This is a genomic window from Sporosarcina sp. GTC18466 (genome assembly GCF_055389225.1).
The window spans coordinates 2375178-2432246 of record NZ_AP044037.1 but is presented as its reverse complement, the minus strand read 5'-3'; the positions used below and the strand labels follow the sequence as shown (position 1 = coordinate 2432246).

Below are 57069 nucleotides of genomic sequence, written 5' to 3'. Positions count from 1 at the left end.
CATGGACTTTTTCGCCCCGTAGCGGGACTGTTTCCGGTGGTACCAGAACGCAATCAGAAGGAACGAGGAAATGCTCGTCAGCTCCCAGAACACGTACAGCACCATCAGGTTATCCGAAAAGACGACGCCGAGCATCGCGCCCATGAACAGCAGCAGATAGACATAGAAACGCCCGAGCGCTTCACGTTCGGATAAATAGTATATGGAGTAAAGGATGACAAGACTTCCGACACCTGTAATCAGCAAGCCGAAAATCATACTGAGGCCATCCAGATATGTAGTGAAATTGATCCCCGCGGAATCAATCCAGCGGACAGTATATGTATAAGTGGCGCCCCGGGCAATCTGCGGCACGAGGTAGGCAAGCAAGCCAAACAGCACTGCAGGCACAAACAGCACGAACCATCCGATCCGCTTGCCTGGGAAGCGTTTATATAGAAACGGGACAAAAATTGCCATGAGGAAAGGGAGAAAAATCGCGAATAGAACAATCAAAATAAAGAGACCTCCATTTCACATTTTGGTCAGATTATAAGTTGCACGGATTAACTTGACTACTGGCAGCGCACGATGGATAATAGGGAGCCAAAGGGCATGATGCTTGAATTGCGCGTCCCTATCCGCTAGACTGGCTCCGGTCTGCTAGACTCGAGCGAAAAAATCATTTCAGAGGTGAATTCCGTCATGGTTAAAGTGAAAGGCCGTATGGATGAGAGCATTCTTGTCTGCGTGTATTACGGTCCAAACGGCGAACGGCTCATCCGGCGGGGGCATAAAATGGCAGCTATTATGGATTGTCCGATGTATATCCTGACAGTCGATCCGCTGCCGGTCGATGAGTTCGATGCAGAGAAATCACAATACATCAATGAGTGGCGTGAACTTGCCGAGGAACTGGATGTGGACTTCATTATCCGTGATAATGAAAAGCGCCCAACCGCAAAAGTGATCAAAGAAGTTGCCCATCAGCATAACATCACTCAAATTATCATCGGGCAGACAGCGCAAAGCCGGTGGGAGGAGATCACTAAAGGGTCGTTCCTCAACGTTCTTCTCCGCGAGATCACATTCGTCGATCTTCATGTCGTCTCAGTCGCCCGCTATATCAAGGATGAAACCGAAGGCCTGTTTGAAAAAGGGGTGCGCGCCTATCTAATAGAGGATGGCAGCGGCTACCGGGTCGTCTTCACCCTTTCAAAAGATGCAAGATTCGAAGGCATCTTCTTCAAAGAGACCGGCACCGATTTCAATAACGGCATCTTCAAGTTCATGCACAACAATCACATGTGCAAGGTGGAGATCATCGACGACTGCGTCGCCGATGCGTCCAAAATCAGCTGTAAAATCGAACTATGACATATGCTCAAACGGCGGACGGCCCTTAACGGGTCATCCGCCTGTTTTTGTTTCCATTTTACTGTTCTGTTTCTTCTCCGACAATTTTCACTTCAAGTTCCAGTTCCACGTCAAACTGATCCTTCACCGTCCGCTTCACCAGCTCGATCGTCTGGATGTAGTCTGTCGCCGTGGCGTTCTTCTTATTGACGATGAACCCGGCATGCTTCGTAGACACTTCCGCGCCGCCGAATCCCTTCCCTTGCAAGCCGCAGTCTTGGATCAATTTTCCTGCATAATAACCGGGCGGACGCTTGAAAACACTGCCCGCTGAAGGATACTCGAGCGGCTGCTTCGACTCCCGCTGGAATGTCAGGTCAGCCATTTTCGCGTCAATCGCTTCCTGATCGCCAGGCGTCAGTTCAAAATCTGCCGACAAAACGTAATAGCCTTCTTTCGCTATGATGCTTTTCCGGTAACCGAGCTCCAGTTCCTCTTTCGACAAATCGAAAATTTCCCCACTGCGGTCCATGACAGTACACTTGACGATGATGTCTTTGATCTCGCCGCCGTAGGCACCTGCGTTCATCGCCATTGCCCCGCCGACTGAGCCTGGTATGCCGCATGCAAATTCGAACCCCGTCAGGCCTGCAGCCCCTGCCTGTCTCGAGACGTCGATGATATGGGCCCCAGCTTCTGCATGTACGGACGTGCCTTCAATCCGGATTGCATCGAGTTTCGGCAGATGAAGGACGATCCCCCGCACGCCGCCATCCCGGACTACCATATTCGAGCCATTGCCGAGCAAGAGGAGCGGGACTCCGTTCTGAGCGGCATATTTGACGATTGTCTGCATTTCATCAACTGTCTCGGGTATGGCAAGCAGATCCGCCGCACCGCCCAGCTGCGTTTTCGTATACGTGTATAAAGGTTCATCGAGGCGCAGGGCACCCGTTGTCAATTCCTGACTCAGTTCCTCAAACCATGTATGCTTTGTCATCCAAACACATTCCTTTCCAGTAAGAGAGCTCTCGCCTTCGTTGATGGAGGCCATCATTTACGGAAGTGGTGGGGGCCCCCCCTGTTCCTTCAGAATTGGGGCTCCATCATATAAGTATGCTTGGAATCAGGATTTTTGACAAGAGATTGTTCTCCCTGCCCGCTTCTTCGCGTTCCACTTGTTACATTGAACAGCTGCCGCCTTCGCAAGAACCGCCTTCATCTTCACCGACCACCTTGAATGCCGGCAATCCCTCTTCCTCGGCCGCTTGCTTCAGCGCCTGTTCAAACACTTCTGCAGGCTGCGCACCTGAGATGGCGTACTTCCGGTTGATTACAAAAAACGGAACGCCTCTCACACCGAGCTGGCCCGCTTCTGCGATATCATCGCGTACATCCTGCGCAAACTCATCCGAATCAAGCATCCCGGCAGCACGATCCCGTGAAATGCCTGTTTCCTCAGCGATCCGGAGAAGGACATCCCGGTTGCCAAGCGCTTCACCGAGCGTGAAATGGCCTTTCAGGAGGCGCTCCGACATAGCCGCTCCCTTGCCTTCCTGCTCCGCCAGTTTCGCAAGGCGATGGGCATTGAACGTGTTGGCGACTTTCATGTCATCCGTGTTGAACGTCAGTCCCGCAGCCGCTGCCTGCTCCGCAATATTTGCCATCATGCCTTTCGCCTCTGCCTCGCTCACGCCGAATTTCGCTGCAAAGCCTTCCACTGATGGCTTTTCTGTATCCACAGGAGTGGTTGGATCCAGCTGATACGCTTTAAAAACAAGTTCCGTCCTCCCTGAAAATCCTGTTGACTTCAACGCATCCTCCAACTTCTTCTTGCCGATATAGCAAAACGGGCACACATAATCCGACCAAACTTCAATTTTCATATCCTCATCACCTTTCTACTTTCAATTTTAAATTTTATTCAAGATGGCAACAATGTATATGCTTACCTTATTTTATTTGCAAAGAGGAGATGGAAGTTGATGCTATTCAACTCACTATGGCTGGACACCGCCTACCCCCGTGAACATTATCCCGCGGTCACAGCCGATTTAAAATGCGACGTGTGCATCGTCGGCGGCGGTTTAAACGGTTTGGCGAATGCATACTTTCTGGCGAAGGAAGGCAAGAACGTCATTTTAGTAGAAAAGGAAATGATCCTGGAAGGCGCGACTGGCAACACAACTGGCAAATTGACCGTCCAGCACGATCTTGTCTATGCCGATCTTATAAAGCATTTTGGCCGTGAAGGTGCCAGAACTTATTATGAAGTGAACGACGAGTCGATCCGATTTGCCGCTTCCCTTTCGGAAGGTGATGAATTCCGCTTGGCCGATTCGATTTTATTCTCAAATACGGAACACGGTACGAAACAGCTGCAGGATGAAAAATGGGCGTACGATGAACTCGGGATACCGGGAGAGCTTGGCTGGAATTCGGAACTGCCGATCAAGATGGACGCCACACTGACCATCGCACATCAAGGCCAGCTGCATTCCGTCCGCTTCGGACAGCATCTCGCCGAGCTCGCTGTAAAAGCGGGAGCTAAAATCTATGAACATTCCGATGTCCGCTCGATGGATCTCAAAAAACGATTGCTATTCATGCAATCATCCCACGTCATCGAATTCAGCGAACTCGTCCTGTGCACCCATTATCCGATCGAAGCGCTGCGCGGCCTCCAGGTGATGAAATTAGTCGTCGACCGATCCTATCTCGTATCCGCAAAAGCCGATATGCCGCTCAAAGGGCAATACCTGTCCGTCGACCAGCCTAAGCGGTCCATCCGCACAGTCGCCATTGACGGACGAACGTATTTCCTGCTCGGCGGCGAAAGCCACAAGGCGGGCATGGAAAAGGACACGCAGCCGAGGTACGACAAACTTGCGCACGAACTGCGCTCAATCTATAACCTGGAAACCGTCACCAACGGCTGGTCTGCGCAAGATCCGTCAACCCCGGATCTCGTGCCATATGCAGGCCCGATCGATGCGAGCCTGCCGTATGTCTATATCAATACAGGCTTTCGGAAGTGGGGCATGTCCAATTCCCTCGCTGCGGCCCGGATTGTTTCCGATCATATCGTCGGACGCGAAAACAAAGCAGCCGCCCTGTATGCGCCAAGCCGCACAAATTTCGGATCCTTCATGGTACAGGCGCTCCGGACCACCGGACTCGTCATCAAAGAATTCGCGGGCGGCCACCTGACGCGCACCGATTCACCCATCTGCACGCATATGGGCTGCCGGACACGCTGGAACGCCGGCGACGAAACATGGGACTGCCCGTGCCACGGCTCACGTTTCCGGAAAGACGGCTCCGTCCTCGAAGGCCCCGCCACCCGCCCGTTAGACCTGCCGTGAGAATGCAGAGAGAGCGGCTGTTTAGCCGGCACAGCGATCCAGTTAACCCGAGGAACGATCCATTTAGCCGGCACAGCAATTCAATTAAAAGGCGGCCCCCAAATATGGGGACCGCCTGTTTTGCATTCAATCATTTAAGTGCTTCAGTAAGGATCGGAACAATCTGCTTCTTCCGGGATACGACGCCTTTCAATGTCGCGAGGTTGTTCTCGAGGCCGACATTGAACGCTTGCGTGCCGCGTTCAGCCGATGTGCCGAGCGCGAGGACAACGGAGTCGTTGTTCAGGATATCGGTCACGACGAAGAAGAAGAGGTCGAGCCCTTTCTCTTCGATAATGCTGTTGATCAACACTTCCAGCTCTTCCTGGCGGCTGAGGACGTCCGACAGATCGACCGCGTTCACCTGGGCGATTTCGACTTTCTTGTCGCCCATTGTGAATTCCTTCGCGTCGAGCGAAATCAATTCTTCGAGCGACTTGCCGCTGAGATCAGCGCCCGCTTTCAGCATGTCCAGCCCGTATACGGAAGCGTCCACGCCAGCAATCTCCGCAAGCTCGTCCGCCGCTTTTCGGTCTTCCGCCGTGAATGTCGGTGATTTGAATAGAAGGGAATCCGAAATGATGGCGGACAGCATAAGGCCCGCAATGTCTTTTGGCACTTCCACGCCGTTCTCCTTGAACAGTTTCAACAGGATAGTCGCCGTGCAGCCGACTGGCTCTGCCCGGTAGTAGAGCGGGTCGCTCGTTTCGAAGTTCGCGATCCGGTGATGGTCGATGACTTCGATAACTTGCACTTTGTCGAGATCATCAACGCTCTGCTGGCGCTCGTTATGATCCACCAAGATGACTTGCTGCGCTTCGTTCTCTGCTGTTTCAATCAATCTCGGCGCTTCGAAACCGAATTGCGCAAGTGCAAAAGCCGTTTCTCCTGAAATCGATCCAAGCCGCACTGCTTCTGCATCCATGCCGAGTTCCTTCTTTAAATATGCATATGTGATTGCCGATGCAATCGAATCGGTATCTGGATTTTTATGACCGAACACTAAAACTTTTCCCATGATGTCCCTCCTGCAATTGTTTCATATTGATCTGACGTTCTTTGCTTCCCTATTTTATCACAAGCGTCCGCCAAACAAAATCGCCGCCACTTCATCTTGGTCTACGACAAAGTCTGCGATGGTGTAGCGATCGAGCACCAAAAAATACGCCTGAAGCGCTTCGTTCAGCACACCTTTCAAATGGCATGCCGGCGACAGGATGCATCTGTTGGAATCCGGATTAAAGCATTCGACGAGATGGAAATCATCCTCCGTCTTGCGGACCAGCTGGCCGACGTTGATGTCTTCCGCCGGTACTTTCAAGCGGATGCCGCCGCCTCGTCCTCGGATCGATTCAACAAACCCCATCTTTCCAAGTTCATGGACGACTTTCGTCAAATGGTTTTTCGATATTTGAAATGCATCAGAAATCTCCTGGATCGTCGACAGCTCATCCTTCTCTTTCGCACCGAGGTAAATGAGCACCCGCAAAGAAAAATCTGTATACAATGTTAACCGCATAATGTCACCGCTCTTTCTCACACTATTATAGCGGCAACGGCTGGCCCGTGAAAGAAAAGTGTCCAGGGCGGACTATGTCAAATGCGTGAAAGAAATGTGTACAAATCTTTACATCCGTTTAAACATGTATTTTATATATAGCTTTTAGCGGAGAGTGGGTTTATAGTGGAATTATCAAATACAAGAAAGGTTGTGCAACGCAATGCTATCCCAAAACACAATCGATATCGTAAAATCCACAGTACCAGTTCTTGAACAACACGGAACAACAATTACAAAAACTTTTTATAAAAATATGTTCGCCGCTCACCCTGAACTGCTTAACATCTTCAACCATGCAAACCAGTCGAAAGGCCGTCAGCAGACAGCTCTTGCAAACACAGTCCTCGCTGCAGCGAAATATATCGACAACTTGGAAGCGATCGTTCCTGCGGTTGTCCAAATTGCACATAAACACAAATCACTTGGAATCCAGCCAGACCAGTATCCAATCGTCGGCTACCACCTTCTAGGCGCAATCAAAGAAGTGCTTGGCGATGCGGCAACGCCTGAGATCCTTGAAGCATGGGGAGAAGCGTACGGCGTAATTGCAGATGCTTTCATCGGCGTTGAAAAACAGATGTATGATGCTGCAGAAGAAGCGGAAGGCGGCTGGAAAACATTCAAAGAGTTCACTGTTGACGAGAAAGTGAAAGAAAGCGACGTCATCACTTCGTTCTATTTGAAGCCGGTGGACGGCAAGAAATTGCCTGATTACAAACCAGGCCAGTACATCACAATCCGTTTCCGCATCCCTGGCGAAGAACATATCTTGAACCGTCAATACAGCTTATCACAAGCTCCAGACGGCGAACGGTTCCGCCTCTCCATCAAACGTGAGGACGAATGCGTGCCAGGCGGAAAAGTATCCGTGTATCTCCATAATGAAATGAACGTCGGCGACAAGCTCGAAGTGAGCGTACCTGCCGGAGACTTCCATCTTGATACAGAAAGCGAAAATCCGGTCACATTGATCAGCGGCGGTGTCGGTCTCACACCGATGATGTCCATGTACGACTATATTGCGAAGAACACACCGGAGCGCAAAGTTGCCTTCCTGCACTCCGCACGGACTCGCAAGCACCAAGCGTTCGATGAAACATTGCGTAACATGAACAGCGAATTGCCGAATTCCACCTATGAAGTTCTTTACTCGGGAGAAGGCGATGGTTTCATTAACCGCGACTTCCTTGAGAAGCATGTGATCGACGGCAGCGACGTATACGTCTGCGGACCGACACCATTCATGCAGGCAATTGTATCCGCCCTTTATGAAATGGGCATCTCGCAAGACAAGATCCACTTTGAATTCTTCGGTCCAGCTGAAGAGCTTCAACTCGTAAAAGCATGATAAAAACGCGCTGTCCCTTCTGGGATGGCGCGTTTTCTGTTACCCCTCAACTAACCCATAATACCTCAAAAGCTTTCCGTCCACTTCAACAAGCAGAATTGGGCCTTCCTTTTCTTTCGTAGTGAATATTTTTGATCCGGCCGGCAGCTTATTGGCCATGCCGTCTTGGAACTTCGTGCTGCTGTCGTTGTGCGTGCTGATTTCTCCGACCTGCTCGCCTTTCGTCAAATCCAATTCTTCCACCCAGTCAATCCCAGTCGTATAGATGAGACCGTCGAATTGAAAGATATCGGCTTCCGGATTCTGTTTCAGCACGTCTGCAGCACTCGGATTGCCTGTCGAATGCAACTTCCAGCCACCGCCTGATGAAGCGGAACATCCTGACATGATCAACCCAATCAGCAGTAGGCCTGCCAGCAAGTGATACAGTTTCATATCCATCCCTCCTATAGAAGCAGACGGGCGGAGTTGGAAATGGTTACAAACCGGTCACCTGTGCAGGCGCTTGATTTTCGAAAAACGGAACGACGCAACAATCAGCGCAGCCACGAGGAACAGGCCGACGTAGCCGATGAATCTATATAAATGTGCGACCAGGTCCTTGAATCCGGCAAAACTCAAGATAAAACCGATAACCAGCGTGATGCTGATGAACAGGCGGAACTTCCCTGTCCCAATCTTGATGAACCGCGCGCCGAACGCATAGAACATGCTGACAGCCGTATTGAAAATCATGCCGTACAGGACGAATGCCATGAAGATGCCGAGTACAGGCGAAATCTCGTTTATGATCGCCAGCATCGGCAAATCGCTGTCTGCCACCGTTTCGACGCGGGCGAAGATTGCCAGATGGCTGAGCAGAATCAGGACACCCAGCCCCAGGCCGCCGACGAAGCCGCCCCATCCGGCAATCCGCTCATCCTTCTCCGCGCTTCCCATCACAATCGACATGGAAGCGCCGACCGCGATATTGAAGGAGACGTAATTGATGGCCGATATGATCCAGTTCGGCAAAGTCGTCTCCACGCCTTGTGCAATCGGGTTCAAGACCGCGAACGATGTATCCATCGTCATAAGCGCGTAGACGGATACGACGATTACTGCCAGGATAAGGAATGGCGTGATACTGCCGATGACAGCGACCACTTTGTCCACATTCAATAAAATCGTAAAAAAGACAAGCACGACCATCAGCACGCTTCCTATGTAAACCGGCAAGCCAAACTGCTGATTCAAATTGGCGCCCGCTCCAGCGAGCATCACCGTACCTACTCCGAATAACGTAAAAATGATTACGTAGTCTACAATAATTCCTAAATACCGTCCGCTAATTGTATAGATGACATCCTTGTACGACTCAGTTTGCATCCTGCTGCCGAGCCGGGTCAGCGTCATGCCAAGATAGGCGAACAGCGCAGCTGACAGAATCGCGCCTGCACAACCAAGAAGACCGAAACTCGTGAAATATTGCAGGATCTCCTGCCCTGACGCAAATCCTGCACCGACAATGATGCCGATAAAGGCGCTTCCCATTTTCAATACTCTTTTCATAAAACATCCCCCTTGGCATATGCCCAGTTTTAAATCTATCATGCAGGTACACTTGCTGCAATTACCACACGAAGACTGGGCACTTACCCCAATAAAAAAACCTGTACATGCCAGTCTATTGTCTGGCGTGCACAGGTTATGCCTTATGTTCACTTCTCGAGCAGTTTCTTCGATTCCCGGATGAACGCCGGAATGTCGTCTGGATTACGGCTTGTGACAAGCTGCTCGTGGCAGACGACCACTTCCTTGTCATGGAATTTCACGCCGGCGTTCTCAAGGTCGACTTTAATGGAAGTATAGCCTGTCGCGTCCCTGCCGTCTAGCGTCTTCGCTGTGATCAGAAGCTGCGGTCCGTGGCAGATGGCGAATACCGGCTTATCCTTGTCCATAAAACCTTTTGCGAACTGGACAAAACGATCATCGGCACGGAGCTGGTCCGGCGAGAAGCCTCCCGGGATGAACAGCGCGTCAAACTCATCAACGCTTACATCGTCGATGCCCTTGTCAATATCTACTTTCGCCTTGCCCTGCTTTCCTTCGACTTGCTTGCCCGCTTCCTTCTCGATCGTCACCACTTCATGTCCGGCTTCTTTAAATGCATCTGCCGGATCGGTATATTCCACATCCTCAAATAGGTCCGTCAATACTGTTGCAATCTTTGCCATTTGAACATCACTCCTTCAAATATGCTTTTTTTGCCTGCAGTTTCTTGATTTCCCTTCCCGAGCGCGTGCTAAACTCATGGACGATATTTCGAGACATACGGGTTCCCTTCCTCATAAAAACGCCATGGATAATGCATGGCTTCCCCCGTATTGCCAATGCCGACACGGGGCCCGCTCACCACTTTTTCCGCCCCAGGGCCTTTCGCGATGAATAGCGGCGGGGTTCCCCAGTACCCGCCGTAGGCTGCCATGGTGACCCCGATCGCCTTGGATAACTTTCCAGGGCCATTCGTCCAGTTCTCCGGCTTCATATGCGCCCCTCGGTTGTTCGCGATCATTTCAATGCCTTCGACTGGTTCGGCCCCCCGCAGCAAGACTGCATGCGGCGTCCCCTCCGGACCGCTTACGACATTCATGAGCGTATGGGTATGCATCTGGTATGTATAAATCAGCCCCGGCTCCCCGAACATCACTTCCGTCCGTTTCGTCCGCCGGTTGCCGAAGCTGTGCGCCGCCCGATCTTCCGGCCCATGGTACGCTTCCGTCTCGACGATCCTGACGACAATCCGTCCTTCCGGCAGCTCATGCACGATATACTGGCCGACGAGATTCCGTGCGAGTTCGAGTACCGGCGCTTCAAAAAACTCCTGTTCCACTGGTCGATACATCCGCTCGCCCCCCGATTTCAATTTGGTCCTTCCATTATCGGAAAAAGGTAGCGTATACTCAAGTAAAACGAAAGGCAGTGACCAGGATGAAGAAACTGACAGAGGACATTCGCATATTCACAGAGGAGCGCGGCTGGACAGGCAACCGGGATCCGAGAAACCTCGCAATCTCCATCTCGCTTGAAGCGAACGAACTGCTGGAGCATTTCCAGTGGAATCCTTCCGCCGAAAAAATCGCAGCGGAAAAGGAGAAAATTGCCGAAGAGGCGGCGGATGTGTTCATTTATCTGCTGCAGCTGGCGGATGTGCTGGACGTCGACCTGATGGAGACCGCACGCCAGAAGCTCCAGAAAAATAAAAAGCGTTTTCCAACACATACATAAAAACGGCAGAAGAGGTTCGCCTCCCTGCCGTTTTTCTAATTCATGAATAAAGCCCCTGACCTTCTGCAAACTCTCGGTACAGCGCATGTTCCTCGGCAAGTTCCTGATGCGTGCCGATGCCTGTAATCCGGCCCCCTTCGAGGAAGATGAGCTGGTCGGCATGAACGACCGTCGCCAGCCGGTGCGCAATGATCAGTGTTGTGCGGCCTTCCATAAGACGAGCAAGCGCTTCCTGCACATGCGTCTCTGAGCCGCTGTCGAGGTTCGATGTCGCTTCATCCAGCAGAAGGATATCCGGGTCGTGCAGAAGCGCCCTTGCAATTGCAATCCGCTGACGCTGCCCGCCTGACAGTTTCATACCACGCTCCCCGACGAGCGTATCAAAGCCATCTTCCAGCTCTTCAATGAAACCGAGAGCATTCGCCGCTTCTGCAGCCTTCCGGATCTCTTGGATGGACGGCCTCACTTCCAGGCCGTAGGCGATATTGTCGATAATCGTGCCGCTGAGCAGCGGACTTTCCTGCGATACGTAACCGATCCGTTTCCGCCATTCGGAAAGGGCAATGCTGCCGATCGGCATGGAACCAAGCCGGATGACGCCCTCTGTCGGCTGATAGAACCGTTCAATGAGCGAGAAGATGGTCGTCTTCCCGCCTCCGCTCGGACCGACAAACGCTGTCACCGTTCCTGGTGCTGCATCGAACGTAACGCCGTGCAGCACTTCCTTGCCGGATTCATACGCAAAAGATACATCTTCAAATTTGATCGCCGCATCTTCAGCGGCTTCTCTTCCCTCCGCCTGTTCACTGTCCATTTGCAATATTTGCTGGATCCGATCAGTCGCCCCGACCGCCTTCTGAAAGACGGTGAACACCTGGGCCATCTGTGCGAACGGCATGATGATTTGGAACATGAGGAAGATGATTGCGACGAGCGTTCCAGCTGATAAGGCGCCGCGTGAAACTTGCGCGCCCCCGTAGCCGAGGATGGCGACAAGGATTCCCATCATCACAAGTGTCATCACCGGTGAAATGATCGCCTGGATCTTTGCCTCTTTCAGTCCGAATGAAAAGAGCGTGCGGATGGCGGCTTGCCCTTTCTCCTGCTCGGACGACTCTGCCCGGTACGCCTTCACAAGACGTATTTCACCGAGCACCCGTCCGAGATGGCCCGAGAATTTCGCCATCTCCCCTTGTGTCGCTTTTGCAATCTTATGCATGATCCGCCCGAGCGGCATAATAATCGCGAAGCTGACCGGCACGCTGATGAGCATGATCAGCGTCATCTTCCAGTCCAGCACAAGCAGGATCGCCACAGCTCCGATAATCGAGATGATGCCTGTGATGAAACCGACGAGATGATCGGATACAAGCGTCTTTAGAATCGTCGTGTCCTGCGTAATCCGGCTCATCGTCTCGCCGGTTTCATTGTCATCGTAATAGCCGACCGGCAATCTGAGCACCTTCGCCCAGAGCCGGCTGCGCAAGTCGGCGACAATCGTCTCGCCGATATAAGCAAGCAGATAATAGGATACGCCGCCAAGCACTGCCTGCACGATGAACACGGCCAGCAGGAATAACGCCGTCTGCCAGGTGAAAGTGGAGCCCGTCAACGAGTCGACGAGTTCCTTTGTGACGAGCGGCACTGCAAGACTCGCAATTGTCGAGAAAAGCGCTAAGATCAGCGCGGTCACAGTCCGCCCTTTCGGCCAGCTCAGCTGTTTCAGCAGCGCGATGAATTCCTTCATTGTCCCCTTTGTTTCTGTCTTTTCCATGCATTCACCTTGTCTCTTGTATTTTGTCCAGCCAATCCGCCGTCTCTCGCGGCGACGCGAGAATCACCACATTCGTCTTCATCCGTCCTAGCAGTTCCAGGACGCCCGGCCGTTTCTTCTTCGGGTACGTCCAAATGAACTTGATGAAATCCCAGTCCACTTTCTCGCGGCAACCTTTCGCCATATCGGGACGGGTCCTTCCCCTGTACATCCAGCGCCGCTTGAAGACGCGCGTCAGGCAAAGCCAATTCGGATAATCAAGGAACACGATCAGGTCGGCATATTGCGCACGCATTTCTATGGTTGAGTTGAAATTGCCATCCATGATCCATGCCGGCTTTTCGAGCTCCTTTTGCAGCTTCATGCGAAATTCCGGTTTCGGCGTCGGCACCCATCCTTCATTCCAAAAAAGGGCATCCAGATGAAGGAGCGGCAGATCGAGGCGCCTTGCCAGCTCCTTGGACAACACCGACTTGCCCGCCCCGCTGCTGCCGATGATGAGAATCCTCTGGCAGTTCATCCTATAACGTCTCCAGCAGCTTTCCGATCGCAAGCCAGTCCGCTTCAAGATCCGGCCGATGGGACGGCCTGTAAAAGACGGAAGCCGGATGGAATGTCGGGACGATTTTATGGGTCCTTTCCGTCCAGCCGAACGTCGTGCCTTCCAGACTTTCCAAGCAACGGACCGGCCCCTCGATGAGCTGGCCATGCAGTTCCGTCACCTTCGCCTCTTTGCCGAGCAGCCTTTGCAGACCGACATTCCCTAATGCCACAATCAGCTTCGGCTTGACGTTTGCCACTTCGTAGTCCAGAACTGGAGCGTGCGCGATGATCTCCTTTTGGGTCGGCGGCCGGTTGTATTTGCGTTCGATGACCGTACCGTCCCTTTCCCTCTTCGTCCCCCACTTATACGGACGGCTGCGCACCGTACTAGTTATGTACACATCCTCACGCGACAGGCCGATGGATGCGAGCGACTGCATCAGCTCCTTGCCGGCCCGTCCAATGAAGGGGATGCCATCCACGAGCTCAAATTCACCCGGTGCTTCGCCGATCAGCATCAGCTTCGGCTTCTCAGGGCCTTCTCCGTAGACGAACCCTTCAAGCGGGTATCCCTCAATCCGTTTTCTTCCCAGCTCCGCAAGCGTCTCCGGTATCCGGAACATCCGCACACTCCCTTTCAAGATCGTAGTATCGCAATGGTTTCATCCAGAAAGGGTTTGCCTTCCCCTTTCCTGATCATCTCTACCCCATGTTCAATGCGGTCATACCGGAATGGGCGATGACCGCATACAAATCCGGCACTAGCCGGCGTACCAATCCCGCCTCTATCATAGCCCGGATGAATGCAAGAAGCTTTTCTGAAAAATCCAAGCCTATCTTCTCACCTTTTTAAAATTACACGCTATCGCCTTTGTCTGCGCTGCAATCCGGTATACCGGGCCATCACATCACCAATCAAACCGGTCATCTCCCCCGATCCTGTGAGGAGCAAGGGCGCGCGCCACGCTGCCAGCAAAATTGCTGCCGGCTCCCCAGTCAAAACGGAAGAAGACGCCTTCCGAACTGCCCGCTGCGACGACATGCACAGTCGTCACGCCGTCAAAATTATCGATCGTCGTTGTCACCGATGCCCGGTTGTTCGATCGCATATAGAATTTCTCCATGATCAGGACATGCACTTCATGCTCGCCGGCTTTCCTTGAGTAACTGTCCACGAGAGTTCCGCTAATATTCCTTTGCAAGATCTCCTGCTGCACTAAGTCCCGCGCTTCAGCGGGCGGAATGTTCACTTGGAACGTGTCGATCGCCATCATGCATTCCCCCTTTATAGGAAATACGGATGAGCTTGTGTGAAGTTTCAAGCAAAGGCCAAAAAGACCCCAGCATTTTCACGCTGAGGTCTTTCTATTTATTCAGCCGCAAACTGGGTATCTTCCCGGTTCGCCGCGATGAATTCGAGCAAGTCCGCTTCCTTGTAGCTTAAAATATAGTGGACATCCCCGTAATAGGATTCAGAGTCATTTCTTGCGGGAGCTTCAATTGTGTCCGGATCGGCTGTACCAATCTCTTTTTGGACCCGTTCCAGTTCATCGTCACTTAGATCAGGAGCCACGGATTCGATAATGGTCTGGATGAGCTTATTCGTCTCTTCTTTCTTTTCGATGCTCTCAATCTCCAGTTTGACCGCCTTCACTTCTTCGCTGTCCGGCATTTCAAGCACACTTAGAAGAAGATCGGATTTCAGCTGGATTGTTGCCGTACGGACATTATTGCCTTCGAGGAATTCATAGTCTTCAATTTCATAAGAAAGGCCTTTTTTCTTCGCATTCTCATTAAATGCCTTCTCAAATTCATCCATTGTCATTCCAAGTGTCAGGTCATTGTCCACTTGGACGTTCTTGTCAGCATCCCCTTTGCTGTCAGTCCCTCCGGATGCTTCGTCTTTGCCTGTATCTGTCGTCCCGGTGTTGTTTGTGCCGTCTGCCGTTCCTTCTGAATTCGCATCATCCTTCTTATCGCCGCATGCTGCAAGACCTACCGCTAAAACGGCAATGAGAAGCAGGAACGAAAATCGTTTTGTCAAAACGCATCCCTCCTATATCATTCATTTCCAGATTATCTATCAATCTTTACCCGTTTCGCGCGTAATGAATCATATAAGCTGCCAGTCAGCGAAAGACAAAAAAAGGGGTCGTCCGAAAATACGAAAATCGCCAGAACCGGCACGCTTTCCGCGGGCACGGCCCGAGTCTCCTCGCTTTGCTGCGGGGTCTCGGACTCGTGCTGTTCCCGCAGGAGTCGGCCGTTTCTGGCGATTTTCTACATCCTCATAAGAATTTTTTAAAGGTCATAATAATGAAATTTATACTTTCTGGACAGCCCCTTCATTCCAATTCCGTCTGCTTTGTTTCTGTTCCCAGGAACACGACTGCCAAGACGCCGATCAAGATCGCCCCGCAGAAAATGCCGAAGACCAGGCTGAAGTCGTGTCCTGCCGCTAGAAGCCAGCCGACCAGCAGCGGGCCGAAGATGCCGCCGATCCGTCCGACCGCCGCGGCCATCCCGGATCCCGTGCCGCGCACGTTCGTCGGATATTGTTCGGGTGAATAGGCGTACAAGGCTCCCCACGCTCCAAGGTTGAAGAACGACAGAAGCGCGCCTGCTGTCAGAAGGAGCACAAGCGAATCCGCGTTGCCGAAGAAAAATGCGCTCGCTGCCGTGCCAAGCAGATAGACCGACAAGACAAATTTTCTGCCGAGACGCTCGATGAACCACGCAGCTGTGAAATAGCCAGGCAGCTGGGCGATGGTCATCAGGAGGACATAGCCGAAGCTCTTGATCATATCAAAGCCTTTCATCACCATGACACTCGGCAGCCATAGGAACATGCCATAGTAAGAGAACACTACTGTGAACCAGACGATCCACAGCATCAGCGTCCGTTTTGCGTACGGTTTCGACCAGATGGATCTCATTTTTGCAGTGACAGACTGTTTCGGTTCCCCTTCCGCCGTGAATTTCGGAGAATCCGGTAAATTCCGCCGCAGGTAAATGGCGTAGAACGCCGGCAATGCGGTCAGCAAAAGGGCTGCACGCCATCCGAAATGCGGAATGACAAAATACGCGAGCAGTGCTGAAATGATCCAGCCGACCGCCCAAAAGCTTTCCAGCAGTACAACGACGCGGCCGCGCTCCTTGCTGCTTACACTCTCTGAAACGAGTGTCGATGCGACGGGCAATTCACCGCCAAGCCCTGCACCCACAAGAAAGCGCAGCACGAGGAAAATGGCCAGCGCGGATGTAAGCGCGGACAGTCCACTTGCGACCGAGAATAGCACAAGCGTCATCATGAAGACCGACTTCCGGCCAATCCGGTCAGCGAGCAATCCGAACACAAAGGCGCCGACCGCCATCCCGATTGAGTTAACGCTTCCGATCCATCCCATCTGCGTGGGATTTAAATTCCATTCGACAGCTACAGCGGCTATGACAAATGATAATATGCCTACATCCATCGCGTCGAACATCCAGCCAGTTCCGGCAATGGCAAGCAGCCGGTTGCGGGAGATCCCTTGTTTAGTTTTCAACATTCCTGCCCCTTTATCCGTCTCATAGGTGTCTTTACACATGTAAGTATAAACTTTACACCTTTTAAGGACAAGGGGTTTTCCAAGTTTCCTGGAATGCAGAATATATCGTTTTTAGTCTGCCTGCATCCCGCGGTCAGCTGATTGCCAGTTCTCCATCCTGCATGCGGGCAAAAACGCCAAGCTGGTCATATTCGATCAACAGGCAATGGGTCCCAATCCACAATTCCGTCCCTGCATGCGCTTTGCCGATACTGATCGAACCGTTCACGCCTGTTTTCAGTACCGTTTTCGCGCCTGACTTTGAGCCTGCCTCCCGGATGGACAGTCTATGGTCTGCCAGCAGTTCACCGCCCCGGCATACGCCTTCCACCTCAATGTCTCTCCGTGCGGATACGGAGCAGTTGTACAGGCCTTTTCCATGCACATGAATTGTTCCATTGCAGGAAAGGACACTGCTGACCGCGTAAGGCAGTTCCAGGAAAGAATCCAGCCGTCCATCTTCCGCATGGCGGTCATGCATCAGTCTTGCCCTCTGGACGAGAGATGAAAAATCACTCGCATCCTGCACGCCTGATTTCGCCGTGTCAGACAGCACGTAGCGCAGACGATCCGCCAGCACTTCCCAGTCGTCTGACAGCCGCGGTACATTATCTTCCACCTTGCGGATGAATTCCTGCTTCATCCGCTGAAACGGAAGGAACTTCTCTTCCAGGATCCAATGGAACAGCCGGCTGAGTTCCGCGGCATCCACATCCCCGGGCGTGTGTTCCCGAGCATCCAGCACCTTCCAGACCTCCCGCTCGACATGTTCCAGATAATGTACGACCCCTTCCAATCTCAGCGATAAGTCATTCTCCAGCGCGTCGCGCACCCCTACATGAATCGTGGAGGAAAGGACATTCCCCTTGATGCGCACATGCCGTTCCGCCTCAATGATCGATTTTTGCACCGATCCGCCAATTGATACATCGCCGCCCGACTCGATATACAGGGAGGGCCCCGCATCGCCGCCGATGCGTACATTGCCGCATGTTCGGATCCCTTTCCTTTCACTCAAAGCCGGTCCGCTGATCTCGATGTCCTGGATTCCCTCATTTCTGTCCAAGGGCAAAACAGGCGAAGTCCGCCGGTACGCCTTTAGTTCCACGAGCCGGTCCGCCAAGTATGGCTCTGTAAGAAGCTCGATCTCCAGGTCCTTGCGTTTTTTCAAACCAAGTTCCCGGAGGGCCTGCCCGATCGCCTCTTCCAAAGTCGCCGCCTTTACAAACACTTCTTTCCCCATTCCGGAAATGCCCCCGTTCCGCTATTGTTCCTCCCATCGTAGCATAGCGAACCGAGCATCCGCGCCCGCCAAAGGCACCAAAAACCCGCCTGCTACAAGCAGGCGGGTGTGGATTGACATTATAGGCTGTCTTCGATTTCAGTGACCATTTCTTTCATGGATTTCAGACCGCCGCCGGAAAGATACCAGTATTCCGGATTCAAGTAGATGATTTTTCCGTCTTTATAAGCAGTCGTCTTCTTCACTAGATCGTTTTCAATGGAGTCTTTCGCGCTTGCTCCATTGCCGATTGCTGCATCACGGTCCACGACATACAGGATGTCAGGGTTCTGTTCCAGGATATATTCAAACGTGATATTCTGGCCGTGTGTAGATACTTCAATGCCTTCGTCAGACGGTTTCACGCCAAATACGTCATGAATGATTCCGAAACGGGACCCTGGACCATAGGCACTCACTTTACCTTCCGTACCAAGAACGATCAGCGCTTTTTTGTCCATGTTCGCTGTTTCGTCATTGATTTCCTTCACCTTGCTGTCAATATCAGCAAGTTCGGATTTCACTTCATCTTCCTTGCCGAAGATCTCACCGATCAACTCTGCATTCTTCTTAAAAGACTCCATATAATTATCAGCATCGACGCGCACGAAAACGGTCGGAGCGATTTTTGCAAACTCATCATAAGAATCCGCCTGTCTTCCGGAAATGAAGATGACATCCGGCTTCATGGCATGAAGCTTTTCAAAGTCCGGCTCTTTCAAGCCGCCAAGGTTTTCATACTTGCTGTCTTCGTATTTTGAAAGGTAGCCAGGCACGTTCATCTGTGGAAGTCCAGCCACTTCGATGCCTAGGTCATCCAGCGTATCAAGTGTACCAAAGTCGAATACTGCGACTTTCTCAGGGTTCTTCGGCACTACAGCTTCCCCGTACTCGTGTTTCACGGTTACAGTTTCCGCTTGTTCTTCACCCGCAGGCTTTTCCGCAGTTGTAGATGAGTTGGAAGAATTATCTTTACTGGACGAGCTATCGTCAGATTTGCTGCCGCATGCAGCAAGAACGATCATTAGCGCTGCAAGCAGCATCATGATTGAGAACTTTTTCATCGTAGTAATACCATCCTTTTTTATGAATTGAAATATACACAGATCCTGCAATTATTCATTTTCTGAATTGGGATATCCATATCATAGATATCCCGCAATGCTTCGGAATTGATGATCTCTTCGGTCAGCCCGTCTTTCACGACGCGTCCTTCTTTGAGCGCGACAATCCGGTCCGAATAGACAGAAGCGAAATTGATGTCATGCAAGACGATGACCACCGTTTTGCCGAGCTCATCAACAAGCCGGCGCAGGATTTTCATGATCTGCACGGAATGTTTCATATCCAGATTGTTCAGCGGCTCATCAAGCAGGATATAATCGGTATCCTGCGCGATGGTCATTGCAATGAATGCACGTTGTCGCTGGCCGCCCGACAATTCCTCCAGGTAGCTGTACTGCATGTCGAGCAGTCCCATGTAATCCATCGCCTGGTCCACAATCCGCACATCCTCAGCGTTCAGCCGGCCCCGTGAATGGGGGAAACGACCGAAGGAGACGAGTTCCCGGACCGTCAGCCGGACATTCATGAAATTGGATTGCTTCAAGATGGAGACGCGTTTCGAGAACTCATTGGACTTCATCTTTTTTGCATTGTCACTATCGACGAGAACTTCCCCGGTATCTGCATCCAGCAGCCGGCTCACCATTGAGAGAAGAGTCGATTTCCCCGCGCCGTTCGGACCGATGAAAGAAGTGATTTTTCCCCGATGAATATTGACATTCACCTTTTCAACGACCGCTTTCTTCCCATAAAACTTCGACAGTTCACGAACTTGGATCATGAGGATCGACTCTCCTTTAATAATAGATAGATGAAGTACACGCCGCCGACAAAGTTGATGATGACACTAAGTGTCGTCGAGAATGTGAAGACACGCTCAACGATCCATTGACCTCCGACCAGGGCGATGATGCTCAGAATCGAAGCACCCGCGATCAAGATGGAGTGCTTATAGGTTTTGAAGAACTGATATGATAGATTGGCGACAATCAGGCCAAAAAATGTAATCGGTCCGACGAGCGCCGTTGAAACGGCAATCAGGACTGCCGAAATGACCAGCATCAGCTTGACAATTTTGTCGTAGGAAACGCCAAGATTGACTGCCGTATCCCGGCCGAGGGACAAGACATCCAGTTCACTGAAATGCCTGGAACCGATTAAAAACAGGAGAACTAGAATCCCAAGCGACCACCAAACAAGTTCGCCGCTCACATTGTTGAAGCTGGCAAACATCTTATCCTGCACACGCAGGAATTCGTTCGGATCGATGAGCACCTGGAGAAACGTCGAAATGCTTCCAAAAAATGTGCCGCATATGATGCCGACAAGCAGCAGGAAATAGATCGGCCTGCTTCCCTTCCTGAAAAGGAACTGGTAGATCAGCAGTGCGAACACGACCATTGTCGCGACAGAAAGCACAAAGTTCACTTGCTTGTTCACGATGGTGATATGGTCAGAGCCCAGGAAAAAGATGACGACTGTCTGCAAGAGCAGGTATAGCGAGTCAAGGCCCATGATGCTCGGCGTCAAGATCCGGTTATGTGTGATTGTCTGGAAGATGACTGTCGAATACGCGATCGCCACCCCAGTCAATACCATCGCCAGCACTTTGATGCCGCGGCGCGGCAGCGCATAATCATAGCTGCCATTCAGGCCTTGGAATAAATACAATCCGGAGAATAACAAGGCAAGGCCCGCGAGAATCGCTAATTTCGTCGAGTTACGCATAGGCTCTCCTCCTAAACAGCATGTAAAGGAAGATTCCGCTGCCGATAACCCCGACCATCAGACTGATGGATATCTCATACGGGAAAATGATGACTCTGCCTAAAATATCACATATCAGAAGGAATATGGCCCCCAGCAGCGCTGTATGGGGCAGGGTGTTCTTCAGATTATCACCCTTGAAAATCGAGACGATGTTGGGAATGATCAAGCCGAGAAACGGTATCATCCCCACTGTCAGTACGACCGTCGTTGTGATCAAAGCCACAAGGATCAAGCCGATATTGACGATGCGCCTATATGCGAGTCCAAGGTTCTTCGAAAAATCCTCCCCCATGCCCGCTACCGTAAACCGGTTCGCATACATATATGTGATGATAAGCACCGGAATGCTTATGTATAACAGCTCGTAACGCCCTTTCATGATCATCGAAAAATCCCCTTGCAGCCATGCTGACATGTTCTGGATCACATTCGCCTTGTACGCAAAAAACGTAGTGATGGACGAAAGGATATTCCCGAACATAAGTCCGACAAGCGGTATGAAAATCGCGTCTTTGAACTTGATGCGGTCCAAAATTTGCATGAACAGCAGCGTGCCGGCAAGCGCAAATGCAAATGCGACAATCATTTTTTCCAGCATCGATGCATTGACAAACAGCAGCATCGATACGAGAATACCAAGTCTTGTGGCATCCAATGTACCTGCGGTCGTCGGTGAAACGAACTTATTCCGGCTAAGCTGCTGCATAATGAGGCCGGTGATGCTCATGCCTGCTCCGGCAAGCAAGATCGCAACAAGCCTAGGCAAACGGCTGATCAGGAAAATCTCTGTTTCTTCCGAACGGAAATCCAGCAGATCCATTGGTGTAATATGGCTTACCCCCACAAACAGTGACAGAAGTGAGAGCAAGATGAGTGCAATGATCAAGTAACGTTTTTTCATGAAAATCTCCGATACAGCGAATATTCGCCACTAAATGAGAAGCGTTCAGATGAAAACGGTTATCAGTTAGCTGCAAGTCTCATTATAGCAGGAAAGAACAGTGTGTCAACCGATAACTGAAAATGATTATCAGTTAGTCGCAAGATACATAAAGCCTTGCTTATTCAACCATTATTTATAGCACGCAAAAATGATTACAGCACAATTTATATGAAGGTTGCCTTTGAGAATTGATTGAGAATCGAAGGTGGCGGACCGCAAACAAATCATCTTACGTGGAAAGAGGCATGCGTATGAAAAATGAACCTCTTTTGAGAATGAGGGTTTATCCTGTGGTGTCCTGGGAATACTACTACCATCCCACCCCTTTCTTTTTATAAAAAAGCAGCACTGCCGGACTACTGCCGGCAGTGCTGTTTTGCATATGAGAGTCATTACTCTCCGGATTGCTGCTGTTGCATCAATTCCGCCAGGTCGACCGCATTGTCGATAACGTCTTGCGGAATTTCAACTTCCACTTCATTGATTTTGGAAATATCGGCGCTCACTTTTTGCTTTGTATGGACTTTCTCACCTTCAATAGCCATGTCCATATCCATGTCCATTGTGAATGACGTTGTGTAGTATGTCTCTTTATCAATGTAAATCTCCATCGTCATTTCATTCACCATCATGTCTTCCGTCGCCTGCATGCCTTCCATGCCGACTTGTTCTTCGACCATTTCTTTCAAGAGCTTGTCGAATTTTTCACCGGATGCTTTCAGTTTAAGGACATACGCGTCATTCGTCTGTTCGAATTGGAAGTCATCCACGTACTCCTGGAATAGCTTCAAATCGAGTGTTGCATCTGTCTCCGTTCCCAGTTCAGCAAGGATCTGCTCTGACATTTCTTCAGGGAATTTCAGCCATTCACCTGATTCCGGATCATTCATGTACACTTCCTTGTCAGTCATGTACATTTCCATGTCCATCTTGCCGATATCAGCCCCCATATCCATGCTCATGATCTGGTGGATGGCGACCGGCTCAATGACAGCATCCATCTTAATACCGATATTGCTGTTGACGGTTTCATCACCCGAGGAAATTTTTTGCTTGATCGTCATATCCGTATGCATGCTTTTTTGATCTTTGCTGACTTCCATCGCCTTTTCATAGACTTCCTGTGCAGTCATTTCACTGACATTCGATACCTCTGTCTTTTTTCCGGTATCAGGATCAGTCGTCTCTGCCGGCTTTGCTGTCGTGTTACACGCCGCCAGCCCAAATGCAAGGGCACCCGCTCCCAGAACCTTTAGCCACTTTTTCAAAATGAACGCATCCTTTCTTGCGAATTATTTTTCTCGCAGTCAATCATACGACATAATTCATCAATAGTTTCAGAATGCATGGAAATCACGACATTCGTAACAGCAGCAAGTTAGCCTTTCCAGGAACTTTGGCTCAAATTACCACAGATTGTATTGCATATGTTTACTTGGAGCCAGGACGGGCATACTCTTTATATCCCACCCCCTTTCTCTTATATATCGAAAAAGGCATCGCGCTCATATGGCGCGATGCCTTTTTCAATGACTGATGATGAATGGCTCAAGCCGTTCTTTGAGAGACCGATCCATCTCGACTGTGAGAACCGTTCCCTCTTCCTCGTATTCGGTATTGCGGACGCTCGCCTTATCGTTTAGCAGCGATACGAGATCGCCACGGTCGAATGGGATCCTTAACTTACATGTGATGTATTGCTCGAATATCTTCTTTTTGATCACACTGACAAGCTCGTCCAGGCCTTCTCCTTCTTTCGCTGAAATCCAAACACTGTCGCCTTGCACGAGCGGATACGGCACGCCTGCGAGGTCCGACTTATTGTATATGCGCAGCTGCGCAACATCCTTCACGCCGACCTCCTCCAATGTGCGATCCGTCACTTCCATCATGTAATCATGCTCCGGATTGGAGACATCCACAACATGGAGCAATAAATCCGCTTCACTCGCCTCTTCCAATGTCGAACGGAACGCCTTCACGAGGTGATGAGGGAGTTTTGATACAAAACCGACTGTATCTGTCAGGAGGAATTCCTTATGATCCGGCAGCTGCACCTTTCTGACCGATGTATCAAGTGTCGCGAACAGCATGTTCTCTTCATATACCTGCTTCGCCTGTTCGCCTTCCATCTCTTGCAGCAAACGATTGAGGAGCGTCGATTTGCCGGCGTTTGTATAACCGACAATCGAAACGACAGGGATGCCGCTCCTGCGCCGTTGTTTCCGCTGTGTTTCACGATGCGCGGTCACATGTTCCAGTTCCCTTCGCAATTTCGCAATCTGCTCCTCAATTTTCCGGCGGTCGAGCTCAAGTTTCGTCTCACCGGCCCCTTTGTTCTGGAAACCGCCGCCTGTTCCTCCTCCCTGCCTGCTCAGCGAGGCACGCAGACCGACAAGCCGCGGGAGCGTATATTGAAGCTGCGCAAGTTCGACTTGCATATGTGCTTCCCTTGTTTTTGCCCGCCGATCAAAAATATCGAGAATGAGCATCGTCCGGTCAATCACCTTCACTTCGAGCTCCTGCTCAAGATTCCGAATCTGGGAAGGTGTCAGCTCGTCATTGAAAATGACAAGATTTGCCCCCGTCTCCTCATACAGATGGCGGACTTCGGCGATTTTCCCCTTTCCGACATAATGCGTCGGGTTCCGGCGTTCGAGGTTCTGTGTCACACTCCCGACAACTGTCACGTCAATCGCTTCCGCCAGATTCTTCAGTTCTTCCATCTCATACTCAAAATGGTCATTCTCCTGTTCCTTAACGCCGACTAAAATTGCATATTCGACTAACAGCTCCATGCAGGTGGCCCCTTTCTTCGTATCAATCTTTAATTTCCCCTATAATGATGTCCATTAGCCGTTCCTTTTCCCCATCTATTTCACGGAATGTGAGGGCGACATCATCCAGCATGATTGAATGTCCATCCCCCACTTTCCTGGATAAAAGGACAGCCCACTCACCCGTCTCTTTCAGAGGATCGAGCACACCAAAAACACATTCTTCGACCCGCTGCCGCTCATTGCATTCGGTCAGCATTCCTGCCTTGCGGAGCTTCTCCATCCGGACAGATTCCGGTTCCTCCCATTCAATGAAAAACGGATAGGGCAACTCACTATTCACCGACTGGTCGATAAAGAGCATCTTCCACTTTTTCAATTCGCCTTCAGCAGTCAGCCGCTGTGCGCTTAAGACACCGGATGTCCGGAAGCCTTTGTTTTCCACTTCTTCCCGAAAGGCTTCAATCCCGTCAACAGAGAGGCAAAGTGTTCCCCAGCCATCTCCGTAATGTTCCAGGTCATGCTGCAGCAGATCGGGCAGTGGATGTGATGCCTTGCTGGCAACAGCCGCATCCTCGATAGAGAGCCACTCAATATAAGCATTCCGCACATACAGAAGCGCATTATGCGTGCCCCATTTTTCATGGCGGCCGCCGATGGCCGCATGTCTGCCGTCCTTTGATTCTGCTTCTGCCACTTCAGCAGGGCTTTTCCTTGTAAAATACACGACATGATCCAATTTCACGGCGAACATCTCCTTTTCATTACCATACCAAAAAAGCCGTCCCCGGATAAGGAGGACGGCCTGTGCTTAACGTTCCCGCTCTAGAAGCTCCAGTGCATCACTGAACTCGCGGTCGATCTCCTTATTCGGACGATATGTCATCAAGCTGACGATGACCGCAACGACAAGACAGATCGCGAACCCTGGAACAATTTCATACAGCGTATCGGATAACGCTTCAATACTGCCCCATACGCCAACCGTAATTGCGCCTGCCACCATGCCGCAGAGCGCTCCCATTGCCGTAATCTTACGCCAATATAGCGAAAGGATGATGATCGGGCCGAATGCGCCTCCGAAACCGGCCCACGCGAAGGAGACGAGCTTGAGGATCGATTCCTTGTTCGGCCATGCAAGCACCATGGCGATGAGCGAAACGACAAGCACTGCCATCCGGCCGAGGAATACATATTGTTTATCGGATGCTTCCGAATTGAAGACCGCCTTATATAAGTCCTCGATCAGCGCGGATGACGTGACGATGAGCTGAGAAGAAATCGTACTCATGACCGCAGCCAGCACTGCGGCCAGCATGATTCCTGCGATGAATGGATGGAATATGATCTGGCCAAGGGATATGAAGACCGTTTCAGGGTCAGCAAGCTCCATGTTTGTATTCTGATGATAATACGCCACACCAACAAGCGCTGTAGCAACCGCACCGACCAAGCTGAGAATCATCCAGCCGATTCCAATCCGGCGCGCGCTCTTTGTTTCCTTGACCGACTTAATGGCCATGAAGCGGACGATGATATGCGGCTGGCCGAAGTAGCCGAGCCCCCAAGCGACGGAAGAAATGACACCGAGTGCCGTCACCCCTTTTACGAGGCTGAGCAGATCGGGATTCACTTCCTTGATGGAGGTGACCGTCTCGCCGAAACCGCCTGTAATGAACACGCCGACGATCGGCACGAGAATGAGCGCCAGGAACATGATGAGCCCCTGCACAAAATCCGTATAGCTGACGGCAAGGAATCCGCCGAACAGTGTATAGGCGATGACGACTGCGGACACGATCAGCAATCCAGCATGGTAACTGAGTCCAAAGGAGCTTAAAAAGAACTTTCCGCCTGCGACCATTCCAGATGAAACATAAAAAGTGAAAAATACCAGGATGATAATTCCGGAAGCGATGCGCAATAGACGGGACTTGTCTTTCAGCCGGTTCTCCAAATAACTTGGAATGGTGATCGAGTCGTTCGAGACTTGCGTATACACCCGAAGACGCGGCGCGACGAGCAGCCAGTTTAGATATGCCCCGATCGTCAATCCGATCGCAATCCAAGCTTCCCCAAGCCCGCTGAGATATATGGCGCCTGGCAAGCCCATAAGAAGCCAGCCTGACATATCCGCAGCTCCAGCGCTGAGTGCCGTGACAGCCGGCCCGAGTGAGCGCCCGCCCAGCATATAGTCCGTCAGGTTGGACGTTCTCCTGAACGCATACCACCCGATGAAAAGCATGAGCGCCATGTAGAGGACAATAGCAACTAATTGATACACTTGCTCTGTGGACAAAATGATTCCCCCTTCCTTGATATCCTCATCATAGCATTGCTTCCCTAACAATTAAATAAGTTTTTAGTATATACTGTATACTGATCATTTCCCCTCTTTTCCGCTGTATTTCCCGGGAAATGTTTAGCATTCGACAAAGGGGGCATTGGAGTGACTCATGAAAAGTGGCTAATGATGGCAATCGGCATGGCAGTCGACAATGCGAGGGCAGGCGGCAGCCCATTTGCCGCCCTGGTAGTGAAAGACGGCATGCTGGTTAGCAGCGGAGTGAATTGCGATCATCTAGGATTAGATCCGTTCGCCCATGCAGAAATGATCGCTATGCGGGAGGCGTGCACTTTTCTACAAACGAAGGATTTATCGGACTGCATCTTATATGCAAGCGGTGAACCATGCCCCATGTGTCTTGGGGCGGCATACTGGGCAAACATCGGATCCATCTACTACGCTTGCAGCAAGCAGGAGGCATCACACGCGACCGGCTTTCCAGATCCTCTTTCCTGCTATTTCCCGGACCAGGCTTTACCCGGCAACGAACGGTTCGTCCCGCTTCATTACATCCGGACAGATAAATCGCTAGCACCTTTCGAGGAATGGGCCGATTGCGCTAAATAAAAGGTTTAACCCGTTTTTCGGCAGGGAATTCGAAGTCTAAGGAGGAGATATCCATGCCTTGGACAGAAAATGACTATCCTGCCGCATTTAAAAACTTGGACGAAGACGTTCGGGACAAAGCGATAGAAATCGCGGATGCGCTTTTAAAAGAAGACTATGAGGAAGGCCGCGCTATTGCAATCGCCATCGCACAAGCCCGTCGTTATGTACATGGAGACGAAGATCGTGACACTTACGAGGCGAAGATGGACAATGAGGATTGGGTGCTTCTTAAAAAAGGGGAAGATAAGCCGATTTTCAAAGAAAGTTCGAAAGAGGACCTGCTTGATAAGGCGAAACCTTACGTCACCGACCACGACGGCATGCTGGATATTTACCATGTGGACGGAACATTGCAAGATACCTTGTACAAATAGAAAAGACTGGCGATGCACGATCGCCAGTCCTTTTATCCTTCGCAGCGCCTTCTACGGCTGCCGGACTGCAGCTTCATCCGCCGCCATCTCGCGCAGTTTGAACTTCTGGATTTTGCCGGAAGCCGTCATCGGATACTCTTCCGTAAATAATACATATCGCGGTATCTTGTGATGCGAGATATTCCCGCGGCAAAATGATTTGATCGTCTCTTCATCGAGCGAGACGCCCTTTTTCGGGATGATCCAAGCCATTACCTCTTCACCGTATTTAGGATCAGGCACACCGACAACTTGGACATCCGAAACGCCAGGGTGCGTATAGAGGAACTCCTCGACTTCCCGCGGATAAATGTTCTCTCCGCCCCGGATGATGACGTCTTTGATGCGTCCGGTGATGTCGATATAGCCCTCTTCATCCATGACGGCAATATCGCCTGTATGGAGCCAGCCGTCCGGATCAATCGCCTCCCGCGTCGCTTCCTCGTTATTATAATAGCCTTTCATGACATGATAGCCTCTCGTGCATAGCTCGCCAGGCGTACCTGCCTGTACCTCTTCGCCCGTCACCGGATCCACAATTTTCACTTCGACATGCGGATGCGGCTTCCCGACAGTAGAGACCCTCTTTTCAATCGGATCATCGGTGCGTGTCTGCGTGATGACTGGCGACGACTCCGTCTGGCCATAGCAAATCGTAATCTCCCGCGCACCCATATCGTCAATGACCCGTTTCATGACTTCAATCGGACAAGTCGACCCTGCCATGATGCCTGTCCGAAGTGTTGACGTGTCATAATTTTTGAAGTCGGGGTGGTTAAGTTCCGCAATGAACATCGTCGGCACCCCATGAAGCGCCGTACAGCGCTCTTCCTGTACCGCAGCCAGCACTTTTTCCGGGTCAAATTGTTCCACTATGACCATAGTCGTTCCATGCGTCACGGCAGCGAGCGTTCCCAGCACACAGCCGAAGCAATGGAAAAACGGCACCGGAATGCACATCCTGTCATCTTCCGTCAGCTCCATGAAATCCCCGATCAGCTTGCCATTATTGACAACATTGTAATGCGTGAGCATGACCCCTTTAGGAAACCCGGTCGTCCCTGACGTATACTGGATATTGATCACATCATGCGGATCAAGGGATGCCAGTCTTTCTTCCAGAACTTCGTCTTCGACCCCCATAGCATGCGCCATGAATTCAGACCATTTATATATACCTGCTTCTTCCCGTTCTGTCATGAGTATGACGCGTTTGAGTTTCGGAAGCCGATCACTCTGGATCTTGCCGCCCCCTTTGCCGATTTCAGGACAGATGGAACGAATGATGTCTATATAGCTTGTCCCTTTGAATCCTTCATCTAAAATCAGCGTTGTCGCGTCTGATTGCTGTAGTAGATATTCAAGTTCCTTCGCCTGGTAATTCGTATTCACGGTGACCAGAACAGCACCCATCTTGCCTGTCGCAAACTGACTTAGCAGCCACTCTCTTTTGTTATCGGACCAAATGGCGACATGTTCGCCCTTCTCTATCCCCATGCCAATAAAAGCCTTTGCCAGTTCATCTGTTTCCGCGTCGAACTCTGCGTAATTCCGCCGGATGTCCAGTTCAGGATATACATATGCTTCCTGATCCGGATGCAGACTGGTCCGCTCCCTCACGATTTGTCCCACTGTTTTGTTTAATAACGACACTCGCCATTCTCCCTTCTCTAACTAGTATTCTCCCCTTCCTCTCATATTATCACAAAATTCGGAAGTTGTGACGAAAAACGTCTAGGCCTTCCTATTCAAAAAGCCATTCCGCATCATAGGCGGAATGGCATAAATTCACTCTACAGGATAAACACGCCCACGCTCATCTTTGTAGACGACGTGATGGCGTTCCAATTTGACCGGAGAGTCGAGGCCAGCTGCTGCGGCAATCCGGAACAGCCCTTCCCGCATCGTCAAAATATAATTGGTGACACGGAACTTTTTCTCTTCGACTACAAGCCCTTTCTGCAGCTTCGGGTCTGTCGTTGCCACCCCTGCAGGGCATTCGTTCGTGTGGCATCGCTGCGCCATGATACAGCCGACGGAGATCATGAATCCCCGGGCAACCTGGACAAGATCCGCACCGAGCGCAAGGGCGATCGCCGCTTTGTCAGGTGTTGTGATTTTACCCGATGCAATAATCTTCACACGGTCACGCACTTCGAATTTACGGAGTGCATTATCGAGCAGGACGAGAGAAGTGCGGATCGGGAGCCCGACACTGTCCGCTAAATCTTGATATGTCGCACCGGACCCGCCTTCCGCACCGTCGATTGAAATGAAGTCCGGCCCTTTCCCGGTCTCCTGCATGAATGAAGCAAGCTCTTCTGCATCTTCCTGACCGCCGATGACTATTTTGATGCCCACAGGCTTGCCGCCTTCTTCCCGCACTTTTTCAATGAAATCGAAAAGCGTCGGGAAATCGCTGAATTGCTGAAAACGGTTCGGACTGTTGATTGTCGTGTAAGGAGCGACATTCCGGATTTTCGCAATCTCCTCCGTCACTTTTTCCGCCTCGACGTGCCCGCCGCGCATCTTCGCACCTTGCGCCATTTTGATCTCAAACGCCTTGACTTGGGGCAATTCCGCCTTCTCCTTCAGACGCTCCCAACTAAATTCTCCATCTTCTGTCCGAAAGCCGAATAAACCCGAACCGATTTGGGCAATAATATGAGCATCCCCCGCAAGATGATACGGTGAGAGTCCCCCCTCTCCCGTATTCATCCATGCTTCTTTTGCCATCCCGATCCCTTTCGAGAGAGCGGTGATGGCATTTTGTCCTAATGCTCCGTAACTCATCGCTGACTGTCCGAGAAGACTTCTCACTCGGAATGGTTCCCTGCAATCCGGACCGATGACGATTGCATCCTCCTCCGGCAGCAGCCACGGCAAAGCCGGCACCTCTTCCCGGTGCTCATTCCTCGACAGGAGCCCTTCATCATCTATATGGTAACGCATCGTCGTCACCAGATTTTCATTATCCACGCGCATCTCCTCATTCTGCTTCGTGAACATCGCATTCCGTATATAATAGCCCGCTCCCTCAAAATCCCGTTTTGAACCAAACCCAATAATGCCGCTCAAGTATTTACCCGGCAGCACCATATGTAAGTATTCCGTTCGGCTGAAAGGCTTCCCTTCATTATCCCCTTCAAATAAGTACTGCCGCAGCTCGGGACCCGCTTTTTCGGTCGTATACCGGATCCTTCCGAGAATCGGATAGTTCCGCAGGATCGCATGCTGCTTCTGCCGCTTGTCATAAAAATAGATGAAGGCCGCTATCAAGAGCGGCACCACGATGATCGCAAGCACGATCAATGCTGTCGTCAATGAAATTCCGTCAAGCCAACTCATCAGACCCACCCCTTTTCTACTGATTATGGTACCCTATTACCTATACCCAACCTATTTGCATACTAACTCATATTTGGAGGGATTCCTTTGGTCATTGAACTGCTCACATCCCATGCATCTGTCCGGGCGTATAAAGATGTCCCGCTATCTATCGAAGAGATACACGATATCATCAGAGCCGGACAGCATGCTGCCAGCTCCCATTTCGTACAAGCGTACTCCGTCATTCTCGTAACCGATGCAAAGAAGCGCCAGCAGCTAGCCGAACTTTCGAAGAACAAGCGCCAGATCCTGTCGGCTGGAGCTGTGCTCGTTCTCTGCGCCGATTATTGCCGCCTTGAAAAAGCCGCTGCCCTGCACGGCAAAAAGATCGATTTCTCACACGCTGAAAATCTGCTCGTCGGTTCCATCGACGTGGCCCTCTTCGCACAAAATGTGGCCATCGCCGCCGAATCGAAAGGCTATGGCATCTGCTATATCGGAGGTGTCCGGAACGCACCTCAAGAAATCAGTGACCTGCTGAACCTTCCAAAAGGCGTAGCTCCGATGTTCGCCATGACGATCGGCGTGCCGGATGAAGCGAATGAAGTGAAGCCCCGGCTTCCGGTTGAAGCGGTACTGCATGAGAACAGCTACGACAGCGGGAAATATGACAGCCTCCTTCCATCGTATGACAGGCAGATGCGCGACTATTACACAAGCCGCGGATCCAACCAGAAAGATACCGATTGGAGCGAACAGATGGCTGACTTCCTGAGCGCACCGAAACGGACGTATATGAGGGAGTTTCTAGAGCAGCGCGGCTTTGAAATGAAGTAAGACTGCAAGAGTTTTAAATAGAAGGAGTCAATGGCAATGGATTTTGAACAACTGATAGATGCCTTAGCCTCACGAATGGAAGACGGCAAGCTCATCCGCGCTACGATCAGCCAGCCAAGGCTCAAGTCGGAAGGGCTGCAGAAAGTGAAACTGAAGCCGGTTGAGATCAAACAGGAGTTGCATATCCAGTTTGAATACCAGTATGAACGGATCTTGAAGCATGAAAATGTCAAGATGCCGGATCTATGGACCGCACTCCAAGATCTTTTGGAGCGGTTCCGTCAATTGCAGGCCGAATTCACGGATGAGAATGTGCACATCCAGCTCTCCAAAAAGTTCAAGGTCTCTTGGAAAGCTGAAAAAACGGCAGGCCAGAAGACCGCAGATCTGTCACATGACCGGAAGAAGAATTACCTGCTCGAAGAGAACGTCCCGTACCCCTTCCTCATCCGTCTTGGCGTCATGACGCCGGAAGGGAAAGTGAAGAAACAGAAGTACGACAAGTTCCGGCAGATCAACCGGTTTGTCGAATTTATCGATGATGCGTTGGATCATCTCCCGAAAGACCGTCCTGTCCGCATTTTGGACTTCGGTTCCGGAAAGTCGTATCTGACATTCGCACTCTATCATTATTTGCATATTGAAAAAGGGCTTGATATCCGCGTGACGGGACTGGACTTGAAAAAGGAGGTCATCGAAGAATGCAACCGCATTGCGGAAGACCTCGATTACAGCCATCTGGAATTCCTAGTCGGCGATATCAACGACTACAACGAAGAGTCCGCGGTCGACATGGTCGTCACGCTCCACGCGTGCGATACCGCGACTGACATGGCGCTTGCGAGAGCGGTGAAGTGGGGAGCGGAGGTCATCTTAAGCGTCCCTTGCTGCCAGCACGAACTGTTCTCACAGATCGAAGCTCCGGCGCTTGATGTCATGCTGCAGCACGGCCTGATCAAAGAAAGGTTCTCTGCCCTCGCAACCGACTCCCTGCGGGCAGAACTGCTCATGCTGGCCGGCTACGAAGCACAGCTTCTTGAATTCATCGATCTCGAGCATACCCCGAAGAACATCCTGATCCGTGCGTACCGGACCCGGCAGAAACCGGAGGAGGAAGCCATCCGTAAATACAGAGCGTTCCGGGATCTGCTGCACGCAAAGCCTTTCCTCGAGAAAGAGCTGGCGTCGCAAGGATTACTTTCATAACAAAAACAAGGGGCTGTCCAGATAGTATAAAATTTATTGCAAGGACTTGAAGAAATATTTTTCAAGAGGATATAGAAAATCGCCAGAAACGGCCGACTCCTTGAAAATGCTTCGCATTTTCTTCGTGCGATGCTTTTTCAGGGAGTTTTTCAAGTCCTGCGGGAACAGCACGAGTCTCAAGACCCCGCAGCAAAGCGAGGAGACTTGAGCCGTGCCCGCGGAAAGCGTGCCGGTTCTGGCGATTTTCGTCTTTGTGGACAACCCCTTGTTCATAATGATAAGAGGTCTGTTGCATTTCTCATGCTTCCGAGCTTCGCTGCGTCTTTCTCATAAGCGGCCCGGTAGGTGGCAAGACTGCTTTCTTTCACTTGCAAGAAAATATCCCAATCAATGATTTCATAAAAACGGTTAATCAATTCTGCATTCGCCCAGGCAGTCTCCTCAAAGCGAATATCAGTTTCGTGCTCTTCAATCAGCATTTCCATATACGGCAGGTCGCATGGCCGCTTCTCGGCAGCCGCCTGTTTCTTCACTCCGATAATTTCCACAGCGCGGTCGAGGGAGGCAAGCAGCGCGTCCCGGTCCATCGCATGGCCTAATTCATGAATGGTAAGCGTCCTGATATAAGTTTCGAGCGGAAGCGGCACAGACAATTCATCGCACGCCTTCTTAACACGTGCCGTGTCGATAATCACTTCATGACGAAGGAAATCATACATCATATTGACGCCGGTCCGTTCCCGTTTCACGGTGACTTCCATTTCAACTTGCTCGACAGTAGCTGTAACAATCGATAACATTTGCTCGACAGTGAGCGTATTCTTCATTCTCTTCCCTTACTTCCTTCTCTCTGATTTCATTCTATTAGTATCGCACAATAATTTTAAAAGTGAAGTGTTTTTTCATGAAGAAGTTGTGAACATTTATTCCTTTTTCCGTTCTATTTTCAATAAGTAGCAATAATCCTGCTCTGTCAGCGTGTCATACTGATTTTCCTCGCTAGATGAATAGTAGATCAATGTCCCATTGTCAGATCCGATCCAATACGCCAGGTAGACAGGCTCGTTTTCCAGCAATACTGTTTTTCCTTCCAGCAAAGAACGGACCGCCTGGCTTTCGGGAGAATGTTCAAGAAGGGTTTCAACACTTCCGGATTCCGTTTCATAAATGACTTCGGTCTGCCGTTTTCCTTCTTCATCACTTGAACTGACGCCAAAACCGATTTGCCGTTCTCCAGTGGTGGAATTGATCTTATGATAGCTTTCACCCATCTTCGTTCCGCGGTCATACTGCTCTTTAGTGATTACCAGGCTTTCCCCTTCCGGAATTTCTCCTTTCAGCTCAAACCCTGCCGCGTACCTGAGATCCTCCGCTTGTGCGAGTTTCCCTCCTTCCGGCACTTCTCCTGACTGAATTGTCAATTTTCCACCTTGAGAGCAGGCGGATAAAAACAGCAGCAGACTTACGATGACCCATAGCCCTCTCTTCACGTCATTCCACCTTATCAAGCTTCATTTCTCTAAAAACATAGCCATCCCTTTCTAGCACGCCGCTCCACCTGACGGGCACCCGCTGCCGAAAGATCGGCCCGTCTACGACAACTGTATGGAATTCTCCCGACTCGCCGCATGCATCGATGCCAAGCGCCTCCAGTTCATCCATCAGCTCTTCCGTAAACCTGCGTCCCAGGAACCGCGCGGGCATCATCTTCGTATTCACTACGATAATATATGCCTCGAACCCCTTATTTACGAACTCCTCCAGCAGGCTGCGGCGCGGCTCCATCCAGAGGGGGTGTACAGCCTGCATGCCGGCTTCTGCACACTTCTTCTGCACCCATTCCAGATGATCTTCAAGATCGATATCCCCGAAGACGCCTTGCGTGATCCCTGCCTCCACGCACTCTCTCATGGCGTCCAGGAATTGCGCCTCATATTCTGCCCAGTCCGCTTCCCTCGTCATCAGCGGCACGCCGAGACTCGCTGCCTGCGCTTCTACAATCTCCCGAGGTATAGCATGCGACTTCGAATATTCCCTCTCCGGCTCGAACATCGTCCAAAGCCTTGCCGGAACTCCGCCCGCCTCCAGCGCCCGTTCGTAGGCAAGCGCCGAATCCTTACCTCCGCTCCAGGAAGAGACGAAGAGCTGATTGGCCAATTCACGAACCATTGTTTCACTCCCTGTTCTCTAGAATAATGGATGTGAGCATTATAACATAGATTCACGTAATTGAAATCTGAATTTTTACTAATCAAGCGCTAGAAAACTATCTTCGGCAGCTGCCCGTCAAACTCTATGAGACGCAAACGCGCGGCGTTGTTACTAAAGAGAAGGTGACCTGATTGTCATGACAAAAAAGGAAATGTATCGGCAGGTGGAGGCGTTCATCTTAGAAAATCAGCAGGCTCACTATCGCCTTGCCTACAGCTATGTGAAAAATAAAGAGAACGCCTTGGATATCGTGCAAGAATCGATCTTGAAAGCGCTCCGTTCAGTCGACCGCCTGAAGGAGATCGAGTATATGAAAACGTGGTTCTACAGGATCCTTGTGAATACGGCAATTGATTTTATTAGGAAGAACGGCAGAGTATCCGTTACAGAGGATGCATTGCTGGAAGCCCATGCGCCCACTTCTAGGCTGCAAAGCAGTGACCTCGACTTAAGAGAAGCGGTCGATGCGCTTCCCCCTGTCTATAAAACAATCATCATCCTCCGCTTTTTCGAGGACTTGAAGATCGACGAGATCGCTGCCATCACTGGAGACAATGTCAATACGGTTAAAACAAGATTGTATGCGGCGCTGAAGAAACTGCGCGTGGAGATGGGAGAGGAGTATAGTATATGAGTAAATTTGATGGGTTGAAGAAGGAGCATGAAGAAGTAGAGATCCCCGAGGAACTTTCCGCACGAGTCAACGAGTCCCTCCGCGAAGCGAAGCGGCAACGGAAAAACCGTCCAGTTCTGCGGAATTTGCTGCTCAGCGCCGCAGCGGCTGCCGCCCTATTCGCCGGCAGTGTCAATCTGAGTCCGTCGCTTGCAGAAGCGATGGCGAAAGTGCCGGGACTCAGTTCAATCGTAGAAGTGCTGACCGTATATGAAGTATCCCTCAACGAGAAAACATACAACGCCGAAGTAAAAACGCCCGGCATTTCAGGGCTTGTCGATAAGAAACTTGAAACAGAGCTGAACACGAAGTATACGGCCGAGAACAAGGAACGGTATGCAGAGTTCCAAAAAGAGATTGAGGAACTCGAAAAAGCGGGCGGCGGCCATCTCGGCATGGATGCAGGCTATGAAGTGATGACGGATAACGACCGAATCCTCTCCATCATGCGGTATGAGGTGAATACGGCAGCTTCTTCGTCCACGGTGACTTCGTACGACACCATCGACAAAGTAGACAGTGTGCTGATCACTTTGCCGAGCCTGTTCAAAGACGACAGCTATGTCGACGCTATCAGCTCCTATATCAGTGGCGAAATGGATCGGCAGATGGCGGCTGACGAAAACATCATGTATTTCACTAAGGAAAGTGGAGGCGAAGAATTCCAGACCATCCAGGCGGATCAGCAATTCTATATCACAGACCAGGGCAAACTCGTCATTTCCTTTGATAAATATGAAGTCGCCCCCGGGTATATGGGCAATGTGACGTTTGAGATTCCGACTGATGTAGTGGAAAGATTTTTGGTGAGCGATACGTATATTCATTGACGGGAAAGCGATGCAGGTAGATGATGCCGCATCGCTTTTCGCTGTTGGTGAGGTAATCATCGCTCGGGAGATGAGTTATCACCGCGTAGAAGCCGTCCGGACGTAGTTTATCACCGTTCAGAGAGCATTTATCACCGCTTGGCCGTGAGTTATCACCGCTGAGACCGGATTTCACCCATTTCAGGCAATCAAAAAACCCGATGCTGCAGAAGCATCGGGATCAGTCGGGACGTCCGCCTATTGGAACGGCGGGATGGTTGTCCATCTTCAACTCTTCAATTGTCTTGCGTAGACGTTTCAAGTGGCATTTCTCATAAAGGCCGATCATTGGAAACCATTGGACAAGTGGAATATGGCCGAACCTTGGATGCTGGAATGATTTTTCCTCCAGCATAGTCTTGCAGCTTGAATCGTACACATCGAGCAAATAGATCCGTGAGTTGTGGAGCGCTTCTTTCATCTCGGCAATAGTATGATAGTGCTCGGTCGGGCATGTCTCAGCAGGAAGTCCGATGTTCGCCACACGGTTTCCCGCAAGCAAGAAGACTTTCTTCGATGCCCGGACACTGCTCGGATTCTTCAACTCTTTTGCGACTTTTGCCGCTATATATGTTTCCATCAACGCCAAGTGTTCCAATATCTGTTTCGGAGACCACCTATCCACTGAAGGCTTTTTATTAAATTGTTCATCTGTCAGGCCATCCAGTGCCTGAAAGATCTTTCTTCGGATTTTGATATTCCCTTCAAAAACCATTTTTCTCTCCCTCATTTTCTCATGAAATTGAGTGTGCGGACAGCTCGTAAAACGTAAACTATCCGATGCATTTTCACATCATACGCCGTTTATCCGGAAAAGGAAAGGCTTCCGCACGTATTCAGAAAAGTGGATTTCCAGGAAAGCCATGCAGTTTGGTCCGGGCGGATTTTCGCATTGTTTTTCTTGTCGAAAGACCGCGGTTTTTAGAAAGGATTGCTTACTTTTCGGGACATGTTGCTCGTCTTTGCATACTGATTGCTTATTTTACGTGCCTCATTGCTTATATATGATGACTGATTGCTTATTTTGTCTATCATGTTGCTTCGTTTCCCACGTTGATTGCTTACTTAGCAATAAAAAAGCCATATCCCCGAGAGGAAATGGCTCTTTCATCATGCAGGCATTGGCGTGTCAGTCGGTGTTGCGTAGTCGCCGTTGCCGTATGTGCTGTCGATGTACTCGCGAATTTCCTGCATCGACTTGCCTTCCTGCTTCATCTGCACGGAGAGTGCGGCGATCTCCAGGCAGACCATGCAGCGCGTGCCATGGTCATCCCAGACGACCGAACCGTCTTCGCGGATTTCGTCGAGGAAGCAGTTCAAGTTGCTGCCGTGGCCGGCGCTTTCGCCGCAACCGCAGTAGCATGGCATATACGCAAGGATGTCCGCGGCATTTGCCGCCACTTGATAGACGAGCCGCATGTCTTCCGGCTTGCCTTCCATAAAGGCAGGCAGCACATCAGCCGACTCCGTCACTTCCTGCAAATCGCCATTAGGCAGCCGGTGTGAATCGCCGACCGCCATATGGTCATGTGCTTCTGAAGCATTATCGGTTTTCCCGCTGCATGCGGAAAGTAACAGCATGAGGATGGCCGCAAACGGAATGAGTTTTTCCATTGAATGAACTCCTTTAGGTTTGTTGTCCTTCCATCATACCCAAAACCGGATGCCGACTGTCTTACAAATTTGTGGACATTCCGTGCAGGTTCCATGCACGAACGGCTCACCGTCCGATCATTTTGGATGGATCTACATATTCATCAAACTGCTCTTCCGTCAGCAAGCCGCTCTTCAGTGCCGCTTCCTTCAGCGTCGTGCCTTCCTTATGCGCCATTTTGGCGATCTTCGCTGCGTTTTCGTAGCCAATGTACGGATTGAGCGCCGTTACAAGCATCAATGAGTTTTTCACTTTCCGGTCAATCTCTTCACGGTTCGGCTCGATGCCGACTGCGCAATTGTCGTTGAAGCTGTGCATGCCGTCTGCTAGCAATTTCGCGGATTGCAGGAAGTTGTAGATGATGACCGGTTTGAAGACGTTGAGCTCGAAGTTCCCTTGGCTCGCCGCGAACCCGATTGTTGCGTCGTTCCCCATCACTTGCGAGACGACCATCGTGAGGGCTTCGCTTTGCGTCGGGTTCACTTTGCCCGGCATGATGGAGCTGCCCGGCTCGTTTTCAGGTATGGAGATTTCGCCGATGCCGGAACGCGGGCCGCTTGCGAGCCAGCGGACGTCATTCGCAATTTTCATCAAGTCCGCTGCAAGTGCCTTAAGTGCGCCATGCGTATAGACGACCTCATCATAGCTTGTGAGGGCGTGGAATTTATTCGAAGCTGATGTGAAGTCGATGCCGACCGATTTCGAAATCTCTTCCGCCACTTTCTCGCCGAATCCTTTTGGTGCGTTCAGGCCTGTACCGACAGCTGTTCCGCCGATGGCAAGTTCTTTCATGGACTGGACGCTGTCATGCAGCATCTTTTGTGTCTTCTCCAGCATGCGGTGCCAGCCGCTGATCTCCTGGCCGAGCGTCAGAGGCGTCGCATCTTGCAAATGCGTACGTCCGATTTTGATAATATCCATAAAGTCCTCGGATTTCTTATGAAGCGTCTCTTTCAAGACATCGATTGCAGGCAAAACATCTCGCTCTACTGCGATGACACCTGCGACATGTAGCGCTGTCGGGAATGTATCATTCGAGCTTTGTGATTTGTTGACATCATCATTCGGGTGCAGGCGCTCTTCTTCGCCCCACTCCTCCAGCAGCTGATTGCCGCGGTTTGCCAGCACTTCGTTCATGTTCATATTGGACTGCGTGCCGCTTCCGGTCTGCCAGACGACGAGCGGGAAATGGTCGTCCCATTTTCCTTCCAGCACTTCTTCCGCTGCTGCAACGATCGCCTTCATCTTCACCTCGGACAGGTTCCCGAACGAGTGGCTCGCGATAGCCGCCGACTTTTTCAAGTGGGCAAATGCGCGGATGACGCCGAGAGGGATCCGTTCGCCGCCGATCTTGAAATTCTGCTTGCTCCGCTGCGTTTGTGCTCCCCATAATTTATCCGCAGGTACTTTGATTTCTCCAAACGTGTCATGCTCAATACGATACTCCATGCTTCCTCCGCCTTTCGAATTGATAATGAAACATCTCCTTCTATCATGCACTTTTTCGGATGGGAAATAAAATGAAAAGACCCGGCAGCCCGCCGGACATGCGGAAAAAGCAAGACCCGTCGAGCAGGTCTTGCTACTACTTATTACAACTCTTGCCGCAGCGCCTGAATGACATCCAGCTTCGTCGCCTTCCGCGCAGGCCGCCAGCCGGAGACGAGGGCCACCGTGATGCTGATGGCACTTGCAATGAGGACAAGCTGCCATGGGATGATTGAGAAGGTCACATCAAGACTGCCGAAGTCCTCTTCCTGAAGCGCGGAGGAGACAATCATTGGCAGGATCCAATTTGCCAGATAGCTGATGCCGTATGAGAGAACAATCGCAATCAACGTACCAATAATGCCGATCCATGCGCTTTCCATGAGGAACAGACGCTGGATCAGTTTCGGGCTGGCGCCGATCGCTTTCATGACGCCGATTTCGCGCGTCCGCTCTGTCACTGCCATCGTCATCGTATTAAAAATGCCGATGGACGCAATCAGGATAGCGACCGTGCCGACGAAAACGAGTCCGGCTTTGAAGGCCAGGAAGAACACATCGAGTTTTTCAAGCTGATCAGCGATCGAGTAGGTGGAATACCCTTCATTTTTGAGTGCTTTGCTGAGAGTCGTCACGTTTTCCAGCTTGTCCGCATACACATTGACGTTGCCGTACAGCAGCTCGCTGTTTTCATCTTCAATATGGGACTTGAAGATGTCATCCAATTGCGGGATGACACTGGCGTCCGCATAGAAGTTGATATCCTGCAGCCAATCCTTCGCGGGCTCTTTGGCGATGCCGACAATCGTGAATCCGGTCGTCTCTGGGAACAACTCGCTGCCTTCGTCAAACAGTCCCATCTGGTATGTGAGCTGCTCGCCGATCAGCGTTCCGGAATATGCCGCTTCCTCATCTTCCGAATAGAGGGCGGAGGCAAAATCACTGCCGACTACGACTTCCTTGTCATTCTCCGGCAGCCGTCCTTCCTTCAGCGCGAAACCGACTTTTCCTTCCTCTTTGAAATCGGTCACAATCAGGTTAGCACCGCTTACGTAGTCACCAAGCATTGTCTGCTGATTCAGGCCGACCTGCTGACGGTAGACGACTGCCTTCACATGCTCCCGTTTCTTCAATTGATCGACGACCGATTGGTTCATGTCCTCTGCATAGACTTCGATTTGATTCACAAGACGGTTATCTAAAATTTCCTTCCGCATCGTATCATGGATGCCGAACCCGACGGATGCGAGGACGATCAGGAATGCCGTTCCCATGGTCGCCGCAAGCACCGTCATGAAGACGCGCAGTTTGTTTTTCCTGATATGCTGCCGAACGAAATCGAGCTGGTCCTTAAAGCGCATGGCGGACACCCCCTTCAAGCAGTTCACCATCGTGCATGCGATATATCCGGTGTGCGGTTTCCGCCACCGTATCATCATGCGTGATGATGACGAAGGTGATGCCCCGCGTGCGGTTGAGCGACTGGATGAGAAGCAGGACGTCCTGCTCGGTCTCCGAATCGAGGCTTCCCGTCGGTTCATCCGCAAAAATGATCGGCGGATCCGTGATGAGCGCCCTCGCAATGCTCACCCGCTGCTGCTGACCGCCTGACAGCTCGTTCGGATAGTGGTTCGACACATCACTGAGCCCGACGCTTTTCATCAGTTCCTTCACTTTCGCCTGGCGGGTCCGCTTATCCAGCCCTTCGAGTTTCAGCGGCAGCTCGATATTTTCAAAAGCCGTCAGCCCGGGCATCAGCTGGAAATTTTGAAAGATGAATCCGTAGTGACCCAGGCGGAATTTCGCACTCTCCCCTTCTGTGAAGGACGTTGTTATGGTGCCCCTAACGCGGATTGTCCCTCTCTCCGGTTTCAGGAATCCCGCCAATAAATGCAGCAGTGTCGATTTTCCCGAACCGCTCCTTCCGACGATGGAGACGATTTCCCCTTCCTTGATATCGAGTGTGATTCCTTTGAGCACAGGCACCTCTTTCTCCTTGCCCTTCTTGCCAATCTTGAATGAGTGATATAGTTCTCTTACTTCTATCATCTGCCTACCTCCGTATTGTCGATAGAACCAAGTGTACGGCGAAAATCTTAAGAGGGTGTGCAGAAGAATATGAAGAATTTCTTAAGGACCGAAATAACGCCTGCCCGCCACTCCGGTAACGGAATATGGCAGGCAGGCGTCTGTTTTAGGTGTAATACAGATTTTCCGTCGGGTAGACCGGATCGTTGGTAATATCGATTCCGAGCTTCTTGAACGTCTGCTCGTTTTCCCTGTTCAAGATGACGGTGGAATGGGCCTGTGTATCTTGAAGGTTCGGCAGCTGTTTATAGGCCAGCTCGGAAGTCGGGTTGGTGACTGCGCTGATGGCGAGGGCGATCAGCACTTCATTGGCACTCAGTGTCGGCACTTTGCTGTTGAGATCGTCCGTCTTCAGGCGCTGGATCGTCTGAAGGATCATCGGAGACAGGAGTTTGATCTCGTCGGTAATATTGGCAAGCGATTTGAGGCCATTCAGGATAGCGGCAGCGGACGCATCCATCAATGTCGTCGTCCGGCCTGTGATCATCTCGCCGTTTGGCAGTTCGATTGCGATCACAGCCTGCAGGTTCGTGCTGTCGAGCCTGTTCTGGACTGCTTCTGCGTACTTGCGGGCCGGCAATACGGGCGCACGGTCTTCTTTCCGCAAGTCGGTCTCCTCAAGGATCACTTGCATATGACGGACGCTGTCTTCGTCGGCAAGCCCTTTTTTATAATCATTTTCGACAACGAAGCTGCGCCGGATGATCTCCTGTTTTGCAGCTTCCTGGACGATGGCGTCATCCGTGATGCCGGTTTTCAGCCGGTTGACACCCATGTCTGTCGGCGACTTGTAGACGGATTCTTTTCCGGTGATGCGTTCGATGATCCGCTTGATGACAGGGAAGGTCTCCATGTCGCGGTTATAATTGACGGCTACTTTCCCATACGCCTCGTAATGGTAATTGTCGATCATATTGACATCCTTAAGGTCGATGGTCGCCGCTTCATAAGCGATGTTGACCGGATGTTTGAGCGGCAGGTTCCATACAGGGAATGTCTCAAACTTTGCATACCCTGCTTTATTGCCAAGTTTGTTCTCATGGTACATCTGGTTCAGGCAGGTCGCGAGTTTGCCGCTTGCAGGCCCCGGTGCTGTCACAACGACAATCGGCTTCGTCGTCGGAATATACGGGTTGGACGCGAACCCTTCTTCGCCGACTACTGCCTCCACGTTCGTCGGGTACCCTTTGATTTCATGGTGCGTGTATACATTGATGCCGTTTCTTTCGAGTTTCGTCATGAACACCTTTGCGGAAGGCTGTCCCTGGTAGCGTGTAAGAAGCACGCTGTTGACAGAGATGCCATAAGCGCGGTATTCGTCGATGAGCCGAAGGACGTCTTGGTCATAGGTGATCCCATAGTCTTCGCGTACCTTATTCCGCTCGATGTCTCCCGCGTACACACAAATAATGATTTCCGCATTATCTTTCAAAGTGTTCAACAATTTGATCTTGGCATCTTCATCAAAACCGGGCAATACTCGTTTGGCATGTTTATCCCCGATTAATTTACCGCCAAATTCCAAATATAGTTTATCGTATTGCCGCACCCGTTCCAGGATATAGGCAGATTGCTCTTGCAAATACTTTTCCGAATCAAATCCAGCTTCTCTCATTTGAACTCCGCCTACTTTCTATGCTTCAAGCTTTTCCTCAAAACAGAAGTCGCAAACGCTTTGAGATCTCGAAAATTTCATCAACCACCATTATAAGCTTTTTGTAGAAATAGACAAAGGAAAAATGATATCCGCAGCGCCGCATCGGCTTCTTGCCTGAATTCCTATCGTTTACAACCGGAAAACCTCCAAGCCGTTTTAGCTTGGAGGTTCATTGAATCTTATTCGTCAGCTCCGACTGGCTGCGGTTCTTTGGCAGGCTGCTTCGGAGTGCTCTTCTCCTCTGGCCAGCTGATGGCAGGCCGGTTGTTTTTCCCGACATAGCTTTCCATCATTTCTTTCACATCAATGCCGGAAGAAGCCTTGAGCGTCTCTTGCAGGCTGGACATGAGATTCGTCGCGTAAGACGTAACTTTGTTGGCGCCTCCGCCTTCGCCGCTGCCTGTATCGACAACTGTGATTTTCTCGATGTTGCCGAGCGGGCTCGCGACTTCCTTCGCGTATTCTGGAAGCATCTTGACGATCATGTCGAGGACAGCTGCCTGGCCATATTGTTCGAAGGCTTCCGCGATTTTGCGTTTCGCCTCTGCTTCTGCGAGACCTTTCAGGCGGATGACATCCGCTTCGGATTCACCCTGCGCACGCTGGGAATCCGCTTTTGCCAGACCATCGAGACGGATTTTTTCCGCGTCTGCGGCTGCACGGGCTTCGATGCGGTATTTTTCGGCATCGGCTTCTGCGAGCTGGCGTGATTTGTCCGCAGCTGCGTTCTGCTCGATGGAGTAGCGGTCCGCATCCGCTTTCTTTTTCACTTCGGAGTCATATTGCTTCTCGCGGCGCAGGATTTCCTTCTCTTCGAGTTCGATCTGCTTCTGACGCTCGATGATGCGGATCTGCATCTCCTGCTCTGTCACTTCCTGTTTCGAACGGGCTGTTTCAAGCTCATACGCCTGGTCGGCACGCGCTCTTGCGATATCCTGCTCACGGCGGAATTCAGCAACTTTCAACTGATTCTCTTTCTCCGCTTCCGCAATCTCTGTTGCGCGTTCAAGCTCGGCCCGCTGCGCGTCCTTATCAGCTTCCGCACGTTTAATCCGTGTTTCTTTCTCCGCTTCGGCTGTTGCGATGTCAGCGTCACGTCTCACTTGTGCAATCCGTGGCTTACCAAGTGAATCAAGGTATCCGTTCTTGTCGCGGACGTCCTTGATCGTAAAGGAGACGATGACAAGACCCATCTTCGCAAGGTCCTGGGAAGCGACACGCTGCACTTCCTGAGAAAACTTATCACGGTTCTTATAAATCTCTTCAACCGTCATGGAACCAAGGATGGAACGAAGATGCCCCTCGAGCACTTCCTTCGCTTCATTTTCACGATCTGCTTTCGACTTGCCGAGAAACTGTTCCGCGGCTGTCGCGATCTCCGAGATGGAGCCGCCGATTTTGATGATTGCTGTTCCGTCTGCCATGACCGGAACACCTTGCTCCGTGTATACTTCGGGCGTTGTCACTTCAAGTTTGCTGGAAAGCAAGCTAAGCGGTTCCGACTGCTGGAACACCGGGAACACGAATGTACCGCCGCCCCGGATGATTTTGATTTTATTGCCCGAGTCATCCGTATGGACATTTTTCGTGCCGAGATAGCTGCCTGTCACAATCAGCGCTTCGTCCGGCCCGACTGTCTTGTATTTAGAGACGTACACAAGAATGATCGCCAGCAGGATAAAAGCCACAATCCCGACTACAATAAGAATATTGATCATAATGAATCCCCCTTTATTTATTATGGAACGGACAACCGGCTGGCGGCCCGATTACCAACCCTTCACTTGAAGCGGAACGGTTCGTATTCTTTAACGATGAACGTACCGTCCTTGACTTCGATAATAAGAACTTCTTTGCCGTATTCAATTGGGATATTTTCATAGCCCGCTGCTCGTTTGGAGATGATCCCGTTCACTGATTCAATGACAATTTCGCCGAAGCCGTCCGCAGGAACCGGGACAATGACTTTCCCTACCCTGCCTGCCAGCGACTCGTCGGTGTATGACATTGAAACCTCAGCGGATTTCAGCGGCAGCAAGACGAAGAAATACAATAAGAAATCAAGCAATGCAGCACCGGCGAGTGATAAGAAAAGGATTAGCCCGTGATTCCAGTCCGAAACCAATTCAAGGATATATCCAATTGCGGCAGTGAAAGTGATGAATGCAAGGATGACAGCTGGATCCAGCAGTGGGCTTCCCTCGCCGATCCCTTCGGTAATGTCGCTGAAGAAAAGATATAAGACCGTGGAAAGACCAGCGATGATCAGTACCGTCAAATACACATGCACAATCGGCATCCCGAGCACTTCCATTTCCGCCACCTCCATTCCATATGATATCAGCCACCTGTTCAGCAAGCTCGGTCGCTACAATACTATATACGGACCACATTCCGGGTAAGTTTCAATTATTAAAAACTTTTTACAGCAAGCCGTTCACAAAAAAGCCTTTGGCGAATTATGCACTCCAATCAAAAAATGTATAGTTTCATGTCGAAATTTGCTATGATAGGAACAAACACTTACGCCATGCGTACTGTTTCCTTGCGCAAAGATTTGCGCAGTCCTGACGTAAAATTTTTCCGGAAACGGATGGAGGCAAATTATGTTTAGTCCACGAAAAACCGATCCATTCTTCGATGCATTGCTGACAGTTGCAAAAAATGTACAAGAAGCGATGCACTACGCCCATGATTTCAAAGTAACGTCCGTCGCAGATTTGAAGGAAGTGAGCGTCCGGCTGAAACAATATGAGACTGAGGGCGATGATCTGATCCATGACCTCATCTCCAGGCTGAACACCTCTTTCATGACTCCGATTGAACGGGAAGATATATTGCAACTCGCCATTAAAATGGACGATATTTTGGACGGCATCGAACACTTCGTTGCAAACCTTGAAATGTTCTCCCTTATTGAGATCGATGAGTATATCCAAAAGTTCATGGAGAACATCGTTAGCAGTTCCGATGAAATTGTCAAAGCGATGGAGCTTCTCGCACGCAAAAAATTGGTGGCCATGCGTGACCATGCCGTGCAGATCAAAGAGTATGAACGGATCTGTGATGAAGTGCTGCGCACATCAATCAAACAGCTTTTCATCCGGGAGAAGGATCCGATCCGCATCATCCAGTTCAAGGATATGTATGAGCTGCTGGAGGATATCGCAGACCACTGCCAGGATGTCGCGAACACAATCGAAACAATTATCATGCGTAACGCATAAGGGGCAAGAAGCAGATGGATACAGTTTTAATTCTCACATTGCTCATCGTCTTTTTTGCACTTGCCTTCGACTTTATCAACGGATTCCACGACACGGCGAACGCCATCGCGACTTCCGTTTCCACCCGGGCTTTGAAGCCTCGGGTCGCCATTCTTATGGCAGCTTCCATGAACTTCCTTGGCGCGCTGACATTCACAGGCGTTGCGAAGACGATATCAAAAGACATCGTGGACCCGTTTATATTGGAAAAGGGGTCCCTCGTCATTTTAGCGGCTCTAATTTCTGCGATCATTTGGAATTTGCTGACGTGGTATTTCGGGATACCTTCCAGTTCATCACACGCCCTGATCGGTTCCATTGCGGGTGCGGCGATCGCTTCAGCAGGTTTCGGAGTACTCAACTACAGCGGGTTCATTAAAATCTTGGAAGCCCTGATCCTTTCCCCATTCATCGCAATCGCGGTCGGATTTATCGTCATGTCGATTTTCAAAGTCGTTTTGAAGAACCGGAATCTCTTCAAGGCGAATAAAAGGATCCGTTACCTGCAAATCGGCACAGCGGCTATCCAATCGTTCACACACGGGACGAACGATGCCCAGAAAGCGATGGGAATCATCACGATGGCGTTGCTCGCTGGCGGTTTGCAGACCGGAAGCGACGATATCCAGATGTGGGTTCGTATTGCGGCAGCGACAGCGATGGGTCTCGGCACGTCGATCGGCGGTTATAAGATCATCAAGACGGTCGGCGGCAAAATCATGAAAATCCGCCCAGTGAACGGGGCTGCAGCTGATCTGAGCTCTGCGATGATCATTTTCGGCGCTACTCTCATCCATTTGCCTGTCAGTACGACGCATGTCATTTCATCCGCTATCATGGGTGTCGGATCGGCGCAGCGTGTAAAAGGCGTCAAATGGGGAGTCGCGAAGAAAATTGTCCTGACATGGATCATTACGATGCCTATTTCAGCGACTGTCGCTGCCATCGTCTACAAAGTGCTGAATCTTTTCTTCTGACGGCAGCGGCCTGATTCAGGCGTTTCTTACTCGCGAGAAGGTTTCGAAAAAGAATTAAATCTTTTTCCTTGCATTGTCAAAAGAGCTCTGTTATGATAAAGAAGAATTATTTTTGTTCGGCGTGACGGCTTGACCGCTTCAAGACTTGAGCAAGGATAGTAACACAATGTGTGGATACCACACAAGGAGGAAACAAAAATGGAACATGGTAAAGTAAAATGGTTTAACGCAGAAAAAGGTTATGGCTTCATCGAACGTGAAGATGGCGACGATGTATTCGTACACTTCTCCGCTATCCAAGGCGACGGCTTCAAAACTCTTGAAGAAGGCCAAGACGTGACTTTCGAAATCGAACAAGGTCAACGTGGACTTCAAGCTACTAACGTTTCGAAAAACTAATTTCGAACTTTCAAAACCGTTCTCTTCGGAGGGCGGTTTTTTTATTGCCATTAAATCCGCAAGCAGCCACTCCTCGTCCGGGACTTTGCCTGACAATTCCGTTACAATGGAAACAATTGCATCTAGATAGGAGGAGTTCTCAAATGCGGGGACTGGCACGTTTTGTGGCGTATTCTTATAAATATATTTTGGCCGCTTGGGTGGCTCTCATCATCGTCATGGGTGTTTTTGCAGTCCGCCTGCCAGGCCTTCTGGCGGGTGACGGATTCCGGATGGATGCCGAGCACGAGAACGTGATGGAGATCGCTTCCCACACATTCGATCTGCCGGCAGAGACCATGTTTGTCGTATTCGATCATGTATCCGACGACGAGATCGAGTCGAGCTTGGCGGATATCGGCGATCTGGGCATCGTATCCGACATCGTTTCCCCGCTCGAGGAGGAATCACAGTATACGGAGAACGTCTCCTATGCGCTGCTGCATTTTGATGAAACGGAAAAGGACATGTCCCCCGCGGTGACGGACATCCGGGATGCGATCGCCGGCCGCGACGGGATCACGCTGACCGGGCAGTCCGCCATCACGAAAGACATCAATACGGCGAGCCAGAAAGATCTGATGAAAGCGGAAGCGATCGGTCTGCCGATTGCGATTATCGTCCTGCTGCTAGCCTTCGGATCTGTCACCGCTTCCCTCATCCCTCTTGCCGTGGGAATCGGCACGGTTGTGACAGCATTTGGTATTCTCTCTCTCATCGGCGGCCAGGTGGACCTGTCCATTTTCGTCTTGAACATCGTCCCGATGCTCGGGCTTGCTCTTAGCATCGATTTTTCTCTCCTGTTCATAAGCCGCTACAGGGAAGAACGACAGAAGGGGTCAGTCAGGGAAGCCGTCATGACGACAATCCGCACTGCAGGACGGTCTGTCATCTTTTCCGCGGTCTGTGTGTTCATCGGTCTCGGTGCTTTGCTTTTCATCCACGTCGAGATATTCCAAAACATTGCGCTGGGCGGCATGATCATTGTCGGTATGGCTGTGCTGACTTCCATAACATTGTTGCCGGCGATTCTTCTAGCACTTGGCGACCGCATCAATAAAGGCCGTATTCTGAAAGTAAAAGAGAATGGATCCGATCGCTGGCGAGCTTTTGCTGCAGGCGTCATCAAGAAGCCGATTCTCATTACGATCACCGCCTTCCTGCTGCTTGGCATCGCCATCATTCCGGTGAAAAACATGGATTTGACAATACCTCAGATTGATTCATTGCCGACTTCGTATGACACGCGGTCCGCCTTTGAGCTGATGGAAGACACATTTGGGCTCGGGGACGAAACGTCTGTCTATGTCGTTGCAGAGCGCTCAGGCGGCTGGCTAAGCGAGGACGGGCTGTCGGAAATGAAGACTCTTGAGACGGACCTTGCCGAAGATCCGCTCGTCCAGTCGGTGGCGACCATCTATAGTGCGACCGGCGTAGAGACTCCGGCAGAATGGGAACAGGCGATGCAAGTGCCTGACATGGAAGCCCGTCTGAAACCGGCTGCCGACTCGTTTATCAAAGGGGACAAGCTTCTCGTGCCGGTGACATTGTCTGCAGGCGGATCGACAGACGAGGCGCAGGATTGGGTGCGGGACTGGTCAGATCGCAAGACGGACTGGAACTTGCTGCTCGGCGGCCAGCCGAAATTCAATCAGGAGATCTTCGATGAGATTGCGGACAATATCGGAAAAGTGCTTGCACTCATCCTGATTTCGACATTTGTCATTCTGATGATTGCATTCCGGTCGATCCTGATTCCGCTCAAAGCGATTGTCATGAATATCGTCGGCTTATCTGCGACTTTCGGGATTCTCGTCTATATATTCCAGTACGGCCATTTCGGCCTGCACCCGGGCACGATTGCCTTGATCATCCCAGTCATCGTCTTCAGCCTTGTGTTCGGTCTCAGCATGGACTATGAAGTATTCCTGATCTCGCGCATGCAGGAGGAATATGCGAATACGTTCGACAATGACCGGTCAACCGTTGAAGGGCTTGCCACTACAAGCAAGATTATCACGTCTGCCGCCTTGATCATGATTGTCCTTACTGGAGCATTCGCCTTCACAGACGTCATGCCTGTCAAGCAGATCGGAGTCGGCATTGCAATCGCAGTCGCCATAGACGCCACCATCATCCGTCTCTTGCTTGTTCCAAGTCTGATGAAATTGTTCGGCAAATGGAACTGGTGGCTGCCGTTCAGGAAAGGTCCATACAAAGCCGGGAATTGGCATTAATCCAAGACTCATAACCAGGCCCTCTGCTTCAGAGGCCTGGTTTTTGTTTCGCGCATAAAAAAACACCTGAAAGTAACTCAATCAGGTGTAAGTCGTCTCAATATAGTCCGTTCCCAGGTAAGATATGCACAACAGGCTCAGCTGGTGCCAGTGCATTCTCCTCATCTTTTTTGAACTGGGCCGTCATGGCAAAATAGATCAGCGCGACGACAATGAGTATGAAGATGATCAGGCCGATCACAAGAGTCTTCCCTTTCATTTATCGCCCGCCTCCTTGCCGCTTGAATTGCTCACCTTTCAAATAATCGGCAGCTTCTCCGTAATCCCCGAAGCTGTCCTCAAGGTTATAGCCATGATAGACATTGAAGACGCCTTCCTCTTCAAGCAGCGTAAGTTCCGCGCCGTCGCGGTTCACCCATACTTCCTCGATCTCCTCTTCAGCCTCCTCTTCCTCTTCGGTAGAGAGCGCTTGGATTGCATCGCGGATAATCGTCTTGAGTTCCTCCTCAGTCGCTTCGCGGATGTTGACGAGTCCGCGGTCGTCGGGCTCATACCCCGCAATTCCTTCGACATAGACGAATCCATTGCCATTCGGGTGAAGATGCTGAACGACGACCGTCTTATCATACAGGCTGTCCTCATAGTGGTAATTCAGGCGTTTCAGCGAAACTTCCTTACGTGTCAATTCGGGAAACGATTCAATGATGTTCTGTTTTTCTTCGAATGAGAGCATTCTTTTTTGCCACGCTTTCTTTTCTTGTTTGCTCCAGTATATCATCATTCAACTTGCGCTGTTAAGCACTGGCCATTCCTACCTTGTCTTCCATTCGATGAAGATGACAAGTAAAATGACGACTGCGAACGCCAATATATAAAACCAGCTGGGCACAAGACTGATTCCGCTGAACATAATGAGACTGCCTCCCTTTCGTCGAACTGCTGTCCCTTTAGTATACAAGGTTCTGTCGATTTTCACATGAAATTACTGGCATGCAGTGGATTAGACTGTATTTGCCTGGCGAAAAACGGATACAATGGAGAGGAAGGAGGCGATATTGGAATGAAGCGGCTTGTATTCTTCATCTTCCTGCTAGTTGCACTTTACGCGGCAAAACCGTTATGGGAGGCGCCCGTTTCCAAATATGTGGACCTTTCATTTTTAGATCCGATCGACGAGAAAATTGATTCCACTATTAATAAAGATCGCCTGGAAGGAACGGTTGAAACGTTCCGTGAAAAAGTCGGAGAGGCGATCGATTTCATATCCGCCAAATCAGCCAATATGGAAGCCGCTGTGCCGAAACGAGTTCCGAAACCGGCGCTCGGCAAGCCGGTCCACTCGCCTATTTCAATCCATAATATTGAAATCGGGGCGAGCAAAGAGGATGTGGCGGCTGAACTTGGTGAACCGAAGACCCAGTCGATGAATGAATACGGAACTGACTGGTTCACGTATCATGAAGACTATCAGAACTTCACGATGGTTGCCTATGACACGAACGGAAAGGTCGGTGCCCTCTATACGAATGATGACCTGATCGCTTCGAGCGACGGCATCGCGTACGGAACGCCGAAAGCGGATGTACGTGAAGCACTCGGTACCCCTCTTACCGAGATGCGCAAAGGACTGAACATCTATGTTTTGCAAAAGGATGAAGGCATGGACGTCTTCAAGACGGGGAATGTGTATACGTTCGTCTTCTATGATCTGCACGAGGGGACGAAGGTCACTGCCCTGCTGCTCGTCTCCGCAGATTTGGAGCGGCGCAAGTCCGATCTGTATGCGGAAGCGAATTCTGCGCTCCGTCTCGGGTTCGAGCAGCAGCTGTTCGACCTGACGAATGCGGCCCGTGTCCGGCACGGCCGATCGATTTTGAAGTGGAATGATGAAGTGGCGGAAACAGCCCGTAATCATAGCATCGATATGGCGGACAATGATTATTTCAGCCATGACAATCTGAAAGGCCAGTCTCCGTTCGATCGGATGAAAGTCGACCATATTCCATTCAGGCGGGCCGGCGAAAATCTTGCTTATGGTCAGTCCAGCAGTATTTTTGCCCATGAGGGTCTGATGAATTCCAAAGGGCATAGGGAGAATATCTTGATTCGCGACTATAGCCATCTCGGCATCGGGGTCGCCTTTAACGAAGAATCCACCCCTTACTTCACAGAAAACTTCTTTTCCCAATGAAAAACCGCTGGCCGGAGTATTTTCCGGCCAGCGGTTTTCTACACTATTTTGCAGCTGTTGTGAATGCTGCACAGGCGATCCGTTTTCCGGAGTTTCCTGCCGGATCCGTCTTATAATCGTCTGCCGATTCATGGATGACGAGTGCGCTGCCGTCCGCATCCAGTAATGAATGTTTCTGGCCCGGCTTCAATGTCAAATCCGCCGTCGTCACTTGCGCTTCGACTTTTCCGTCTTCCTTCACTTCAATGTTCGGCAGATCGCCAAGATGAAAGCCTTTTGGATTATCGAATCCATGTTCTTTGCCTTCCGGATTGAAATGTCCGCCAGCCGATTCGAACCCAGGCGGCGTACATACACCGGTCTCATGGATATGAACGCCATGCATACCTGCTGGCACTTCGGATGCTTCGATCAGGATGGTGACTCCTTTGGAATCTTCGCTGAGTGATACTTTGCCGATTTCTTTCCCATCTGTGTTCAGCAGCGGGGCTGATACGGATTCAACTTTCTCACCGCTCACCGGCAAGGCTTTCTTCGACTTGCCGCATCCCGACAGGGCGAATATGAGCGTCGCTGCAACAAATAGGGTCAATATTCTTTTCAATGCTTCTGCGCCTCCTTCCATCTTCTCCCGCCAAGGCTTTCCTAGCTGAAGGCGCTTTATGTGTGGAAATTAATTGAAAGCAAAAAATCGCCGCTCCGGCAATGCCGATATGCAGCGATTTCTCTTTTATGCTAATACAAGCCTTTCAAGTTCAAGTGGTTCGATATAGGTTTCCTTCTGATAGACCCGCATATTGCCTCCTGAGATCTCGTCTATGAGCATGATCTGCCCTTCCTCGGATTTCCCGAATTCCAGTTTGATATCGTACAGATCAAGTCCTTTTTCGGCGAGGATCCCTTTCACTTCAGTCGCAATCCGCTTTGTCAGATCTTCAAGAACCGCATACTTATCCGCTGGCAGGATGCCAAGCTGAGCAAGCGCGTCCTTGTTGATCGGCGGATCATTCCGCTCATCGTCCTTGATGGTCACTTCCACAAACGCATCAAGCGGCTGGCCTTCTTCGCAGTAGGCGCCATAGCGACGGAGAAAACTGCCGACTGCACGGAATCGGCAAATGACCTCGAGCCCTTTTCCAAATACGGCGGCAGGCTTGACAGTCATGCTGGCAGCCTCCAAGTCTGCAGAGATGTAATGGGTCGGAATGTGTTTTTCAGCCAGTTTCTCAAAGAAGAATTGTGTCATCCGAAGTCCTGACTTTCCCGCTCCCTCAATTGTTAAGCCGACTGTGTTGGCACCCGGGTCAAATACGCCGTCTTCGCCCGTTACGTCGTCTTTGAATTTCAAAAGTATCGTACCATCTTCAAGATTGTATACATCTTTCGTCTTTCCCTTATAACTTAGCTGCATCCTTAGACCCCTCTCTATCCGTTAAATAGTGCTGTTTCTAGTATAGAGTATTTTTACCGAATAAAAAAGATGTTGCGCACAATTTCGTACGTCTTTTTTTATTGTTTTCACCTGTATCGTTCTATTTTTATCCCCCAAATCGCTTTAGAAAATGAACATTCAAGCAAAGTCGGTTTGAATTCATTTCTAGAAGACGAATAGGAATACAAATCTTCACCACTTGTCTTGCACCCTATTTTTGGTGTATAATAACTCGATTATTTGATTCATAACAGTGCATAAAGCGCTTGATAGTATAGGGAAAGCGAGTGGTATGGATGGGCCGTAAATGGAACAACATCAAAGACAAGAAGGCGTCAAAAGATGCGAACACGAGCCGGATTTATGCTAAATTCGGTCGTGAACTATATGTGGCAGCGAAGCAGGGCGAACCTGATCCTGAATTGAACCAGACACTTCGGATGGTCGTAGAGCGTGCGAAAACGTATAATGTCCCCCGTTCCATCATCGACCGCGCCATTGAAAAGGCGAAAGGCGGAGCAGAAGAGAACTACGATGAACTCCGTTATGAAGGCTTTGGACCAAGCGGCTCAATGGTCATCGTCGATGCATTGACAAACAACGTCAACCGGACCGCTTCGGAAGTCCGCGCCGCATTTGGCAAGAACGGCGGAAACATGGGTGTCAGCGGCTCTGTCGCTTATATGTTTGACGCGACTGCAGTGTTTGCCATCGAAGGGAAAACGGCTGATGACGTGCTTGAACTATTGATGGAAGCGGACGTCGAAGTCCGTGATATTCTGGAAGAGGAAGACACAGTCGTCGTCTACGCGGAACCTGATCAGTTCCATGCTGTACAAGAAGCATTCAAGGAAGCAGGGATTACAGAGTTCTCCGTCGCTGAATTGACAATGCTTGCCCAAAATGATGTGGAACTTGATGCAGACGCACAAGCTCAATTTGAGAAGATGATAGACGCACTGGAAGACTTGGAAGATGTCCAGCAAGTGTATCACAATGTTGATCTGAATGATTAATGGCTTTGCCGTCAGGGAACTTTTTCCCTGGCGGTTTTCTATGTATAAGGAAGATCAAGCGGGATCATAACCATGAATCATCTCAACACGCTTGAAATCTTCCTGACGATGATGTCTTCCGCCTGCAATGCATCCGGTATTTGCCGCGCAAATTCCAGGGCGGTCTTTCCGTCTCCATGGATGCAGACGGTATCTGCTTTGATCGGAACGTTGGTGCCGTCCACAGCGGCAACGGTTCCTTCCTTCACCATCCTGACAATTTGCCGGACCGCCTCAGCAGGGTCAGTGATCAATGCATTCGGTTCACGTCTCGACGTTAACGAACCGTCTGCTTGGTATGTACGGTCTGAAAATACTTCGCTTGCCGTCTTAAGGCCGATCCGTTCTCCCGCTTTCACCAGTTCACTGCCTGCCAGCCCAAACAGGATCAGATCGCCATCCACCCGGTACACCGCTTCTGCAATGGCTGCGGCAAGTTCCGCATCCTTTGCCGCCATATTATACAGCGCCCCGTGGGGCTTCACATGCTCGATCGAACCGCCCTCCGCTTTGACAAAGCCGGACAGCGCCCCGATCTGATAGATGACCATATCGCGAGCTTCTTCCGGGGAAATCGACATCTCCCTACGGCCAAATCCAGCCAGATCCGGCAGGCCCGGATGAGCTCCGATGCCGACTCCTTTATCGAGTGCCATCCGCACTGTCTCCCGCATCGTCCGGGGATCGCCCGCATGAAAACCGCATGCGATATTAGCCGATGTGATCGTCTCTAAAATGCCCGCATCATTGCCTAATGAATAAGCGCCAAACCCTTCTCCCATATCGCAGTTCAAATCGACCGTGAATGTCAAAACGTCTTCCTCCTATCGAAGTTTGATTGTAATTCCTGTCCTAAGTTCCTGCAAAAACCGCTCTCTGCGCAAGTACAGCTCCTGTGCATGCTGAAGCGTGATTTCCCTGAAACGCAACATGTTGCCGGGACGCGACTGTGCAACCAGTGTCAAATCAACAGATGCGACTTGTCCAATTTTCGGATAGCCCCCCGTCGTCTGCCTGTCTGCCATGAGGATGATCGGATTCCCGTCCGCCGGCACTTGAATGGATCCTGAAGAAACCGCTTCAGATATCAGTTCGCCAGGCTCACGAAGGTCAAGCCGGCTGCCGGATAGCCGATATCCCATCCGGTCGGACTGGGAACTGACTGTGAACGGCTCCTCCGCAAAACGACGATGGCTCTCCTGTGTAAACAAATCGAATTGACGTCCCCTTACGACCCGCACGTTGTAGGAGTCCGCAAACTGCGGAGTCATATGGCTCGTCAGCATCCAATCGGCCAGCTGCATGCCGCATGACTCGCACTTGATCAACTCAAATAACCGTTCTGCATTATCTGTTCTGCTTTTTAGCGGAAGACGGTCCCCCGCTTGCAGAGACCTTCCTTCATAGCCGCCGATTCCGGCTTTTAAATAAG

At 50.7% G+C, this 57069-nt stretch carries 60 protein-coding genes (2 of these 60 running past the window's edge); 16 read left to right on the top strand and 44 right to left on the bottom strand.

Annotation, left to right across the window (positions count from 1 at the left end):
- A protein-coding gene (locus tag ACZ5FK_RS11980) for a Na+/H+ antiporter subunit A (RefSeq protein ID WP_464807424.1) crosses the window boundary here: on the bottom strand, positions 1-459 show its start. 1914 nt of this gene lie to the left of the window's left edge; 459 of the gene's 2373 nt are visible here — the first part of the coding sequence; its start codon is at positions 457-459; its stop codon lies beyond the left edge, outside the window.
- A 225-nt stretch (positions 460-684) separates the two neighbouring features.
- Between ACZ5FK_RS11980 and ACZ5FK_RS11975 the strand changes: the two genes are divergently transcribed.
- Complete coding sequence (locus ACZ5FK_RS11975; protein WP_464805130.1) at positions 685-1356, top strand: histidine kinase; 672 nt, start codon at positions 685-687, stop codon at positions 1354-1356.
- Between the two features lie 58 nt (positions 1357-1414).
- Here ACZ5FK_RS11975 and murB read toward each other — a convergent pair whose 3' ends face one another.
- The gene (gene murB, locus ACZ5FK_RS11970; protein WP_464805129.1) at positions 1415-2335 is read right to left on the bottom strand and encodes a UDP-N-acetylmuramate dehydrogenase; all 921 of its coding nucleotides are present in this window, start codon (positions 2333-2335) and stop codon (positions 1415-1417) included.
- Positions 2336-2516: 181 nt separating this feature from the next.
- Positions 2517-3221, bottom strand: a complete 705-nt coding sequence (locus ACZ5FK_RS11965; RefSeq protein WP_464805128.1) for a DsbA family oxidoreductase — start codon at positions 3219-3221, stop codon at positions 2517-2519.
- Positions 3222-3320: 99 nt separating this feature from the next.
- On the opposite strand from ACZ5FK_RS11965, the gene ACZ5FK_RS11960 reads away from it, so the two are divergent.
- Positions 3321-4700, top strand: a complete 1380-nt coding sequence (locus tag ACZ5FK_RS11960) for an FAD-dependent oxidoreductase (protein WP_464805127.1) — start codon at positions 3321-3323, stop codon at positions 4698-4700.
- A gap of 130 nt (positions 4701-4830) precedes the next feature.
- Here ACZ5FK_RS11960 and ACZ5FK_RS11955 read toward each other — a convergent pair whose 3' ends face one another.
- Positions 4831-5757: a manganese-dependent inorganic pyrophosphatase gene (locus tag ACZ5FK_RS11955; protein ID WP_464805126.1), complete on the bottom strand. Its 927-nt coding sequence runs from the start codon at positions 5755-5757 to the stop codon at positions 4831-4833.
- 57 nt (positions 5758-5814) lie between these two features.
- A complete protein-coding gene (locus tag ACZ5FK_RS11950; RefSeq protein WP_464805125.1) occupies positions 5815-6258 on the bottom strand; it encodes an RrF2 family transcriptional regulator in 444 nt (147 codons plus the stop codon).
- A 202-nt stretch (positions 6259-6460) separates the two neighbouring features.
- Between ACZ5FK_RS11950 and hmpA the strand changes: the two genes are divergently transcribed.
- The gene (hmpA, locus tag ACZ5FK_RS11945; RefSeq protein WP_464805124.1) at positions 6461-7648 is read left to right on the top strand and encodes an NO-inducible flavohemoprotein; all 1188 of its coding nucleotides are present in this window, start codon (positions 6461-6463) and stop codon (positions 7646-7648) included.
- 39 nt (positions 7649-7687) lie between these two features.
- Here hmpA and ACZ5FK_RS11940 read toward each other — a convergent pair whose 3' ends face one another.
- From ACZ5FK_RS11940 to ACZ5FK_RS11925, 4 genes are all read right to left on the bottom strand, one after another.
- Positions 7688-8083: a hypothetical protein gene (locus tag ACZ5FK_RS11940; RefSeq protein ID WP_464805123.1), complete on the bottom strand. Its 396-nt coding sequence runs from the start codon at positions 8081-8083 to the stop codon at positions 7688-7690.
- Positions 8084-8137: 54 nt separating this feature from the next.
- On the bottom strand, positions 8138-9199 hold the full coding sequence (locus tag ACZ5FK_RS11935) for a YkvI family membrane protein (protein ID WP_464805122.1): 1062 nt from the start codon (positions 9197-9199) through the stop codon (positions 8138-8140).
- 149 nt (positions 9200-9348) lie between these two features.
- Positions 9349-9864: a type 1 glutamine amidotransferase domain-containing protein gene (locus ACZ5FK_RS11930; protein ID WP_464805121.1), complete on the bottom strand. Its 516-nt coding sequence runs from the start codon at positions 9862-9864 to the stop codon at positions 9349-9351.
- A gap of 74 nt (positions 9865-9938) precedes the next feature.
- Positions 9939-10532: a DNA-3-methyladenine glycosylase gene (locus ACZ5FK_RS11925; RefSeq protein ID WP_464805120.1), complete on the bottom strand. Its 594-nt coding sequence runs from the start codon at positions 10530-10532 to the stop codon at positions 9939-9941.
- Between the two features lie 86 nt (positions 10533-10618).
- On the opposite strand from ACZ5FK_RS11925, the gene ACZ5FK_RS11920 reads away from it, so the two are divergent.
- On the top strand, positions 10619-10915 hold the full coding sequence (locus ACZ5FK_RS11920; RefSeq protein WP_464805119.1) for a nucleotide pyrophosphohydrolase: 297 nt from the start codon (positions 10619-10621) through the stop codon (positions 10913-10915).
- 40 nt (positions 10916-10955) lie between these two features.
- Here ACZ5FK_RS11920 and ACZ5FK_RS11915 read toward each other — a convergent pair whose 3' ends face one another.
- The 16 genes from ACZ5FK_RS11915 to putP form a co-directional block, all read right to left on the bottom strand.
- Entirely contained in the window at positions 10956-12689 is a 1734-nt protein-coding gene (locus ACZ5FK_RS11915) for an ABC transporter ATP-binding protein (RefSeq protein WP_464805118.1), read from the bottom strand.
- 4 nt (positions 12690-12693) lie between these two features.
- Positions 12694-13209: a P-loop NTPase family protein gene (locus ACZ5FK_RS11910; RefSeq protein ID WP_464805117.1), complete on the bottom strand. Its 516-nt coding sequence runs from the start codon at positions 13207-13209 to the stop codon at positions 12694-12696.
- 1 nt (position 13210) lies between these two features.
- Entirely contained in the window at positions 13211-13855 is a 645-nt protein-coding gene (locus ACZ5FK_RS11905) for a uracil-DNA glycosylase (protein ID WP_464805116.1), read from the bottom strand.
- Positions 13856-13934: 79 nt separating this feature from the next.
- Positions 13935-14063 (bottom strand): hypothetical protein, encoded by a 129-nt coding sequence (locus ACZ5FK_RS11900; protein ID WP_464805115.1) that lies wholly within the window; start codon positions 14061-14063, stop codon positions 13935-13937.
- A 77-nt stretch (positions 14064-14140) separates the two neighbouring features.
- Complete coding sequence (locus ACZ5FK_RS11895) at positions 14141-14503, bottom strand: DUF6054 family protein (RefSeq protein WP_464805114.1); 363 nt, start codon at positions 14501-14503, stop codon at positions 14141-14143.
- 98 nt (positions 14504-14601) lie between these two features.
- A complete protein-coding gene (locus tag ACZ5FK_RS11890) occupies positions 14602-15276 on the bottom strand; it encodes a hypothetical protein (protein ID WP_464805113.1) in 675 nt (224 codons plus the stop codon).
- Positions 15277-15577: 301 nt separating this feature from the next.
- Positions 15578-16783 (bottom strand): MFS transporter, encoded by a 1206-nt coding sequence (locus ACZ5FK_RS11885; RefSeq protein WP_464805112.1) that lies wholly within the window; start codon positions 16781-16783, stop codon positions 15578-15580.
- Positions 16784-16916: 133 nt separating this feature from the next.
- The gene (locus tag ACZ5FK_RS11880; protein ID WP_464805111.1) at positions 16917-18065 is read right to left on the bottom strand and encodes a hypothetical protein; all 1149 of its coding nucleotides are present in this window, start codon (positions 18063-18065) and stop codon (positions 16917-16919) included.
- A gap of 119 nt (positions 18066-18184) precedes the next feature.
- Positions 18185-19168, bottom strand: coding sequence for a siderophore ABC transporter substrate-binding protein (locus tag ACZ5FK_RS11875; protein ID WP_464805110.1), 984 nt, complete (start codon positions 19166-19168; stop codon positions 18185-18187).
- Positions 19169-19188: 20 nt separating this feature from the next.
- Positions 19189-19950, bottom strand: a complete 762-nt coding sequence (locus ACZ5FK_RS11870; protein WP_464805109.1) for an iron ABC transporter ATP-binding protein — start codon at positions 19948-19950, stop codon at positions 19189-19191.
- Complete coding sequence (locus tag ACZ5FK_RS11865; protein ID WP_464805108.1) at positions 19947-20897, bottom strand: iron chelate uptake ABC transporter family permease subunit; 951 nt, start codon at positions 20895-20897, stop codon at positions 19947-19949. The genes ACZ5FK_RS11870 and ACZ5FK_RS11865 overlap by 4 nt, the downstream gene beginning before the upstream one ends.
- Positions 20890-21840: an ABC transporter permease gene (locus ACZ5FK_RS11860; protein ID WP_464805107.1), complete on the bottom strand. Its 951-nt coding sequence runs from the start codon at positions 21838-21840 to the stop codon at positions 20890-20892. The genes ACZ5FK_RS11865 and ACZ5FK_RS11860 overlap by 8 nt, the downstream gene beginning before the upstream one ends.
- 434 nt (positions 21841-22274) lie before the next feature.
- Positions 22275-23150, bottom strand: a complete 876-nt coding sequence (locus ACZ5FK_RS11855; RefSeq protein ID WP_464805106.1) for a DUF6612 family protein — start codon at positions 23148-23150, stop codon at positions 22275-22277.
- A gap of 258 nt (positions 23151-23408) precedes the next feature.
- Positions 23409-24680: a GTPase HflX gene (hflX, locus tag ACZ5FK_RS11850; protein ID WP_464805105.1), complete on the bottom strand. Its 1272-nt coding sequence runs from the start codon at positions 24678-24680 to the stop codon at positions 23409-23411.
- A gap of 22 nt (positions 24681-24702) precedes the next feature.
- The gene (locus tag ACZ5FK_RS11845; protein WP_464805104.1) at positions 24703-25404 is read right to left on the bottom strand and encodes a VOC family protein; all 702 of its coding nucleotides are present in this window, start codon (positions 25402-25404) and stop codon (positions 24703-24705) included.
- Between the two features lie 66 nt (positions 25405-25470).
- Positions 25471-26913 (bottom strand): sodium/proline symporter PutP, encoded by a 1443-nt coding sequence (gene putP, locus ACZ5FK_RS11840; RefSeq protein WP_464807423.1) that lies wholly within the window; start codon positions 26911-26913, stop codon positions 25471-25473.
- A 195-nt stretch (positions 26914-27108) separates the two neighbouring features.
- Here putP and ACZ5FK_RS11835 point away from each other — a divergent pair, with 195 nt between their 5' ends.
- Both ACZ5FK_RS11835 and ACZ5FK_RS11830 read left to right on the top strand, forming a co-directional pair.
- Positions 27109-27573, top strand: a complete 465-nt coding sequence (locus tag ACZ5FK_RS11835; RefSeq protein ID WP_464805103.1) for a nucleoside deaminase — start codon at positions 27109-27111, stop codon at positions 27571-27573.
- Positions 27574-27626: 53 nt separating this feature from the next.
- Positions 27627-27989, top strand: coding sequence for a DUF2188 domain-containing protein (locus ACZ5FK_RS11830; RefSeq protein WP_464805102.1), 363 nt, complete (start codon positions 27627-27629; stop codon positions 27987-27989).
- A gap of 51 nt (positions 27990-28040) precedes the next feature.
- Here ACZ5FK_RS11830 and ACZ5FK_RS11825 read toward each other — a convergent pair whose 3' ends face one another.
- Entirely contained in the window at positions 28041-29681 is a 1641-nt protein-coding gene (locus ACZ5FK_RS11825) for an AMP-binding protein (RefSeq protein WP_464805101.1), read from the bottom strand.
- 135 nt (positions 29682-29816) lie between these two features.
- Positions 29817-31376: an FMN-binding glutamate synthase family protein gene (locus ACZ5FK_RS11820; RefSeq protein WP_464805100.1), complete on the bottom strand. Its 1560-nt coding sequence runs from the start codon at positions 31374-31376 to the stop codon at positions 29817-29819.
- Positions 31377-31463: 87 nt separating this feature from the next.
- On the opposite strand from ACZ5FK_RS11820, the gene nfsA reads away from it, so the two are divergent.
- Together nfsA and ACZ5FK_RS11810 are read left to right on the top strand one after the other, a co-directional pair.
- Entirely contained in the window at positions 31464-32195 is a 732-nt protein-coding gene (gene nfsA / locus ACZ5FK_RS11815) for an oxygen-insensitive NADPH nitroreductase (RefSeq protein ID WP_464805099.1), read from the top strand.
- 36 nt (positions 32196-32231) lie between these two features.
- The gene (locus ACZ5FK_RS11810; RefSeq protein WP_464805098.1) at positions 32232-33401 is read left to right on the top strand and encodes a class I SAM-dependent methyltransferase; all 1170 of its coding nucleotides are present in this window, start codon (positions 32232-32234) and stop codon (positions 33399-33401) included.
- A 269-nt stretch (positions 33402-33670) separates the two neighbouring features.
- Here ACZ5FK_RS11810 and ACZ5FK_RS11805 read toward each other — a convergent pair whose 3' ends face one another.
- The 3 genes from ACZ5FK_RS11805 to ACZ5FK_RS11795 form a co-directional block, all read right to left on the bottom strand.
- Complete coding sequence (locus ACZ5FK_RS11805; RefSeq protein ID WP_464805097.1) at positions 33671-34228, bottom strand: integrase; 558 nt, start codon at positions 34226-34228, stop codon at positions 33671-33673.
- 96 nt (positions 34229-34324) lie between these two features.
- Complete coding sequence (locus ACZ5FK_RS11800; protein ID WP_464805096.1) at positions 34325-34891, bottom strand: hypothetical protein; 567 nt, start codon at positions 34889-34891, stop codon at positions 34325-34327.
- Between the two features lies 1 nt (position 34892).
- The gene (locus ACZ5FK_RS11795) at positions 34893-35570 is read right to left on the bottom strand and encodes a Dph6-related ATP pyrophosphatase (protein WP_464805095.1); all 678 of its coding nucleotides are present in this window, start codon (positions 35568-35570) and stop codon (positions 34893-34895) included.
- Positions 35571-35748: 178 nt separating this feature from the next.
- Between ACZ5FK_RS11795 and ACZ5FK_RS11790 the strand changes: the two genes are divergently transcribed.
- Both ACZ5FK_RS11790 and rsiV read left to right on the top strand, forming a co-directional pair.
- Entirely contained in the window at positions 35749-36246 is a 498-nt protein-coding gene (locus tag ACZ5FK_RS11790; protein ID WP_464805094.1) for an RNA polymerase sigma factor, read from the top strand.
- Positions 36243-37115, top strand: a complete 873-nt coding sequence (rsiV, locus tag ACZ5FK_RS11785) for an anti-sigma-V factor RsiV (RefSeq protein ID WP_464805093.1) — start codon at positions 36243-36245, stop codon at positions 37113-37115. The genes ACZ5FK_RS11790 and rsiV overlap by 4 nt, the downstream gene beginning before the upstream one ends.
- Positions 37116-37335: 220 nt before the next feature.
- On the opposite strand, the gene ACZ5FK_RS11780 is transcribed toward rsiV, so the two are convergent.
- The 8 genes from ACZ5FK_RS11780 to ACZ5FK_RS11745 form a co-directional block, all read right to left on the bottom strand.
- Entirely contained in the window at positions 37336-37869 is a 534-nt protein-coding gene (locus tag ACZ5FK_RS11780; protein WP_464805092.1) for a DinB family protein, read from the bottom strand.
- 395 nt (positions 37870-38264) lie between these two features.
- On the bottom strand, positions 38265-38768 hold the full coding sequence (locus ACZ5FK_RS11775; protein WP_464805091.1) for a PCYCGC motif-containing (lipo)protein: 504 nt from the start codon (positions 38766-38768) through the stop codon (positions 38265-38267).
- A gap of 106 nt (positions 38769-38874) precedes the next feature.
- On the bottom strand, positions 38875-40257 hold the full coding sequence (fumC, locus tag ACZ5FK_RS11770) for a class II fumarate hydratase (protein ID WP_464805090.1): 1383 nt from the start codon (positions 40255-40257) through the stop codon (positions 38875-38877).
- 143 nt (positions 40258-40400) lie between these two features.
- On the bottom strand, positions 40401-41657 hold the full coding sequence (locus ACZ5FK_RS11765) for an ABC transporter permease (protein WP_464805089.1): 1257 nt from the start codon (positions 41655-41657) through the stop codon (positions 40401-40403).
- Positions 41647-42345 (bottom strand): ABC transporter ATP-binding protein, encoded by a 699-nt coding sequence (locus ACZ5FK_RS11760; RefSeq protein ID WP_464805088.1) that lies wholly within the window; start codon positions 42343-42345, stop codon positions 41647-41649. The genes ACZ5FK_RS11765 and ACZ5FK_RS11760 overlap by 11 nt, the downstream gene beginning before the upstream one ends.
- A 145-nt stretch (positions 42346-42490) precedes the next feature.
- The gene (locus ACZ5FK_RS11755) at positions 42491-43999 is read right to left on the bottom strand and encodes a DUF1846 domain-containing protein (RefSeq protein WP_464805087.1); all 1509 of its coding nucleotides are present in this window, start codon (positions 43997-43999) and stop codon (positions 42491-42493) included.
- Positions 44000-44220: 221 nt separating this feature from the next.
- Positions 44221-45759, bottom strand: a complete 1539-nt coding sequence (locus ACZ5FK_RS11750; protein ID WP_464805086.1) for a flotillin family protein — start codon at positions 45757-45759, stop codon at positions 44221-44223.
- Between the two features lie 62 nt (positions 45760-45821).
- Positions 45822-46355, bottom strand: coding sequence for a hypothetical protein (locus ACZ5FK_RS11745; protein WP_464805085.1), 534 nt, complete (start codon positions 46353-46355; stop codon positions 45822-45824).
- 292 nt (positions 46356-46647) lie between these two features.
- Between ACZ5FK_RS11745 and ACZ5FK_RS11740 the strand changes: the two genes are divergently transcribed.
- From ACZ5FK_RS11740 to ACZ5FK_RS11725, 4 genes are all read left to right on the top strand, one after another.
- Positions 46648-47268, top strand: coding sequence for a DUF47 domain-containing protein (locus tag ACZ5FK_RS11740; RefSeq protein ID WP_464805084.1), 621 nt, complete (start codon positions 46648-46650; stop codon positions 47266-47268).
- A 14-nt stretch (positions 47269-47282) separates the two neighbouring features.
- Complete coding sequence (locus tag ACZ5FK_RS11735) at positions 47283-48284, top strand: anion permease (RefSeq protein WP_464805083.1); 1002 nt, start codon at positions 47283-47285, stop codon at positions 48282-48284.
- A 198-nt stretch (positions 48285-48482) separates the two neighbouring features.
- The gene (locus ACZ5FK_RS11730; protein WP_464805082.1) at positions 48483-48683 is read left to right on the top strand and encodes a cold-shock protein; all 201 of its coding nucleotides are present in this window, start codon (positions 48483-48485) and stop codon (positions 48681-48683) included.
- Positions 48684-48826: 143 nt separating this feature from the next.
- Positions 48827-50959, top strand: a complete 2133-nt coding sequence (locus ACZ5FK_RS11725) for an MMPL family transporter (protein WP_464805081.1) — start codon at positions 48827-48829, stop codon at positions 50957-50959.
- Positions 50960-51056: 97 nt separating this feature from the next.
- On the opposite strand, the gene ACZ5FK_RS11720 is transcribed toward ACZ5FK_RS11725, so the two are convergent.
- On the bottom strand, positions 51057-51218 hold the full coding sequence (locus tag ACZ5FK_RS11720) for a hypothetical protein (protein WP_464805080.1): 162 nt from the start codon (positions 51216-51218) through the stop codon (positions 51057-51059).
- A complete protein-coding gene (locus ACZ5FK_RS11715) occupies positions 51219-51692 on the bottom strand; it encodes a hypothetical protein (protein WP_464805079.1) in 474 nt (157 codons plus the stop codon).
- 327 nt (positions 51693-52019) lie between these two features.
- Between ACZ5FK_RS11715 and ACZ5FK_RS11710 the strand changes: the two genes are divergently transcribed.
- A complete protein-coding gene (locus ACZ5FK_RS11710; RefSeq protein ID WP_464805078.1) occupies positions 52020-53150 on the top strand; it encodes a CAP domain-containing protein in 1131 nt (376 codons plus the stop codon).
- 43 nt (positions 53151-53193) lie between these two features.
- On the opposite strand, the gene ACZ5FK_RS11705 is transcribed toward ACZ5FK_RS11710, so the two are convergent.
- Both ACZ5FK_RS11705 and ACZ5FK_RS11700 read right to left on the bottom strand, forming a co-directional pair.
- On the bottom strand, positions 53194-53754 hold the full coding sequence (locus tag ACZ5FK_RS11705; RefSeq protein ID WP_464805077.1) for a superoxide dismutase family protein: 561 nt from the start codon (positions 53752-53754) through the stop codon (positions 53194-53196).
- 126 nt (positions 53755-53880) lie between these two features.
- Positions 53881-54561 carry a phosphoribosylaminoimidazolesuccinocarboxamide synthase gene (locus ACZ5FK_RS11700; RefSeq protein ID WP_464805076.1) on the bottom strand — a complete coding sequence of 227 codons (681 nt, stop codon included), beginning with the start codon at positions 54559-54561 and terminating at the stop codon, positions 53881-53883.
- Positions 54562-54878: 317 nt separating this feature from the next.
- Here ACZ5FK_RS11700 and ACZ5FK_RS11695 point away from each other — a divergent pair, with 317 nt between their 5' ends.
- The gene (locus ACZ5FK_RS11695) at positions 54879-55598 is read left to right on the top strand and encodes a YebC/PmpR family DNA-binding transcriptional regulator (RefSeq protein ID WP_464805075.1); all 720 of its coding nucleotides are present in this window, start codon (positions 54879-54881) and stop codon (positions 55596-55598) included.
- A 77-nt stretch (positions 55599-55675) separates the two neighbouring features.
- Here ACZ5FK_RS11695 and ACZ5FK_RS11690 read toward each other — a convergent pair whose 3' ends face one another.
- Together ACZ5FK_RS11690 and ACZ5FK_RS11685 are read right to left on the bottom strand one after the other, a co-directional pair.
- A complete protein-coding gene (locus tag ACZ5FK_RS11690) occupies positions 55676-56419 on the bottom strand; it encodes a LamB/YcsF family protein (RefSeq protein ID WP_464807422.1) in 744 nt (247 codons plus the stop codon).
- A 42-nt stretch (positions 56420-56461) separates the two neighbouring features.
- Positions 56462-57069: the 3' portion of a 5-oxoprolinase subunit C family protein gene (locus tag ACZ5FK_RS11685; protein ID WP_464805074.1), read on the bottom strand. Its footprint extends 388 nt past the window's final position; only the last 608 of its 996 coding nucleotides appear in the window; its start codon lies beyond the right edge, outside the window; it ends in the stop codon at positions 56462-56464.

Coding starts and splice junctions, on each gene's coding strand:
- ACZ5FK_RS11975 (WP_464805130.1), top strand. CDS start 685: ATGGTTAAAGTGAAAGGCCGTATGGATGAGAGCATTCTTGTCTGCGTG.
- murB (WP_464805129.1), bottom strand. CDS start 2,335: ATGACAAAGCATACATGGTTTGAGGAACTGAGTCAGGAATTGACAACG.
- ACZ5FK_RS11965 (WP_464805128.1), bottom strand. CDS start 3,221: ATGAAAATTGAAGTTTGGTCGGATTATGTGTGCCCGTTTTGCTATATC.
- ACZ5FK_RS11960 (WP_464805127.1), top strand. CDS start 3,321: ATGCTATTCAACTCACTATGGCTGGACACCGCCTACCCCCGTGAACAT.
- ACZ5FK_RS11955 (WP_464805126.1), bottom strand. CDS start 5,757: ATGGGAAAAGTTTTAGTGTTCGGTCATAAAAATCCAGATACCGATTCG.
- ACZ5FK_RS11950 (WP_464805125.1), bottom strand. CDS start 6,258: ATGCGGTTAACATTGTATACAGATTTTTCTTTGCGGGTGCTCATTTAC.
- hmpA (WP_464805124.1), top strand. CDS start 6,461: ATGCTATCCCAAAACACAATCGATATCGTAAAATCCACAGTACCAGTT.
- ACZ5FK_RS11940 (WP_464805123.1), bottom strand. CDS start 8,083: ATGAAACTGTATCACTTGCTGGCAGGCCTACTGCTGATTGGGTTGATC.
- ACZ5FK_RS11935 (WP_464805122.1), bottom strand. CDS start 9,199: ATGAAAAGAGTATTGAAAATGGGAAGCGCCTTTATCGGCATCATTGTC.
- ACZ5FK_RS11930 (WP_464805121.1), bottom strand. CDS start 9,864: ATGGCAAAGATTGCAACAGTATTGACGGACCTATTTGAGGATGTGGAA.
- ACZ5FK_RS11925 (WP_464805120.1), bottom strand. CDS start 10,532: ATGTATCGACCAGTGGAACAGGAGTTTTTTGAAGCGCCGGTACTCGAA.
- ACZ5FK_RS11920 (WP_464805119.1), top strand. CDS start 10,619: ATGAAGAAACTGACAGAGGACATTCGCATATTCACAGAGGAGCGCGGC.
- ACZ5FK_RS11915 (WP_464805118.1), bottom strand. CDS start 12,689: ATGGAAAAGACAGAAACAAAGGGGACAATGAAGGAATTCATCGCGCTG.
- ACZ5FK_RS11910 (WP_464805117.1), bottom strand. CDS start 13,209: ATGAACTGCCAGAGGATTCTCATCATCGGCAGCAGCGGGGCGGGCAAG.
- ACZ5FK_RS11905 (WP_464805116.1), bottom strand. CDS start 13,855: ATGTTCCGGATACCGGAGACGCTTGCGGAGCTGGGAAGAAAACGGATT.
- ACZ5FK_RS11895 (WP_464805114.1), bottom strand. CDS start 14,503: ATGGCGATCGACACGTTCCAAGTGAACATTCCGCCCGCTGAAGCGCGG.
- ACZ5FK_RS11885 (WP_464805112.1), bottom strand. CDS start 16,783: ATGTTGAAAACTAAACAAGGGATCTCCCGCAACCGGCTGCTTGCCATT.
- ACZ5FK_RS11880 (WP_464805111.1), bottom strand. CDS start 18,065: ATGGGGAAAGAAGTGTTTGTAAAGGCGGCGACTTTGGAAGAGGCGATC.
- ACZ5FK_RS11875 (WP_464805110.1), bottom strand. CDS start 19,168: ATGAAAAAGTTCTCAATCATGATGCTGCTTGCAGCGCTAATGATCGTT.
- ACZ5FK_RS11870 (WP_464805109.1), bottom strand. CDS start 19,950: ATGATCCAAGTTCGTGAACTGTCGAAGTTTTATGGGAAGAAAGCGGTC.
- ACZ5FK_RS11865 (WP_464805108.1), bottom strand. CDS start 20,897: ATGCGTAACTCGACGAAATTAGCGATTCTCGCGGGCCTTGCCTTGTTA.
- ACZ5FK_RS11860 (WP_464805107.1), bottom strand. CDS start 21,840: ATGAAAAAACGTTACTTGATCATTGCACTCATCTTGCTCTCACTTCTG.
- hflX (WP_464805105.1), bottom strand. CDS start 24,680: ATGGAGCTGTTAGTCGAATATGCAATTTTAGTCGGCGTTAAGGAACAG.
- putP (WP_464807423.1), bottom strand. CDS start 26,913: ATGGCGCTCATGCTTTTCATCGGGTGGTATGCGTTCAGGAGAACGTCC.
- ACZ5FK_RS11830 (WP_464805102.1), top strand. CDS start 27,627: ATGCCTTGGACAGAAAATGACTATCCTGCCGCATTTAAAAACTTGGAC.
- ACZ5FK_RS11820 (WP_464805100.1), bottom strand. CDS start 31,376: ATGAGTTGGCTTGACGGAATTTCATTGACGACAGCATTGATCGTGCTT.
- ACZ5FK_RS11810 (WP_464805098.1), top strand. CDS start 32,232: ATGGATTTTGAACAACTGATAGATGCCTTAGCCTCACGAATGGAAGAC.
- ACZ5FK_RS11805 (WP_464805097.1), bottom strand. CDS start 34,228: ATGAAGAATACGCTCACTGTCGAGCAAATGTTATCGATTGTTACAGCT.
- ACZ5FK_RS11795 (WP_464805095.1), bottom strand. CDS start 35,570: ATGGTTCGTGAATTGGCCAATCAGCTCTTCGTCTCTTCCTGGAGCGGA.
- ACZ5FK_RS11790 (WP_464805094.1), top strand. CDS start 35,749: ATGACAAAAAAGGAAATGTATCGGCAGGTGGAGGCGTTCATCTTAGAA.
- rsiV (WP_464805093.1), top strand. CDS start 36,243: ATGAGTAAATTTGATGGGTTGAAGAAGGAGCATGAAGAAGTAGAGATC.
- ACZ5FK_RS11780 (WP_464805092.1), bottom strand. CDS start 37,869: ATGGTTTTTGAAGGGAATATCAAAATCCGAAGAAAGATCTTTCAGGCA.
- ACZ5FK_RS11775 (WP_464805091.1), bottom strand. CDS start 38,768: ATGGAAAAACTCATTCCGTTTGCGGCCATCCTCATGCTGTTACTTTCC.
- fumC (WP_464805090.1), bottom strand. CDS start 40,257: ATGGAGTATCGTATTGAGCATGACACGTTTGGAGAAATCAAAGTACCT.
- ACZ5FK_RS11765 (WP_464805089.1), bottom strand. CDS start 41,657: ATGCGCTTTAAGGACCAGCTCGATTTCGTTCGGCAGCATATCAGGAAA.
- ACZ5FK_RS11760 (WP_464805088.1), bottom strand. CDS start 42,345: ATGATAGAAGTAAGAGAACTATATCACTCATTCAAGATTGGCAAGAAG.
- ACZ5FK_RS11755 (WP_464805087.1), bottom strand. CDS start 43,999: ATGAGAGAAGCTGGATTTGATTCGGAAAAGTATTTGCAAGAGCAATCT.
- ACZ5FK_RS11750 (WP_464805086.1), bottom strand. CDS start 45,759: ATGATCAATATTCTTATTGTAGTCGGGATTGTGGCTTTTATCCTGCTG.
- ACZ5FK_RS11745 (WP_464805085.1), bottom strand. CDS start 46,355: ATGGAAGTGCTCGGGATGCCGATTGTGCATGTGTATTTGACGGTACTG.
- ACZ5FK_RS11740 (WP_464805084.1), top strand. CDS start 46,648: ATGTTTAGTCCACGAAAAACCGATCCATTCTTCGATGCATTGCTGACA.
- ACZ5FK_RS11735 (WP_464805083.1), top strand. CDS start 47,283: ATGGATACAGTTTTAATTCTCACATTGCTCATCGTCTTTTTTGCACTT.
- ACZ5FK_RS11730 (WP_464805082.1), top strand. CDS start 48,483: ATGGAACATGGTAAAGTAAAATGGTTTAACGCAGAAAAAGGTTATGGC.
- ACZ5FK_RS11725 (WP_464805081.1), top strand. CDS start 48,827: ATGCGGGGACTGGCACGTTTTGTGGCGTATTCTTATAAATATATTTTG.
- ACZ5FK_RS11720 (WP_464805080.1), bottom strand. CDS start 51,218: ATGAAAGGGAAGACTCTTGTGATCGGCCTGATCATCTTCATACTCATT.
- ACZ5FK_RS11715 (WP_464805079.1), bottom strand. CDS start 51,692: ATGCTCTCATTCGAAGAAAAACAGAACATCATTGAATCGTTTCCCGAA.
- ACZ5FK_RS11710 (WP_464805078.1), top strand. CDS start 52,020: ATGAAGCGGCTTGTATTCTTCATCTTCCTGCTAGTTGCACTTTACGCG.
- ACZ5FK_RS11700 (WP_464805076.1), bottom strand. CDS start 54,561: ATGCAGCTAAGTTATAAGGGAAAGACGAAAGATGTATACAATCTTGAA.
- ACZ5FK_RS11695 (WP_464805075.1), top strand. CDS start 54,879: ATGGGCCGTAAATGGAACAACATCAAAGACAAGAAGGCGTCAAAAGAT.
- ACZ5FK_RS11690 (WP_464807422.1), bottom strand. CDS start 56,419: ATGGGAGAAGGGTTTGGCGCTTATTCATTAGGCAATGATGCGGGCATT.